Raw genomic sequence first — 57,671 nt, 5'->3', positions numbered from 1 at the left:
ACCGCGCTTTTCGCCGCTTTCCATTCCTTCGCTATAAATTTTTTCCATTTCATGGCACATAAGCTCAACCCCTTTCTGCGTGTCTTTTAATTCATGTACCCTCTTTGCAAGAACTGGACTGTGCATTTCATCCGCATTCTTACAATGCAGATCATGCATAAGTCTCCCAAGTTCTGTGTCTTCCTGTTTTCTGGAATTCACATATATAATATGTGCTTCGTCCTGAAAGCTATCATCGGCTTCTTTGATATGCCTGTCAATATGGTAAATAGGAAAACCATACCCAAGGATGTCGTCCCTGGTAATAAAAATCACATAGCTTTCCGGTAATTCATCAAAATCCTGACCTGGATTTAGAGTGTTCATGTCCATCAAACCACTATGGTAACGTGCCCTCTTAGGTGATGCACCTTCATTATCCTGCTGGATCTCCACATCAAACTGTTTGCCTTCGGAATCTCTGGCAACACAGTCCATGATTGCGGATCGTCCCTGCAGATTCTTATAATCCTTCTGGATGATCTGCTCAATTACTTTCAGATCCTGTTTTTCCATAATGACCTGCAGAACATATTCCAGGCATTCTCTCTGTTTGAAAACATTTCTCATAAATATGTCACTCATGAGTGTAAAATTCTTAATAATACCTTTATATCTTTCGTAACGTACTTCCAATCCGTTCTCTGGCACAATTTTTTCATCTGCCACGTTCGCTGTCACCTCCCACTTTATTCTTTTTATGTTATGAAGAAATTTTCGAAAAAGCTTTTGTTTATTTTATCTTAGCATCAATGAATGACCTTTACAAGACACTTTTTCCCCGAGTTGCATCGGGTGTTTTTTAACCTACCCGTTCCACATAGCATACACTGTTTCCCTTGCACTCAAATTCCGGACAAAGAGACAGCCATAATCTTTCCAGATCATTGATGTTCATGGCGTCCAATTCTGTTTCATCTTCTTCACCATAAATATTTACAAAACCGATCCGATATATGCCATACTCTTTATGTAGGTTTTTTACTACTTTTCTTCCTGCTCTTCGTATATTCATAAGCTCTCTTCTCTCCTCTCTTCTGCTTCCAGCAAAAATGTATTGCAGGTATAGCTTCCGGAAGCACTGACACCAGCGACCCCTCCAAGGCTGTCCAGATACTGGCTTCCATTTTTAGATGCGGAAATATACATATAAAAGTTTGTCAAAACATAGTTTTTATTTTCCAGAACATTCTTATAACTGCTGCTAAGCACAAGCCTTGCTCCAAGTTTTTCTGCTTTTTCTTTTACCAGCATAGCAGTTAAATTTACTGCTTTTCGTATTTCCTGTTCGCTAAGTCCGCTTTGATAATAACGTTCCAAAAACAAAACCAGTTCTTCTGCTTTATTTTCATGTGGTTCGCTTTTGACAGTCACATCAACAAACTCAATCGTCTTCCTTTCATCCGCAGCTACAAAAGATCCCTTTGTCAGACGGAGGATTGCACGAAATACAATTTTACCATTGTGTTTGATAAATATAATTTTTTTATTTGCATCAAAACAGGATAACAGACAATCACAATTTGGACCATTCCGATAGGAAATGCAGCTGCGCAGCGGTACTTCTCCTATCTGCATGACCGGAAGCAGGCTGTCCTCTTCCCAGATTTCCCATCCACAATCCACGCGCAACAGCTTTTCTTTCCAGATTTCTTCTGTATCTCTTTTTATTGGAAAAGCAATTTCCCGTTCCAGATCTCCTCCATGGTATTTCAGCTCCATGAATTTTCCTAATAACTCAGCATTTACGATTCTTCGGATCTCTTCCTTCTTTTTCGGCTGCCTGTTCAGAAAGGAAGTCATGATCTCAGCGCCACCTTCATAAATGAACTTCTGGATATTGGATTTATTTTCCACGACAAAAGCATCCGAAATATTCAATTCTGTCTTTAAATTCTTCCAGGAAGGATCCTGGGCCAGCAGTTTGTCCATCAATGCAGGTAATCCGGAACAGCCATTTAAAAGATTCTGATTATGTAAAAGGAAGTAAACCTGATTATCCCTTGTAAGCTCTTTTAAAAGTTCAGTAAAATCCATTAAAAATATCAGAATCCATATGGCTGTTTCATGCCGAAGATCTCGAATGTTTTTAAAATCCTCCTGCATCCATCTGGAAAGCGGCTTTTTTGACAAAGCTTCTGCCAATCGCTCAACCTGATTTTCCTCTAATGCATCTGTCAGGCAGTCTCTTTTTATCAACTCACGGATCACCCGAAGACGATCATCACTTTTGGAGTATGCTAAACGATCATACAGGTCTATATATACTGCTTTTACATTGTACAGGATTTTCAATTCTTCAAATACACGAGGCTTCGAAAACAGTGATTCTTCACTCTTTCTCCAGGGAACTACCATATATTCACAATCCCTTAAATTCTGCTCATTTAAAGTATTAAGATTCAGGCATCTTTTATAAACCTCTTCATCCAGAATCAACGAATTCCTGTCAAGGTTTATGAGCCAGTCTCCATTCTTTCGCAAAAGTTCCAGGAAATGTTTCTTCCGTTTCGTAATGGCATACAGGATAAGCTCTGTCTTTTCCAAAGTCAGCTCATAAAGATCCATATCTGGAAGCGGATTTCCATACAGAGTGTTCACATAGGCTGCCTTTCCATTTGAAATCTTTTTAAAATCTGCATCCGGACCTGTCAAAAATCTTATCAGCTTTGGAATGTCTGCATATAATGATTCGTTCCAAAGCCACAAGTGAAGAAAAGAGGCCTGCCATTCTTTTGGAATCTGAGTGAGAATCACTTCCAGTCCATTCCGAATTTCTTTTGGATGCCGGCTCAGTTCTTCCAGCTGTTTCTTATTTAAGCTTTCCGTTTCTTCACAAAACTCGGATAAATAATTTACAAGTTCCATCAGATCCTGCTTCAAAAGTGATGCCAATGATTCCTCATCCTTGAGCAGCTCATAAAGAAGCTCCGTTGAAAAAGCCGGATTTATCAAAAGCATGCGTATCTTTATTCCCGCACGGGCAACATCAAACTCACCAATGCAGGTCTCAAGACTTGCTACAAGCTGTTTCTTTAACTCTTCTTTCGGTTCCAGAAAAGCATAATATTTCAGATAAACATATACGATCCGGTCCGGGATTTCTTTATCTGCCAGTACTTTCTCAATCTTTTTATAGGGGAATTCGGACAGCTTTTCATTTCCCGCACATTCTACGATCATTCTGATGCGGTCTGGTTCTAAAATAGAAAAATCCTTTTTGTTCATTTTTCCTAAAGAGATGAGTATTTCCGGATCGTCCATCAAAGAAGAAATCGTCTCCTCATTTAACCCCTCCATCAGACTGGAAAGTTCCTGCTGATTTACCAGTCTGGCCGCATTCATACAGGAATCTTCCCCTTTCTTTCCTATCAGTTTCAGGGGAATTGCTGCATTTTTCATTTCCCTGTAAATATTCATGTGCTTTAAGATTCTTTCGATCATCACGCTACCTCTGCCCTTTCTATTAATTCAGTAATCTCCGGTAACCCCATGCATTCGTCCTGGTACATATTTTCTGCCAGTTTAAGAAGATATAGAGCTTCCTTTTTTGCCATAAGCTTTTTCACTGTTCCTGCAAAATTATCTTTTAAATACGAGGAAACGATCTTACAGTAGAGCTTTTTATGGCCATATGAATAACGACCATTCTTGTAAAACTCATAAATAGACTGAATCTCCTTATCCGTTTTTCTGTTTTCCCGTAATATCTGATTAAACTGCTGTTTGATGTTTTTTTCAGTTTTCCAGTGATCTATCCGTTTTTTCTGTTCCTTTAGCCATTCTTTCCGTTCCTGATATCTTTTCCGATCCTCTTCTGTCATATATTTCTGATACAGGGTTTCTCTTCGATAAGAATCACTTATAAATGGAAGAAGCAATTTGGAAAGCTCATATGCTTCTGACTGTTCCATCCAAAGTGCTGTACTTTCCTTTAAAAGTAAGGCCGTCAGGTATTCTGGATAAATATCCGGATATTCATAAAAAAACTTCTTTTCTACCATTGAAAACAGTTCCCGGTGTTCCTCTTTTCCCAGAACTGGCGAAAAAAATTCGCACTCTCTATGTTGGATAGCATAGTATCCCAAGGAGAAAGTTTCCTTTAAAATCCTCCAGGGGCTTAAGAATTCGCATCCATCCATTCCAATCTCATTGATCAGAAATTTCAGCATAGGATAAGAATGCTCATTACAAAGACCCTTTATTTCACTTTTTAAATATCCTGCCATAAATTCCCATTTCTTTTCCAAATCTGGCTCTTCATTTTTGTAATCCTTTACAAACTCTTCCAGATACTTTTTTCCATTCAAAATCCCATGCAGGATCAGCCGGTTGAAAACCACATGTAGTTCCGGCTCACTCTTTTTCCAGAAAACATCCTGGTATCTTTTTCCTGTAAGGTTTTCATAACGTTCCAGATACTTCAGCAAACTTTTCGTACTGTATGTTTTGCCTTTCAGAGTATCTGTAACACACGCTTCAAATTCTTCCGAAGAGAGTTCTTTTACCAGAGTATCCCATTTTTCTTCTGTCAGATCAATGTAGTGCCACTCTTCCGGTTCATTACTTCTAAATGGAAACAACGTAAGAAACGTTTTTACATTTTCCACCCTGAACGTTTCATTCATGCATTTTTCCAGCCGTTCTTTACCGTCGATACGGACAGAAAGTTTCCCATATGTTCTTAAAATCCGTGAACAAAGTACATAAGCTTCTTCTGGATATGTCTCTTTTCCGGGCAAAAATGCCTCTAATACATTCAGCCCAATTTTTTCTGCTGTCAACCCGGAAAGGCTTATCCGATCGGGTCTCTCTACAAAATACATCAGTACAAAATTTAAAAAAGCGGTCTCTTTGTCGGAATATCCAAACATACACATACGTTTTTCCAAAACGGCATCCGCATTTTTAGCATTTATGCCTGTTAACTTTACCAGCAGTTTCAGGATATCCAGATCCTTTTTGCGATACCCTTTAAGCTTTTTCATTACTTTGCCTACCATCCACACGAAAAGATTCCATTCAGTAAATACGGATATCTTCCGGTTCTTTGAAAAGCTGTCAGCAAGTTTCTGTTTTATACCTTCCCACAGTGTTTCATCATCTGGGAGGATGGACATGGCAAACAGCATTTCTTCTGCTCGCTCAAATGGATACGCATGCATGGCCTGTTTCCACCGATTCTTTTCCTTTTCCTCACAGATATAATTGATACTGATTAAAAACAGGTCTTTCTCTCCAAGAATCTGTTTCATCTTTTTCCAAAACAGATCCTTTTGTGCCCCATTGAACATACAGGTCTCCTGTAAAGGCATCATCCTTGCCAGGGCAAGTCCGAGGGCACGGTATGTCTGCTTTGTCAAGGTCAGATGTTCTCCAATGCGCTCCAGGACTTCTCCCGGATAGTGCAGTCCATAAGCGGTTTCCATGTCTACTTTCGGCTTTTCCAGAAACATGTCATTTTCTTTTAATTGCATATAAATTTTATATTTTTCCTCATTAGATGACAGCTTATAGATCAGGTTCGTCATCTGCCGGTACAGGGTAATATCAAGCCATTCTTCATAAATCTTCCATTCCATCCAATTTCCTCCTGTTTTCCCATATAAAAAGGGGACTGTTCGCCAGTCCCCCAAAATTGTTCTTATGCTGCCAGGATAATCTTCTTTTTCCGGCTTGCATAAGTGGTTGCCATTGTAGAATGTTCCATGCCTCGCTGTTTCTGGTATTGCTTTACATCTGCATAATTTGCAAACGAAAGGATCTTACCATTTTCCTCTAACAAGTTCTCTTCGTTATCTTCCATATTTTCACTCTCGCAGGAAGCCAGCGTCCAGTTTACGTGGCAGATATAACAGGTCATGCCTGCAAATCCCAGATACTTATGTACATACTCTTCCGCTGCCTCGGCACTTGGAAAATAACGTGCATACTCCAGGGAACGGCAAACGATCCGGTCTTTGTACCATCCGGCAAAATACCGGTTCTTTTTCAGTTCAAGTACATACCCTGTCAGATAAATCTTCTGTAAAGCATTTTCTTCCTCGTCCATCATATCAAGAAGCTGTTCCGCATAGATTTTTTTCCATTTCAATGTATTCTTCTTTATTCTTTTACGCAGCATTATCTTTTTCCTCCTCAGTTCCCACAATGAGTTTTTCTATCATTCTGTACAAGTTCCGGAAATTTCCAGCTTGTCTGCGGCGTGTCATGCAATCCTGTTCAAATGCCTGGATCACAGCAGAAGTTCTTGCAAACAGTGTGAAGATTTCCTCATCTTTCAGCTGTATGGTAACCTCTTTTTCTTTCCGGTAGCTGTCTTTTTTACAATACTGCCCGCCATTGGCATTATGCATCGCTACACCGGTGCCATTCTGTATCCTGACAACCCACGGATAATTTAAAACTTCTCCTTTGTTGTTGCGAACCTTCCTCTGTATGGAAAATACTGTAACCCTTCCCATGTTGGAATTTTTATCCTCGCAAAAGATCTTTTGCTGGAAGAATTTAAATTCCTGCACATTATTCCATATACGGGAATACACGTATTTTATGATTTCCGGACTCAGATTTGCATAAACGCTGATGCTGTCTTCTTTGCTGTAGTCAACCATGACCGCCCGGATCCGGGAATAATCGCTGGCAAAGTCTTCGTGAAGATGCCAGAACTCCTTTGGTTCTGCCATCCGCAAAAAGCTATTAAATTCCAGTAACGTGTTCTGTGTCTTATGAACACAGATCTGTTTTGATACATCCGCATTCTGTTCTTTTTCTTTCCTGTTTTTCCTGTTCATCCTTACCTCCTGATAAAACGCAGCAGTTTCTTTGTCAGAAGAGCCGGAAGCTGTTCAAGATCCGTAATATCCAGAAAAGATTCCTCATAAATTTCCTGAATTGCTTCCTTGTCGCTTCCGATTGCAGCCGCCTGAAAGAATACTCCCTGCTGCAGCAGTTTTTTCCGAATCTTCTGAAGGTCCCTTTTTGCCCCTGTGCCTCCATACTGGTTTGCATTAGGTGCACCATCACTGATCACAAACAGCAGTTTCTGCTTTTCCGGTCGTTCCAAAAGACGGCTGCCAGCATACCACAATGCAGTTCCATCCCGGTTGCTTCCATAAGGCTGCATACCAGCGATCCGGAACCGATCCTTTTCATCCGTTTCAAAATCTGCGCAGCAATGCAGATACACTGTTTCGTCTTTCAGGTTCTCATGCCGGTATCCATCTGTATGATGTCCGCACACCAAAACCGGTATTTCTGATTCCATACAAAAATCATACAGGCAAAGTGCTGCAAGAATGGCATAATCCATCCGTTCCCCACACATGGAAAAAGAATTATCGACCAGCACAGCCACACAGATATCCAGCTTTTTTCCTGGCTGTTGTTTCTTAAATACTGCCCCAGACGGTGCAGCTATGTTTCGAAGATCTACCCGACGTCCAAGAAAAAGCTTATGTTCCGTGCGTTCTTTCTGATTTTTCAATATAGGAAGCAGTTTCAGGCGAAGTCTCTTTTTTACCTGTTTAAGTTGTTCCTCATACTTTTCTGTCTGTAATTTTAAAAAATCTGATATCTCGGTCTTACGGCAAAGTTTTTTCAGTACTAGGTCATGGCCTTCTTCAAACGGTATCTCCATCAATTCCTTTTGAAGATGTTCGAAAATTTCTTTCTGTATCTTCTCATCAAGCGTCTCTTTCGCCATTTCATAAAGGATTTTTTGCAAGGCATTATCACTGGATGCTTCCGTTTCTGAGGCAGGGATGCCACATTCATTCTGTTTGTCTTCGAAGCCACCAGACTCCCTGACACATTTCGGAAGATTTTCACACAGCTGCTGTAGAAACTTCTGAAGCTCTGCAGCGCGCCCGTTTTCACGGTCTTCCGCTTCCTGCTCCTTTCCATTTGCTTCCATTTTGTCTTCTGTTTCTGTGCCCTGTTCCGTATCATCTTTTCCTGTTTTATTTTCATTTTGCTCAGTCTGCGCCCCGGTGTTACCCTGCTTTTCTTCCTCCGATTCTTCTTTTTCGGATTCCTCCGGGTTTTCCTTTTGCCCTTCACGCTCTTCCTGTTCTGGCTGTTGCTCTTCATTTTCTGTACTGTTCTTCTCTATTTCTTCTATGATTTCCGCAAAGTATTTCCAGATCATCAGAAGGATATGGTTGGTAGCAAGATATCTCTCCATGTCATCTGCTGCCTTTCCCGCTTCATCAATGACCGGCATAAGCAGTTTTAATGTATCAATAAGCTCATAATCCGCACCATCCCAGGCATTCACCCTTGAAGACAGGGCATACTGTGCACACAGGTTCATAAGAATAGATATCTTATCTTTCTCCGTTTCCAGCATTTCCCTAAGCGTTGGAAGCCATTCCACATTTCGGTCACGATTCATAAGGATTCCCCTGCGGATGCTTCCCGGAAAAAGAGCGCACATCTTCTCTTCTATGTACATATCATTCAAAAGATTGCTGAGATAGGATGCTGTCTGCAGAAAGATAGAAAGAATTGCTTTATCTTTTCTTTCAAAGTAGACATTCATTGCATCCAATGCCTCTTTTTCCTGTGCATTTTCCGGTACTGGCTCCTTTGGATACCAGCTGCCATTTAACATATGCTCAGCATACCTTTTTCTAAGTGCTGAATCCGTATACCTGTAATGTCCGCACTCATGTCCCAGAATCCCGATCAGGCTGTCACTTTTTAATTCCAGTGTCAGAAAACTTGACGTAATCTGGTTCCCAAGATTTACGGCAACTGTTTTTCCCCGGTTCCATCCTGCGATCCCTGAATTTTCATCGTCGTATAACCGTAATGTAGTCAACTCTCCACCTGTGATCTCACGTCCGATCGAGGTCAAAAGATCACGATACTGCGGCGTATGAAATACTTTTTCCGGTGTCAGTTTTTCTTTCTCTGCACATATCCGTTTCCGGTATAAAGCCTTTTTCATTCGTTTCCTCCTTTCCTTTTTAATTCACATCACAATGAGGAAGAAGAAAGACCCGTTCCATAGTTTCCTGTTCTTCCCTGTCCATGGATGCTTTGCTGAGCAGTGCTGTCCATGCTGACCTCCTGAGATCATTGGAAACCATGTAACTTAACACCCAGTTTTCCAATTCCCGGTATCCACATACGCCATCCGTAATGTCCTGTTCGATCAAATACTCATGAATCTTGCAGACCGTAGCAGCCATAAAGGACAGAAGTTCTTTGTTTTTAAACCCGGTTCTTTTCATTGCCCTTTTTGCCATTTCCTCTTCTGTCAGGGATGCCTTTGGCTGGATCAGGTTCATTCGGGAAAGAACCGACTGGTTGAAGTTCTGGCAGCCAACATAATCCAGATTGGTAGTCATGATCACAATGGTATCCGGATTTCTCCGTATCTGTTCTCCATTTACCAGATCGGTTACAGCTCCATCGTCAAACAGGGAGTTTAATCTCGTAAGTGTCCCAGGTTTTTCAATCATGGCCGGCTCCTGAATTTCAATCACAGATGGTTCCCTGCATGCCTTTACGATTTCTGACTCTTTTAATAAGAAGTCTTTTTCATTTTTCGACTTTTCATAGCCTTTTTTATAGACTGCTCTTAAGATCTCCTGAAAAGCTTTTTCCCGGCTGATCCCCTCTTCATAAATGCCATTTACCGTTGCAAGAGCTGAAGCGGGATCCATTTCAATGTCTTCCAGACATGGCAATTCCATTTCCAGGTGCGCTGTTCCTCCCATATTTGGTACGGTGGTCGCTAAAAGTTCCAGTTCATCCGTTCCAGGTCCACAGGTGAACACATAATATGGAAGCCCTAAGATCTGAGCGATCATTCTGGCATCCGTTGTCTTTCCAGTACCGGCATCTCCTGTCATCATAAACAGCCTTGCCGGTGTCTTATCTACCATCTGCAGGATTTCTTCGGCTTCCTTACTTACCAGATAGTCTTCCGGAAGCGAAGGGATCCTTTCTTTTGCCCTTTCATTTACATCCCATCTGCCAAAGTAGATCTGTTTTAATTCAAAAAGTGTTCTTTTAGTCTTTTCATTTGCAGGCAAAAGCACATGAAACTTTCCATAGATTTCATCATTTGGTGCATATACCCCGGCCGCAATTTTATATTCCGGAAGCACATCCTCCAGTTCTTCTGTACGGAACTGGCTCTTTTCCAACGGGATCGCCCGCTCCGGATTTGCTATGACTTCACAGTATATGGCATCGCAGCAGATAAATGCTGCCCGCAGTGCAGCTTCCTTGTCTTCCCATTCATTTTTTTCCTGTTCTTCGAGTATTCGGAAATTTCTTTGGAACTCTTCGTTATACAAAGGATTATCCGGGACCAGATTTGCATACGCCAAAAGAGCCAGATACTGCTCCCCTGTATTTTTGCCTTCCCGGATTCCCGGAAGCTTCTCGTTTTTTTCTTCTGTCTTTAAAATCCCACTGAAACGTCCGTTTTTCGAATTATAGGTCATTACATACCTTCCCTGGTTTCCAGGGTATTCCATGCAGAAATAATTTATGGTATCCCTGCCCCTTTGTATACCGGCAGCACCAGAGTCATTTCCTTTTCGAATCTGAATCAGTGTCAGAAGTGCATGTAACGTAGGCCCATGAAGGCGGGAGACTTTTCCCTGCTTCCTGATATTTTGCATGGAACAATCCGCTTCCTCATAACTGATCCGTTTTTTCCCTGCTTTTGCCAACATCATCCGAAATGGGTCCGGAATGGGTTCTTTCATAGTCCATGGTGCATAAAAACAAAGAGATTGCATCTTGTTCCCTCCTCTTTTATTTTTGTGATTTTCTGCATACGAAGGAAAGAAACAGGCAGAACATTGGACTTTTCCAACGTCTGCCTGTCATTCATTCTTTATGCGGTCTTTTCCTGTTCCAGAATTGCTTCATATATTTTTCGGATACGATACCCAAACATGGTATTGCGCCGGCTGATGTAATCCGTCCGGATAGCCTGGGCGATCGCACGTTTGCTTCCCACAATTATAAACTTTTCTCTGGCTCTTGTTACTGCTGTATAGAAAATGTTTCTGCGGAGCATCCACCGGAAACACGGAAGCATTGGAAGGATCGCCATCGGATACTCACTGCCCTGAGCCTTATGTACCGTAATCGCATATGCCAGTGTCAGCGGCCAATAGTCTTCCTCCTGATATTCCATGACCCGGCCATCCCCAAAATCTACACGCATGACCATTTTTTGATCTTTCCGAAAAATCCCTACGACTTCTCCAATGTCGCCATTTGCTACTTCATCGTTGTTTTTTGTCTGCATGACCCGGTCACCTTCCCGGTAAGTATTCCTGCCATTTGTGATTTCCGGATAACCGAAACGCTTTGGATTCGCAATGTCACGCAATACCAGATTCAATGCATCCGTACCTGCTTCCGTATCTTTCCGAAGCGGTGACATCACCTGCACTTCTTCCAGAGAACCGTTTCCCTGCAGCACTTCTTTTCGATAGATCTGCTGTATCTTTCGAGAAGCCTCCTCCGGTGTGGACGCCGGAATAAACCAAAAGGTATCATCAAACACCAGATCCAGCTGATTCTTATTGATCTTAATGGCATTCTGGTTGATGGTAGAATTCCCTTCCTGCCGGAAGCATTCATCTAAGACAGTTACCGGAAATACGCCGGAATCGATGATCTCCTGAAATACTTTTCCAGGCCCTACGGATTCGATCTGATCTTTATCACCCACCAGAACCAGTCTGGCACCGGATTTAATACTGGAAAACAGTTTATCCGCCAGATACATATCGACCATGCTGAACTCATCTGCTATGATCAGGTCATCTGGAATTGGCTGCTCGTTCTTCCATTCTTCCTCTCCAGCTTCGCCTGTAAGCCCTATGGATTTATGAATCGTCAGTGCTGGATACTCTGTACATTCCCGCATTCGTCTTCTGGCGATGCCTGTAGGTGCACATAAAAGGATCACCGCATTTTTATCCAACGCTTCCTGTACAGCAATGATGAAACGGATCACCGTAGTCTTTCCTCTGCCGGGTCCTCCTGTAATGATGGATACCGGGTTTTCAAAGACATTTTTTACTGCCACCTGCTGTTTCGCATTCAAAATAATATCCTGTTCTTTCTGGATCTTTCTTAAAATACGGTCAACATTTACAGCCATTCCAGTCTGCATATGAAGCCTGACTAATGCGGCAGCAGCTCCCAGTTCGGCCTGAAAGCTTTTGCGTGTATAAAACCCTCCATCGTGGCAGATCAGGCTCCCATCTGTATGGATCATATCATTGCCTGCATCCCGGATTGCCCGTTCAGAGACCGTTGAAACATCTTTGTTATGATTTAAAAGTTTTTCGACACGTTCAATGATGTCCTCTCTTTTTAAATACAAATGTCCTTCGCCTTCTGCTTCTGACATAATATGCAGAATAGCAGCTTTGATACGAAGGGGATCATCTGCACGGAAATGTTTTGCCTTTACTGCAATCTGGTCAACTGTCATAAATCCAAATCCATGAATCTCACAGAGCCGGAAAGGATCCTCTTTCACGATCATAACTGCAGCAGGACCAAATTTTTCCTGTATTTTTGAAACTTTTGCAGGAGTCACGCCAAAAGGGGACAAATACATCATCAGTTCCCGGATGGAACTGCTTTTTTGATATCCTTCCAGAATATCATCTAAGCGTTTCTGGGTAATTCCTTTTACCTGAAGGAGTTTCTCCGGGCTGTCATTAAAAACATTCAGTGTGTCTTCCCCAAACGTTTCCACGATGCGGGCTGCCATTGCCGGTCCGATCCCTTTGATCAGGGATGACGACAAATAAGTCCGAATACCTTCTTTTGTGGTTGGCATGGTTACTGAAAAATTACTCACGCTATACTGCATTCCATATTTTGTGGGTTTCCATTCTCCCGTCAGTTCCACATCCAGGCCTTCGTTCGTCGGAAGTTCGGTTCCAAACGCCTGAAATATTCCATAATTTCCATTCTTCTGTTTTTTTACTTCCTCCGGTAAATCTTCATTGGTCATGTAGGAAGCTACCGTATATCCACTTCCTGCATTATAATAGATCTGCCGGATGGCTTTACAGCAAATGCTCATGTTCTAGCTCCTCTCTACCATGAGATCCAGAGATAATTATTGCATCCCATACTGGTGATGAAACCATCCTTCTTTAGTTTTTCCCGGATCACCTCTGTCTGTCCGGAAGGATATCCTTTTAAAATTCCAATCCTTCGATATTTCCTTTTTCCAATGGAAATACTGCAGATTCCTTCCCTGTTTACTGAAAAACGGTTTCGATTTTCAGATTCCAGAGTTTTCCGAATCGCCTGGATCCGCTCAAAGCCTTCCTTTTCGTACCATATGGCAGCCTGTGCCCTGCATCTTGCCTGCTTCTCCTGATTATCGAAATTTACCGTTTCCGATCCCTTCTCATGATTTTTCGGTAAATCCTCGGTCTTTTCAGCATCTGCATGTACTTTACGGGCATCTGCATGTTTTTTTTGCTGCTTATTGTCATCATCATTCTCATTCGTTTCCTCCTTGTCCTTTTTCATAATAAATTTTTCATAGAAAAACAATCCTGCTGCAACCGGAATGACTAATGAAAGGGACTGTATGATCACTGCCAGAAATACCGGCCATAAAAATGGTGATACTAACAGACCAAAAATTCCAGTTATCACGCACAGCTGTTTATGTGCAGACAACCATTTGTTCATTTTCTCTATCATAAGCATTTCCTCCTATGATTTGCTCAGTCAAAATCCAGTTTTTCATCATCTGTTTCCATGTACCGGTCATCAATATCCTGACTACGCTCCCGGCTTCTTGCCGAAGTTCCTCTGGATCTTGTCCCGCCAGAATTTGATCTCCGTCTATCATCTGATGCATCTGTCCTGGTATTGTTTCTGTATCTTCCACTTTCACGTTCCCTGTCATAGTCACGGTCATCCATTTCTGCTGCTCTTTCACTTCTAGTGCTTCTGGAAGCTGAACGCTGGTTTTCTGCACGGTCAGAACGGTTTCGATTAGAAGATGCCCTTGTTTCTCTTTCCGGCTCTTCCCGCTCGTCATTTCCAGATTCTAAAGCTTTCTTACTTTCTGCAAAAGAAATCTCTTCAATCATAAGCCGCATGCCGTAGACATTTTCACCAGCCCGATTCTTGTAGTTGTCATTCTGCATACGACCTTCTACCAGAATCTTGATACCCTTAAACAGATATTTTTCCGCGAACTCTGCTTTTCTGCCAAAAGCCGTACAGCTAAAGAAATCTGCTTCCGGATCTCCTCTTCGTACAAATTTCCGGTTTACCGCCAAGCGAAAGTTTGCGATGGCAAGTTCTCCATTCTCTGTCTGTGTGTAGCGTAAATCAGGCTCATTTACTACTCGTCCCATCATGATTGATTTGTTCATAATTGTCCTCCCATAACTTTATAAAGTTTTCCAGTTTCATTCCAGATGTTCCCGCATACATTTGACTAATGCTCCCATACCATTTTTTCGGATCTCGCGGGCAGCAGAGTCAGCCGTACATAAATTTTTCGCCATCTCCAGTGATTCTTCTCCCGGATGTGTTGCAAACAATACCGGTATCAGATAAAACAGAGATTTTTTGACCAGCATATCATATGCCATCTTAAAAGATTCAGGCGAAGTTTCCTTTCCATCTGGATTACATACAATCTGCCATACTCCTGGATATTCGATAATCCATTCAAGAAGGTGCACGACCTCCTTTTCCATCTTTTTTCGTTTCATAACGCCCTCCTTGCATTCTGAGTTTTCTTGTGTTTTTTATGATCCTCCTTTCCTTATTTGCTGATCTGTACTTGTTGTCTGCCATATTTTTGCAACAAAAAAAGGCCATTTAGAAATTTTCATTCTAAATGACCTTATTCATTACAAAGGCAGGAGGCTTTTGGCTCCTTAATGTTTTACTCCCGGTCAGATCCGGAACCAGCGTTTCTTATCTGTGTCTACAGATACAAATACAAATCTCACAATCATATTAACACAAGATATTGTTGGCGTCAATCACACTTTGCTATATTTTGTGTTTGGATCATTCAAAGATTTACGATATCTATTCATCAAAAACACCTTTCGTATTCTATAAGATGAGTCAACGTTTCTTCTTATATAGAACCACTATCACAAAACAAATTAATACCGCTAAATTTCCTAATATAGAAAATATAAGCTCCCATAATGGATGATTAAAATACCCCATTATTATTCCAATGAATACCAACACTTCTGCATAACACTTCCGCTTTCAATAATTCAAAACTGTTTCTGCCATACATTATTCGTTTTATAACTTTGATTTTATTTACACTACCTTCTGCAAGCCGTTATTATACGAATATATGATTCCGTTTTTTACAGCAGTTAAGTCCTTTTTTACACCGTTTATAAATGTTTGAAATTCAGGAATATCATATTTTTGTGCTGTATTGATCCATTCGTCTAATTTTGCAGCATTTTTTGAGAATATAACGTTACAAAAATCTTTGGTTAATGTATACAGCTCACTTAATAAAGGATATTTTTTAATACTTCCGGATACTATTTTACAGTGATTGTTCCTATATCCTCAAGTTTTTTACAAATCAGCTGGCACAAAGCTTTCCTTTGCACATATTCAGAATGCGGCTTCTCCGTTTCCTTCTGTTTATGCATTCATGTTCTTTCTTTTTGTATAAACATTCGTAACGATAATAAGAACCGTCTTGCCTTTTACCAGTCTGGATATTGCGTTTTGAATTTCAGTCGTCCTTTTCCCTTCTACGGACTTTACGACATAGGCCGTAAACAAATTCAGTAATAATCTATTTTTTTCTTTCTGTTCTTTCAATTTTGGGAAACTCTGATCGCTAATTACGTGTTCCATTTTACAGGCATCTGTTTCTGCCTGTCGTGGATCCACGCCAGCTTCTATTAGTTCTTCCGTAAAAAAGCGGTGTCGCTCATAAATTTTTTCAGCTACCACTTTCCCTTGACTCGTCAAGTACAAAAAGTGATTCTCATCTATAGTTAAAAACCCTTCTTTTAAAATATTAACCGCATGACATACGCTGGGCTTTGATACTTCCATATGTCGAGCGATGTCTACCGAGCGGACGCTTCCAAATTTTTTATAGAGAACCAAAATTGCTTCTAAATAATCTTCTCCAGATGTATAAAGGTTCATAAGTCCTCCTTTACTGAGCCAGCTTCCAGCCGATGGCCTCCTGTCTGGCCGATACAAAATCAGCATACAGACCCTTTTGCTGGATCAGCTCCGCATGAGTGCCGCGCTGGACGATATGAGCGTTGTCCAGTACAAGGATCTGATCGGCGTTGCGGACGGTTTTTAGACGGTGGGCAATCATGATGATGGTCTTGTCATGGGTCAATGCCTCGATAGCCCGCTGCAATTCATCCTCATTCTCCGGGTCAACGCTGCTTGTTGCCTCGTCCAAAATGATGATAGGTGCGTCCTTCAGCATGGCGCGGGCGATGGAAATCCGCTGTTTCTCGCCGCCGGACAAAGTACCGCCTCCCTCGCCAATCACGGTGTCATAGCCATCCGGCAGGGCAGAAATAAAGTTATGGCAGCAAGCCTTTTTCGCCGCTTCAACCACTTGTTCATGGGTAGCATCCGGGCAGCCAAACTTGATATTATTCTCAATCGTATCTGCAAATAGGTACACGCTCTGGAACACCATCGAGATATTCTTCATCAGGCTATCCAGCTTGAAATCTCGTACATCCGTACCGCCTATGGTAATCTTCCCGGCATTCACATCCCAAAAACGGGCAATCAGGTTGCACATCGTTGTCTTTCCTGCCCCGGAAGGGCCGACAATGGCCGTAGTCGTTTTTTCTGTAATGGTAAAGCTGACCTGATCTAATATCTTACGGTCTGCGTAGGAAAAATCCACTTTGTTAAACACGATCTCGCTGGACTTCGGCGTAATATCAGCACCTTTCTCGTCCATTACCGGCGTGTCATCAATGGAGTTTGCCGTATCCATCGAGGCCGCCAGCATTTGCAGCAAAGAGGCTATATTCCCGGCGTTCTCCAAATCGTTGAACACCATGAAAGAAGCAATCACCAAAATCAGACCGTAGGCCAGCGGCAGGGAGCCGTCCAGCCAGAACCAGACCGAGGCCAAAAGTAACAGGACGCTGAACACTCGGACAACAGCCTGTTTGATAGCGTCATAGGGAACACTGGCCTTTGTCAATTTCAGGTTATCCCGGCAGCTCGCCTTAATTGCACTGCCGATAGACTGCGTGCTGTCCCGTTCCAGTCCAAATGCTTTAACAATCCCCATCCCCTGAATGTACTCCAACACAGACTCCACAAGGGACTCCTGTGTGTGCTGGCGTACACCGCTGAGCGCGGCTGATTTGCGAAGCGCCAGTTCCGCCGCCGCAAGGTAAATCAGGACACCGGCAGTGGCCACAAGACCGATCCGCCAGTCAAATACCAACAGGACGATGACGAGGGCAACCGAGTTGAAAAAACCGCCCAGCACTGACACCAGGACACGGGCTGCTGAGTTCTCTACATCACCCAAAGTTGTTGTGACAATGGCGGTAATATTCCCGATACTATTCTTGTTGAAGTAGCCCATCGGGATGTAGCGCAGCCGATCTCCGATGTGGATACGCTTTTCCGCCACCATGCAATAGCCGGTTTCCGTCTGCTCCATCGTGGAAAAATAGGTCGTGATGATACGCCCAATGAGGGAAACGGCCATAATTCCCAGCGAAATGCAGATAAACTTTCCGTCCCGGTTGTCAGATACTAACGCGCCGATCACTACAAAGAGGGCGGCAAACTGCATGGCTGAAAACAGCCCGGACAGGAATGAGAATAACAGGGATTTTTTTAGAAGCCCCTTTTTGCTGCCTGCAAAAGCAAAGATTTTTTTCAATGTTCCATACATCTGACAACACCCCCTTACATCTGGTCTTTCGCGCCGATGTGCGCCTGCCACATATCCCGGTAGAGGGGGCAGGTTTCCAGCAGCTTCTCATGCGTACCCTGTGCGTGGATGGTTCCATCCTTCACCACAACGATGTTATCTGCGCCAACAATGGTAGACAGCCGGTGTGCGATCACAATCAGGGTCTTGCCGACAGTTAAAGTGGAAATGGCTTTCTGCACCAGCACCTCATTCTCTGGGTCGATATAGGCAGTTGCCTCGTCCAAAATGACAACCGGCGCATTTTTCAGCATGGCGCGTGCGATGGCAATCCGCTGGCGTTCACCGCCGGAAAGATGGGAACCGGCACTGCCGACAACCGTATCATAACCATTATCCATCTTGCGGATAAAGGCGTCGCAGCCGCTTTGTTTGGCTGCCTGCTCCACCTCTGCGTCCGTGGCACTGGGTCTTCCCATGCGGATATTCTCCCGGATACTGCGGTTAAACAGGTAGTTGTCCTGAGATACATAGGAAATCTGGTTTGCAATTTCAGACAGCGGCATATCCTTCAGCTCATGGCCGCCGAGGGTAATACTGCCGGATGTAACATCCCAATACCCGGCAATCAGCTTCGCCACCGTAGACTTGCCGGAGCCGGACGGCCCTACAAGGGCGGTCATGGTTCCGGGGTGGATGGCGAGATTCACATCATGCAAAACCTCTGTTGTCCCGTCATAGGAAAACGACACAGACCTAAGAGAAATGCCGGTATCTTCCAGCTTGATCGGCGTTTCTTTATGGTTCAGTTCTTCGGCGTTCAGAAGCTGGCTGATTTCTTCCACATTTGTCCCCAGTACGGCCAAATCGTCCGTAAAGGTAAAGGCCGCAATAATCGGCCCGATCAGTCCCAGCGAGAAAATCACAATGGACAGGAAGGTGGAAAGCTCCAGACTGCCGGAGAGCCAGAACGCGAAGCCGCAGGGCAGCACGCAGATTAGCACTGAGGGCAGGATGGCGTTGTAGGCGCTCATGGTTTTCTGGTTTTCACGCATCCAGTCCACATAATAGTTGGCGTTATAATTCACCGCGTCAGAATATTTTTTGTAGGAACCGGCGGACTGGCTGAACGCTTTTACCACCTCAATCCCGCTGATGTATTCTACAATGGCGTTTGCCATCTGCTTTCCCGCTTTAACCGCGCCCTCCCATTTGACGGGATAATTCTTCATACCGGCGGACATGACAGCAAGGCCCACCACCAACGTAACAAGGGACAGGAGCGCCATGCGCCAGTCCATAACGAACAGATATACGACAATCACCAAAGGCACCAGCACATTTGCGGTCATTTCCGGGAGCAGGTGTGCGAAGGTCGATTCCATGCCTTCAACCCGGTCAACAATCGTCGTTTTGTACTGGCCGGACGGAGTATCTAAAATCGTCCCCATCGGGACGCAGGCCAGCTTTGCGGTGATATTCTCTCGCAGATCGCGCAGCGTGTAATAGGTCGCCGTGTGGGAAATCGTTGTAGAAAGACTGGAAAACAGCACTTTCCCAAAGTAGCCGCACAATGCAATAATGCCAGCGGTCACATAGCGGGAAAAATTCTGTTCCCCAGACAACATCATTGTGACAATATGCGCCACGGAGAAATAGGGCACCATCTGGCAAGCCACGCCTAATACTGCAAGGATAATACTGCCGATGAATTTTCCATGATAAAGTTTGCCCCATCTCCATAAGACGCCTATGGGCGACTCTTTCTTTTCCTCCTTCATTCTGTGGACACCTCCTTCTTCATATCACTCAGGAAAAACTTTAGCAGGCGTTTTCGGCCATTGCTGTCCTCTATGGAATAGCTTTCCTGAATTTGCCCATTTTCTAAGTGAAGGACATAATTGCAACAGCGTAGAATAAATTCCGGGTCATGCGTTACCACAAGCGCGGTTCTTCCGGCATTTGCCACCTGATTGACAACATTAGCGGCCTGCCTCATGTGAAACAGGTCAAGGCCGCTGGTCGGTTCATCAAATAAAATCAGAGGCCGCCCCGAAGCAATCGCAGAGGCAACCGCCACACGCTGCTTTTGGCCGCCGGACAGCCCCATCGGGTGGCAGTCCTCAAAGGAATGCAAGTCCATCTCCTGCAAGATTTCTCTTGCCTTCTGTTTATCCTCGATTCTCATACTGAGCAGAATTTCATCCAGAACACTTTCGGTAAAGAGCTGGTGGTTTACATCCTGCATGACCATATAGCAGAGTTTCAATCGTTCTTTTCTGGAATAGTTCTTGCTTTGATCCTGCACCGTTCCCTTGAAGTGCTTTTCCAACCCGCAGAGGCACCGGGCAAAGGTGGATTTTCCCGCACCATTATGTCCGATGATGGCCGTGGCGCTGCCGGATGGGAAAGAGGTTTCCGTTATATGCAAGGTTTCCGGCTCATGCTTATAGGCGAAGGACACATTCTTTATCGTCCAAACCGCCTCGTTCATTCTCTGCGGCGAGCCTTCAACTTCTGAAAGCCCCGCAAGGTCAAGGGGCCGCAATCCCATATCATCGCGCTGTTTTGCCGACAGGCCGCAAAATTCCTCTGCTGTATAATCACCTTCGATTTCTCCATCTTTCAGGTACAGAACACGGTCAAAGAGGCCGGACAGATAATACAGCCGATGTTCAGAGATGATGATGGTCTTTCCCTGCGATTTCAAAGTAAAGAGTAGCTGTCGGAAATCAGCGATAGCGTATGCGTCAAGGTTGGATGATGGCTCATCAAGCACATAAATATCCGGGTCAATCGCCGCTGCCGATCCGCAGGTGATTTTTTGCTTTTCACCGCCGGACAAAGAAAAAATACTTCTATCAAGCAGCGGCTCCAACTTTAGCTGTGCAGCTACACGCTTTACACGGTCACGCACAAGATCTTCCGCTATGCCGTGATTCTCTGGGCCGAAAGCCAGTTCGCTGGTCGTGTCCACATTGAAAAACTGAGAACGCGGATTTTGAAATACAGAACCGACTTTCAGAGAAATATCAAACAGTGACAGGTCACGGGTATCCTTTCCATCCAGATAGACGGAGCCGGTATAAGTTCCCTCATGATAATGGGGGATCAAGCCGTTAAACAACCGGGTCATGGTTGTTTTCCCACAGCCGGAAGTCCCGCAGAGCAGGACAAAAGAACCGTCCTCAATAGTGCAGGAAATATGTTTCAAAGCGCCACCGGCCTGCCTCTCACTGTCGGGAAGGGTACTGGCAGGATAAGAAAAGGACACATCTTGACATTCAATCATTTCCTTCACCCCCTTGCGGCAAGCACATAGATTTGCGCTGCAAATGCTCCCAGACAGATCAGCAGGAAAATAACATCCTGCACATGAAAACCCAGCTTACAGATATTCGTCCGTTTTACCGGGCCTCCCAATCCCCGCGTAAGGGCTGCCTGGGACAGTTCCTCTCCGATTTTGACGGAGCAGATCATCATGGGGACAATCCGATACTCTAAAATCGCACCGACTTTTCCACCACCAAAGCGGACGCCACGCATCCGCATGGCGTCCCCAATAGCGCTCCATTCTTCCACAACCGTGGGAAAGAAGCGAAACATCACAGACATAGGAATGGTGATCTGCTGCGGCAGGTGGAGCCGTTCCATCGCCGCAACAAATTCGCTGACCGTGGTTGTCGTTACCACAAAATATCCCATGACCACGCTGGGGGTGAACCTCAGCAGAATGCCAACAATGGCTACTGCAATGTAGTTTGCTACGCCAGCCAGTCGTGACAGACCGAACATTTCCAGGCACAGACTGCCTCCAAAAATAAGGATATAGAGAACAGCGCCTTTCCCTTTTCTGGCCGCTGACAAAAGTAACAGCGGGATCGCCGCCAACACGATGATGTAATACTGCATGATACCTTCATACGAACCGCCTAAAATAAAGACAGCTATGGTAATCAGTACCGCCAGTTTTGTCCGGGGGTCTAATAAAATTCCGCTATTGTTTTTTTGACTTGCAAGAAGTTCGCGGCTCATTACACAATTCCCGCCCGCTCAAAGTGCTTTTTGAAAATCTTCCGTCCGATCAGGCCGCCGACAAGACCGCTGACGAAAGCAGCAATAAGCAGTATCGGCAAAATCCAGTCGGGCATATAAGCCATGAGCGTGTCGGCATATTCCTGACCGTAGCCGGGGAGCAGGTTCTGGTAGTAAGCGTCACGCGTCACAACGATGGGAATAAAGGCGCCGATTACCCACATGGAAAAAACGCCGTGAATCAACACTTCGCGCTTGGCATTTTTGTAGTCACAGGCTTTCATCATAAAATCGGAAATCAGCCCGAAGATCAGCCCGGTAGGGATGCACCACCAGCCCATGCCGGTCAGCAGCATAATGATACCCAGCAGCACTCCGCAGATAGTAAGCATACCGAATTTCTTAATTTTGGAGAAGAACAACATCATCGGAATACCGCCCACAAGCGGCACGATCACGCTGATAAGTGGAATAAAGATCGGGATAAAACCGATAGACGCCGCTGCGAAAATGACGATAAAGTAAATCGCCGTAAAAATACCGATGTTGATTAAGTCCTTTCCTTGCAATTTGTTGTTCATTGCGAAACCTCCTAACATGATTACTTTTGTCTTTGTTAGTTCTTACTAACTAGCCCTAATGATAGCATAAATTCAGCTGTGCTTCTATGCACATATAGGTATTTTAAGCCCGTATAGCAAGGAGTTTTTTCGCTCTGCCAGAATATCCATTGACCGGGAGTTTTCTCGCAGGTATAATAATATCAGCGATTTTGCGTGATGAAAGGGGCGAAGCAGTTGCGTAACATGATATACAACATTTTAGAAAACAGCGATGCCGTTTCTGGTGTGACCTTGAAAAACAGTCCAAATAGCAGCACATTGCTTTTGGATCGGGCAGATGGCAAGGGACGCATGACATTCCATACGCTCTTTCCGGGGCTGACTTTGGCTTTTATTTTTGTAAACGCTCCCGTATGGCCGGAGTCGGATGAAAATTCAAATCTAAAGCCTTTGCTGATTAACTATTGCGTTTCGGGCAGAAGTGAATTGCTTCTGGATGACGGCTCCTACATTTACCTGAAGGAAAATGATTTTTGTGTCAGTGAACAGACCGCACAGAAAGAATATATCTTTCCCACACGGCAATATCAGGGCATAAAAATATACTTTGACCTGCCACTTCTTTTACAGTCCTGCGGTGAACTTTTGAAATCTTTTTCACTTGACCTCCCTACGCTGGAAGGAAATTATTGTGGCAACCATAAGACATATATCAACGGAGCGGACAGTGAGCTGGAAAATATATTTCAAAAACTCTGGCGGCTATCTGAAAAGCCCTCTGCCTTCCATTTGCAAATCTATACGCTTGAACTTCTCCACCGGCTTCTCAACATGGAAATCCGGCCTCCGAAAACCTGCGGATTCTACACGGAAACGCAGGTTGAAATTGCAAAAAGGGCAGCACAAATCCTTTCTAATGATCTTCGCCAGCACATCCCTATAAGGCAGATTGCAGAACGATTTTCGGTCAGTGAAACCAGCCTTAAGAATTATTTTCGAGGCGTATATGGACAGAATATATCCACCTGGCTACGGGAAATCCGTATGAACGAAGCCGCAAGGCTTCTTTCGAACACAAAGCGTCCGATTGCCGAAATATCAGGACAGGTTGGCTATTCTAATCAAGGAAAATTTGCAGCTGTATTTAAAAAACAGCTTGGATTATCACCCTTAGAATATCGACGATTCAAAAATTTGGAAAAATACTAAAGCCGAGATAGATTAATACTCTCGGCTTTACTCATTTCACATTCTTTATACAAAATTATCCCTCTAAAAGTTTATTATCATTTGCGTACCTATATTTGTCATTGCACAATGTCAAAGTTTCTTAATTTTTTTATAGGCTGACATAAATTCTTTTTTTCCAACAGGTGCCCATTTAAAACCCAGTTTTTCTAAAATGTATACTGTTTTATCAACTTTGATCTTCCTAGTAAAAGAATCGATCTATTTCTCCTCCTCTCTTCGATCAAACTATTCTTTTGTCATCTGATTTTAATTTCTATTTTTCCTTCCACTGGGCTATATAAATCCAGAGGATCTTCATCACTTTCATAAACACGTCCTTCGCCTTCTCCGTAAGTATCTTCTATTCCAGTTTCATATTTTTTATATGTTGTTTTGTTTTTTTCTTCTTTATTTACATATAATTCTAATGTCACCGTTTTAGCATCTGGAGAAATTCCTTTATATTTTGTATTATTTCTGCTTTCTTCAAACACAGTCTCTGTGCCTCCATAATTTGTCATTCTATAAAGCCCCTGATTTCCTTTATCGTCGGTTCCTATTAAATAATAATCTTCATATTCTTTATTATCCAAATTTCCATAAATTGTACTTGCCAAATCGTTTAAGCTCATTTTTGAAATCGTCAGATTTTGATTTGGAGATATCTTTATTTTTTTATTCACATTTACATTTATGGTATTCTTCTCCAGTTCTTCCCAATTTGATGAAAATTCAAAAATATAGTCATCCGTATCTTCTGTATCTGCAGTATCCATTTCTGTTGGATCAAATAACCATACTTTCATTTTTATATCTGCTGTATTATCTTTAATAGTTGTATCTTCCAACCTATAATGACAAACCTGACCATCTGTTCCGTTCTCCTTTTTCTCCAGAGCATATGTTCCATCTAACTGTGCCGCTTTTCCATTTATCTCCACTTCTGTTAGTAGAATAGTCTCTTTTTCTTTTGAATCATTTATATTATCAGATATTGCCACCCATAAATTCTCCTTATCAGCAGCAATTTCATCTAATGTAATAGAAATTCCATTTTTAGTAATCGTTTTTCCAACACTATCTATATATGATTCTACATTTTCATTAATCCCCAATGCAGTTTGAATCCACGAAGTAATCTGTTCCCAGGCCGCCTTTATCTCATGCGGATGTCCCAAGCCTCCTATCAATAATGCTATTACAACTCCTGCTGCTGCAATCTTTGCTAATTTTAATTTCAAATTAACATTTCGCTTTTCCCATGGCAAGGAAGCTTCATAAACAAATTTTTCATCTATTTCTCCCATCAAATCCAAAAAATTGTTTTCTTTTTTCATATGATTTCTTTCACCTCTTCCCATAATTTGTTTCTGCTTCGAAAAAGACTGGATTTAATTTTAGTCTCAGAGCATCCATGTCTTTTTGCAATGTCTTTAATATTATCCATATACCAATATCGCCTGACAAAAATATCCCTGTCCCCTGCTTTTAAATCACTTAAAAATTTTTTTAAAATATTCAAAATTTCCTTTTTCTTTATATCCTCTTCCACATAATCCTTTATTGTATTTTCCAGTTTTTCCACTTCACCACAAATATCCATCATATGTGTATCTGCTCTTTTTGAAGCATTTTTCTTTCTGAAATTGTCCAATGCCAAATTTCTGGTTATTTTTCCAAGAAATGCAGATAATTTTGTTGGCGTTTTGGGCGGAATCTTATTCCACGTTATCAGCCATGTATCATTTACGCATTCTTCTGAGTCTTCTGTGTTATATAAAATATTCCATGCAATCTTAAAGCAAAATTTTTCATACTTTACTTCTACCTGGCGAATTGCATCTTCTGATCTTTCTAAAAATAAATTTATAATATGTGTATCTTCCATATCACATTTCTCCCCTGTATATTAGTGTTTTTATGCAGATAGGTTATTTGCAGTGTGCCATATTAATGTTGTCTATTATATATAACGTATTTTTTTCTGTTTGGTTGCACTTTTTTATAAATTTTTTTGTTACCATAATTCCATTATCACTATAACATATTATCTAATCATTCTTCTCTCCCTGGTCAACTATTAATATCGTAATCTACTTCTGCAAATAAAACTACATGCAAAAAATGAAAAAAGGAGCTGCCATTCCATGTGTATTCATGAATGGCAGCTCCTGCTTAAATCATTTTCATTTAACTACTACTTTTACTTTTTTGCGGATCTTTCCAGATTTCACTGTGATATAGGCTGTTCCTTTTTCTTTCCGGTGATCACACCCTTGGAATTTACCGTTGCGATCTTCTTATTTGAAGAACTGTAGGTAACCTTCTCCTGGGAAGTAATCTGGCTGATGACTGGTTTCAGCGTAAGTTTTTTTATTCCTTGCAACAGTCACGCTTGATTTCAGTCCGGTGATCTTTGTTGTTCTTACCGTTGTTTTCTGCACAGTAACGGAAATGACCTGTTTCTTGCCGCTGGCCAGTGTAATGGTCACTTTGATTATTATTTGAATTCCAGCCCTCAGCCTTTTCATTGACAGAGGGCTAATTTTGGCTTAACAATTATTGAGCATCCCTTAACTGATCTACAATGCTGCATTTCGCTGCGTTATCATACATCATGCAGGGAATCAGCCACCCAAGCAGAAGAAATACCGGAATTGTCAGCAGGACAGGCAGAACGGTGAACCGATACTCAAAGAACCAGAACATACTGCCCAGCATTTTCCCCGCAAGAGGTCCCACCGCCAGTGAAAGCACAAAGGCCACCGATACGGAAGACATTGCGTAAAACAACCCCTCGTAGATCAGCATGGTTTTGAGCTGTCGGGGCGTCATTCCTACAGCCTGAAGCACCGCAAATTCCCGGCGGCGGGAAAGAATACCGGTCATCATGGCGTTGAAGAAATTTAAGAGTCCCACCAGCCCAATGATAGCACAGAGGATACCACCGATCAGAAGGAACATCTGCCGGAACTGAGCAAACTCAGAGCGAACCGTGGCTTTGCTTTCATACATCAAGGGCGAAAACTCACCGGCCGTGAGCTTTGACAGATATTGCTCTGCTTCGGCCTCGTCAGCTTCGTCCGCTGTGTCGAACAGGTAGAGCATCGGAACGACTGCACCACCGCTGTCCCTCTGTGCGGTGGTCACAGGCAAAACTGCGTTATATCCAATACCACCATAACGATAACCCATGGAGTTCGGAAGTTCTACCAAGGCGCAGACCGTGTACTCTACATCTCTGGCCCCATACAATTTTGCCTGAAGGTACTCCTCCGGTGTGTCTTCGTTGCACAGTTCCCCGGTGCGGCTGTCGATATATTTCACATCATCCGCATAGGTAGCCGTGATCGTGTCTCCCACCTTGGGGTAGTATTCAGGATTGGGCAGATTGCCGTAATCATCCAAAGAAACCGCAATGGCAATGGCGTTATTGTCCGGCTCCAGCATAGGAGAAATATCTCCGTCGAACACTTGCAGCTTGTCAAACAGACTGTTATCCAGAGCCTCGATTCTGGTATCTCCCAGCACCATATTGCCCCGGTGCTCCATGCGGCTCATATGGCTGTCCAACTGCTCGGCACTTTCGTACCTTGCATAGTCTTGCCGCAGAGCATCCTCCGTCATCCACAGGTATGCGGTTTTTAGCACAGCATATCCCGTGCCGGAAAGACTGGCCTTTGTGTTTGCTGCGATCTCCTCGATCTGTTCTGGCGTGATGAATTCATCTGCCGGGTTGAAACGGAAATAGTCGGGAGTGCTGACGATAAAATCGGCGCAGGTCATGGAGGATACATACTTCTCCATGCTGAAGCCTCCCACAAAGGCACACAGCGCATTGAACAGTGTCACCGACAGTGCCAGAGACACCACCACCAGCACCGTCTTTTTCTTGTTTCGTCCCAGATTGGCAAAGGCCATCTGATGGAGCTTGGCTCCCCGGGTGCTGCGCTGTTTTTTCTTAGTCTGCATCACATCCGTATATTTGATAGCCTCCACTGGAGAGACCTTGGCTGCCATTTTTCCGGGCTTGGAGCAGGACAAGAGCACCGTCAACAAGGCAAACAGCATGGAACCAAGGAAGATCACAGGTGATGTGCTGATGGTGGTGATGCCTGCATCCAACTGGGTGGAGCGCAAGACAACAGGCACCAGAACAGCGCCGATGCCGTAGCCCAGCAACAGTCCTGCCGGAATGCCGATCAGACAAAATAGAAGTGCCTGCTGGCGAATGATACGTTTGAGCTGCCGGGGCGTTGTGCCAATGGTTTTCAAAAGTCCGTAAAACCGGATATCCCCCGCAACAGAGATCTGGAAAATATTATAGATGATAAGATACCCGGTGAAAATCACCAGCAGCAGAAAAGCTGCTATGGCGACCATCAGCTCTGGATCGAGCTGCGACTCCAGCTGGGATGAGGTATATCCCCAGTTAACACCGATTCGGACGCTGTTGGGATCAGTATAGCTGTCCCATGTGTAACCAAGATCGGTATCCACCTGCTCCATCTGCCCTTGAATGTTTGTGCCGGAAGCCAGCATGACATTCAAATCGGTGCGGAAAGGCTGTAACCCTGTTTTCACTGCCTGCGCTTCGATGTCATCTGCGTAATCACGGCTGATGTTGATGTAGTGAACAGGCATTAGTTCATCATAGTCCCAATAGCCCACCAGCGTAAAGGTATCTGTTACAGTAAAGGCGGTTTGATCCTTGTCCGTGATGGAATAGGAAACCGTGACCTCGGCGCCCAGCTCCGGCGTTACGCCAAGCAGCTGCAACGCTGCCGTATCCATGGCTACTTCTTTGCCGCTTTCGGGCATCCGCCCGGTAGTAGGGGTGGCATAGCTCCATTTGGTGCAGTTGGCATCCATGTAGCTGATCTCTGCAGGCGTTTTGGAAAAGACACCATCCACAGTGATGCCGATCACCTTCCGTGCCCCCGCAGCCTTCACCTTTGGATGAGCAGCGATACGTTCCGCCTGCTCGGGGGAAACATCTTTAAAGGTGCCGTGTGCATAGCCGCCTACCTGCCGAAACTGGTAGGTTTCATAACTGGCGTTCAACGACAAGACAATGGTGAACATGGAAGTAAATAGCAGCGTTGTCAGCGCAATGGCAAAAATGGCGATCAGATTGCGGCGACGGTTCGCATAAAGGGATTTTAAGCTGAGCTTTTGAATACATTTTCTGTTTTTGACATTCATCGTAGCCACCTCCCGTTAGTTCTGGGAGACGATCCGACCATCTTCGATACGGATAATGCGGTCTGCCATCTGCGCAATTTCTTCGTTGTGGGTGATCATCACGATGGTCTGGGCAAATTTTTGACTGCTCACCTTCAGCAGACTCAAAACATCCTGACTGGTCTTGCTGTCCAGATTACCTGTCGGTTCATCTGCCAGAATGATAGCGGGTGCTGCCGCCAGCGCACGGGCAATGGCTACTCGCTGCTGTTGACCGCCTGAGAGCTGATTGGGCAGGGCATCCAGACGGTCGCTCAGTCCAAGCGTCTGCACGATCTGCTGCACAAAAGCCTTGTTTACCTTTCCGCCATCCAGTTCAGTGGGTAGAATGATGTTTTCATATACATTCAGCACCGGAACAAGATTGTAGCTCTGAAATACAAAACCGATTTTTCTGCGGCGGAAAATAGTCAGAGCTTCCTCCTTCAGGGAGAAAATATCCTGTCCGTCCACCATGACCGTGCCGCTTGTAGGGCGATCCAGCCCGCCCAGCATATGCAACAGCGTGGATTTTCCGGAGCCGGACGTGCCGACAATTGCAACAAATTCGCCCTTCTTCACACTTAAATCAACTCCATCCAACGCATGAACTGCGTTATTGCCGGAGCCATAAATCTTTTTCAGGTCTTTTGCCTGTAAAACCTCCATAAATGAGTACCTCCATGAAAAAATCTGTATGTATGAAAGGAAATGCTCCTTTGATACATACAGATTATCGCATAAGATTCTTTCCACATTCTTTCCGGCGGAAAATGAAATCTAACAATTTTGATAGAATTGTTGTTATTTCGGCAGAAACACGGAAAAAGTGCTTCCTTTGCCGGGGACAGAGGCGACTTTGATATAGCCGCCCTCGCCGGATATGATCTGTCGGGCAAGGTATAAGCCGATGCCAACCCCTTCTTGTTCCTGAACAGCATTTGAACGATAAAAACGGGAAAATATCTTTGTCTGCTCGTTTTCCGGGATACCTGAACCGGTATCCGATATATCGATCCTTGTAAACATTTCGTAACTTACGGTAGAAATCGTGATTGTTCCATGCTCCGTATATTTGATGGCATTGTCTACAATATTAGCCAGTGCTTCCGCTGTCCATTTGAAGTCAAATGTAGCGGAAATATCTGTATCGTACAGATATATGGATAATCCTTTTCCAGAAGCCTTGGAGGCATATTGTTCTACTACGCTTTCAAGCAGCGGCTGAAGTGATGCTTGCTGAGGGGAAAGTGAAATGATCCCATTTTCCAGTCTGGAAAGTTTTACGAGAGAATCAATCAGAAATCGTAGCTTTTCCGATTGTTTGTACAGTGCCTCCACGTTTTCCTTTGCCGATGCAGGCAGAGTTTCCTCCATCAAAAGCTCGCTGTATAATAGCAGGTTTGCAATCGGCGTTTTCGTCTGGTGGGAAATGTCCGCAATCAAGGATTTGATTTTGTCTTTTTCCTGTGCCATATTTCGAGAAGATGCTTCTGCGGCAGAAAGATAGTGTGCAAACTTTGTTTCCAAAGCAGACAGCTGGCTTTCATCAAAAGTGATTTCAGAAAAAGAACCGGTCATGGCAGCGTCCAGCATCCTTTCGATTTCTTCCATCGTTTTTCTGACCTTTCTCCGCTCCCATAATACAACAGCTGCCGCCGCCAGAGAACACAGCAGTATGATCACAATGCCGGTTTTATTCATCTTTTGTCACCCAGCTATAACCGATTCCATAGACGGTTTTAATGTATTTCTGTGCCCCAAGCTTATCCCTCAGACGCTTGATCGTAACAGACAAAGCATTTTCATCCACATATTCTGCGCCATCTGTCCAGATCCTGTCTATAAGGTTTCCACGCGTCATGGTCTGACCGCGGTTTTCAACAAGAAGACGCAGTAATTTTTGCTCTGTTTTACTTAATTCTACTTTTGAATCTCCCACATAAAAGGTCATTGCTTCAAAGTCAAAGTGAAATAGATCAATATGGATCAGCGCATTTTTATGGTTTGACGCTTGCTTTCGCAGTTGGGTATTCACTCTTGCCCGCAAAACCGAAAGAGAAAAGGGCTTGGTAATGTAATCATCAGCGCCCATCTCCAGTCCGTCCACGATGTCCAGATCGGTATCATTGGCAGTCAGCAGAATAACAGGAATCCCGGGTGTGTTTTCCTTGACCTCCCGTAGCAATTCAAGCCCACTGCCATCCGGCAGATTGATATCCAACAGGATCAGGGATACACCGCCGCAAAGCAGCTGCTCCTTCGCCGTTTTCAGGTCTTGGCAGGAAATGATCTTCCGATCATCTACTTTCAGTGCTTTGCATAAACCTTGATTCAAACCAATATCATCTTCAACAATCAATAATTGCTCCATATATCTCACTCCCTCGTTACTCAAAGGTATTCGGCAAAGTTAATAACAAGACACAAAAATAACCGCTTCAGCCTCGCAAATGAAGTGAACGGTTATTTTCAATCAATTAAGTATGTGGACTAACCGTCTATCGGCAGCACACTTTTTCTATAATCATATTAGCACGCATATGTGACAATGTCAAAAAATTTCTTCATTCTCTTGGTTATTAATCTCCTTGATCAGCTGTACTGCCTTCTTTGCATCATCGGTTTTCACGAATATATCCACACCATATATTCCAAATCCAGGTGCTCCATGCATTGCAACATTCGCACCTGCTTCCTGGGAAAAAGCTTCTATTTCACTTTGCTTTAACATTTCTACGAGCTGTTCTGTCTCTACTATATTCTGTGCATTATAAATCTTTGTCCATTCTGTCTTAGATTGGGAAGTTTCTTTTCTCTCCTGAACATTTGGTGAATTCTGATTTCTTTTTCGATTAATAAATGCTAAGGTCCTAAGAATAATAAATGACACAATAGTAATACCTATCAGAAATCCCAATGCCAATCGTGTTATCTGTGTTTCTGTAGCTCCCATTCTAAATAAACATATACCATAGATGACTGTAAAAATTCCTGCACATATTACACTGGTGAGAAAATTTCGCCATATAGCAGCACTTTTTGGCAGGCATTTATCCCATATTCCATTATACACCATAATAGCTACATATAGGATTCCTCCTACTAAGACAGTTACTATCTCTCCCAAAACCAAACGAGTATCCACCATTAATAGCATCTGAATAATAATCGCTAACACACCAATCACAAACATTGATGCAAATGCAAGATTTCCAGCCTTTAATGCTTTTTGTTTCACCCATTCTTCATACACCGCAACTTTGTCCAGTGTTTCTTTCATATCTTTATTCATAGTCTGGCTCCTTTCTCCATCCAGGAGCTCTCTCATCTCAACATCGTAATATTCAGCAAGTTGAACAAGTACACTGAGATCTGGCATATTTATTCCTGTTTCCCATCTGGAAACTGTTCTTGCAGATACCCCAAACTTCTCGGCAAGCTGTTCTTGCGTAAGATTCTTTTCTTTACGACATTGCTTTAAAAAAGCTCCAATCTTTTTTGTATCCATATCTCTACCTCTCTTCCACTTACAGCTTACCAATATGCACCAAAATTACCACGACATAAAACGAGAATCCGTTAATTTTCAACCGGACATCTTATGTCTGGAATAAATAAACGGTATTTTCATACCGAAAACAAATACCTATAATCATTCCAACATTCAAACAAGAAGTATCTCTCGCCCAATGCGCTCGGTCATATGTGAGAATGTCACAATTTTTTTAAACTCAATATTGCAAGACTGCTGGCATTGTTATTTCTTCTCATTCAATAATTCTTTTACTCTTTTAACCGGAAATCTATCTTCAATATCAACTACTTCAAACAGATTTAATGGCAATTCCTTTTCACCAATCAGGGAAAGGTATTCATTAACAGCTCTACGATCAACCATAATCTTTCCATGTCCTGCCCAATGACGATTGCTCTCTTCCTTTTTCAGTCCGGAAATCCAATATTTATCACCATTCTCAATATCTATATAATTTGCATAGTTACCGATATTTTTCTGAAAGGCATGGTCATTAAAATAGATTGTTTTCTTACTTTTTGAAGTTTTGACATATCCAATCCATGCCGGACCATCATCAGAATATCCCGTTTTTAATTCAATATACATCAAATTGTTAATCATTCTTATTCTCTCCTGATTCCAAATTTTGCAACATCTCAACTAACTGGAAGTTATTACTTTCTGCATAGCGTGTTTCCCAAAATGATAATTACCGCGACATCAATCAAAATAATTCCCAATGCAATATATACAAAAAATGCAGGCAAAATATTTTCAAGCACGCCCATAATTAATGCAAGAATTGCTATAATAGACATTCCAATTCCCATTGTTCTGCATAACTTCTTTTCATCATATTTTTCCTTTTCTTCTTTTGTAGCTGTATTATATCCAGAAATAAACCAGCTTCCGTGTCCAGAAAGTAAAGTTATAGAAAGTGCAGCAAATATTACAAAGACAATCCACACTATCCAATCAGAACCTGTTGCTAAATCTGCTAATTTCATCTATATGCTCCTTGAATTCCAATTTTCTAAACTCTCAATTCCATCTTCTTGCCATTCAAACAAGAAGTATCTCTCGCCCAATGCGCTCGGTCAATCCCGATTTGAGTTAAAGCCCAAGAGGCTTTTAATGCCCCTTATGCTTTTCTCTTTTCTTTTGCTGTTTCAATTCAAACATTCGCTGTTCTTTCGCCTCTTTTTTCTTGCGATTTCTCTCTTTACGCTCCTGTTTGTTATGTTCCTGCTGTAACTTCAATGCTTGCTGCGATTTTGTGCCAATACCTGTCCCTATTGTCTGCTTTTTTACTTCTCGATGCATCCGTTTCGGATTTCTTTTTATATCCTTTACAACAGTTTCAACAGCCGGACTGAATTTCAAACTGAAATAGTATTGTTGAATATATTCCTGCACTTCGTAATCTTTTGGTTCTGCACCAAATATTACCTTCGCTACAGATAATTTACCATCCTCAATACGCTCGAATACGCCTACCCAAAATGGTTCTTCAAAATATACCGTCAGTTTTCCATTTGTTTTGTCCATAAAAATCCCTCCTAAAATGAATTGAACAAAGAATGGACAACCCGGAGGGGCAGGTTACTTACCCTATTTACATAGGACGGCTGGGCTACCTACCAGCTCTAGCATATCTTAAAAATATGCATTGCGTTTTTATCTTGTTTTTATCATATAAAGTGCAATATCACACAATATATCCTTACAATTTATATATTCTAATTTCTATAGTAAATCTATACAATCATCTTTTCCATTGATAGTACGAGACGATTTTAACATAATACTTTATCTGCTTTCAACACATAATCATGGGAACATATAATTCTGCTTCTCTGAATGATATCACCTCTAACAGAACAGTTTCCTTTTGCACAGCCTTCTATCGGTGTAAAATTTTCGCAGGAACCACATTTTCTGCGTTCCTTTTTCATTCCACGTCCATCGCACCGGATCATTTCATAACCAACAATGTATTTTTGCAATTCATCTTCCGGGATTGTCTTTTCGAGCTTTTCCCCTGCATCATTTCTCAGTTCAAAATGAATATCCTTGCCATTTATGTCTGCTTGCAAGGCTATATTATTATTTAAGAGACCTTCCTCGTTTAACTCATTGATTTCTTCACAATCCAGATTTTCAATAAATTGCAAAATATCTTCCATTATGTCCACAGACAAGCCATATCCTCCAGAGCTGTATTCATAGAATATATTTCCATAATAATCGCCTTCTTTTAAGGTTATCGCAATCACATAGTCCCTGGATTTGTAATCATCAGATAGATCATGGTACATTTTTGTCTTCTCCTTATACTGATATCTGTTCTGGTTTTCTTCCCTATACTTTTCATTTTTTATTTTATCGACTGCATTTTGTTTTTCTATCTTTGCTTCCATTGCAGCATAACCATTTTGCTTAAATTTTTCTATCAGCTCGTCCCCATAACAATCACGAAATTCTTCTCTACATTTCTTTAATGCATCCAGCTGTGTAGATAAAAACTCATCAAAGAAGCTTTCCGGAATATGTAGCCTGCTTGAAAATTGTCTTTTTCTCTTTGGTATCGTTCTTTGAGTGCTGGCATATCCCAACACTCCCATAGACACATCTAACACCCCTGCTAGTTCTACCGAATTTAATTCATATACTTTTTCAATCGCATCATAAATATTTATTTCTACACCGACTCCCTGTTCATCCTGTTGTAAAAGATCCAGAAATTTTTCATAACTTATTTTACATTGATCATAAGGTTTCTTAATATACCAAGGTGCTTTTTTCGTAATCTCGGTATAATACTCCAAAGAAGCTTCCCAGTCATCGCACTCTTCGCCTTCCTTGCATGTGGTATACATGCCACACACACCATTGGAGTCAAATCCACACGTTTTACAAATCTTATCAATTCTCACACTTATCACCTCTCAATCCATCAACATTTTTCTGCATAGATAAATTTTTTCATCAATTCTTTCCTTGTAATTATACACTTTTTCTGATGATATTGTTATCTGCAAGGATATTTGAACTGAAAAACACTCTGACTACTAATAAGTTGGAGTGTTTTTATAATTCATATTATATTTATAGATTTACTCTCAGTGCTACACATTCCGGGGGTTGAGGCCGTCCCCAAAGTGCGTTTTGATATCCAAACGCTATGTTTGCCAGGTACTTCCGAACACTTTTTAAGGAAACCATACCATCCGTCCAACCATTTTATATTAATTCTCATCCATATTATCTTTCTTCTCCATCAGCTGTTTCAGCTTTTTATTTATTTTACTTCTATTCTCTTCCTGTAATTTTCCGCAGAATAGATAGCAAAATTTCAGTGCAAACCACCAGATATACAAAGCCTTAAAGCTCTGGAATGCCTGATCATCCAGCATTCCATGTGCCACATTGTTGCGCATGTTAAATCCAAATTTTGAACAAAAAATCGTATTTAAAGCAAATATAAGGTCTTCATCCAGACTTTCTTTTACTCCTTCCAATTCTAAGACAGCGTGCATTGATTTTATTTCTTCAATCCCTTCTTCATTCATGTTATAAACAGGTTCTCCACATTCCACTGCCAGATATCTTACTGCATTTTCTATCTGTGGAATCAGGATACTGAGCGCCGTCAAGAAATCTCCAGAAAAGCCAAACATGAGACCCTTGGTATACGATTCTTTTCTCCCCTCCGGAATCGCACAACTTACATCTACAATCTTTTTTATATCACTCTCTTCGATCAAAAATTTGGAACGAATATATTCAAACGTATTGCTCACCAGGATCTGTGCAAAATAATCCATCTCCATGGTTGCTGTCCGCTCCATATTATCCTTAAGCGCACCTTCATCGATTGTTCCATCGGGCTTTTTCACAGGCCCGCTTTTAGCAATTAATTTTCCTCCTTTTCCAAGGATTGCCGCTGGAAATATCGTGTGCAGGATCCCAGTCCTATTTAATACCTGATTCTTTACCCTTTCTCTTTCCGGAATCGGAATAAATGAAGCAAAATAACATAATGCCTCTTCTTTATCAAGATCTTCCAGTTGGCGGAACAGTTCTTTTACAATGCCGCTGGCATCCTGTTTATCACTCCATACCATCATCTCCGAAAGGGAAGCTTCTTCTATCTGTGCTATTTCCTGCAACAGTGCCTTTCTTTCTTCTTCCGTACCTTGTATGGTCTTTAACAACTGAATAACCTCTTTCAAATTGTGAATCTTTCTCATTAAATTTCCTTTGGAAGAGGCCCCGGCATATTCAGCCTCCATCCGGACAGCCTGAATCTTACGTCTTCGTATCGCAATCAGTTTAGGTTCAGTAATACACTTTTTCTTCAGCCAGTTATTTTTTCTGCAATAGAGTTCTTCCAACAGATCACAAAACTTACCAATGAGCAGTGCATCGCAGCTATTATCATCGTAAGTTTTCAAGATATTTTCCACATAAGGGATCAGATATCCTGTATCCACTTTTTCCTCCATGGCAGTTTTTATCAAATATCCAATTTTTGCGTGGCTGCTGTTATCATACTCTTCTAATACTTTTATCAGCAGATTCTTTCGCACCTCTTCATTGATTTCCTTGCTTCGGATTTTTTTAGAGATAAACAAGATCCGGTTTATAGCCATGATATGATCTGCAAATGCACCGGTGTTCTTCAAGTGTTCGCAATAAGCCGTTTCTGCTATTTTAGCATTTGAAAAATCATTTTCCACAACCCATAAAAAATCCGATATCTTTGCCTTGTTGATCGGTGCGATGGGATAGCTTCGGATTTCCTCCAGCAATGCCTGATACTCTTCTCTATTTATATCTTTCCGATTCCAAATGCTGCGGGCATAGGAAAACGGTACGTCTTTAGGCGTATCAATCCATCGTTCCACAATAATATCCACCAGAAGATTCCTGAATTCCCCATCCATCGTTCCGCAGAAATCTGTCAGTGCTTTCTCTGCCGTTTGAAAATTAGGTCCTTTTAAAATCTCTGCGATCCGCTCTGCCATTTTTTCTGCCATACATATTCCTCCAACCTTTTTCTATAGGAAAAGTATAACGTATTTTTCTTTTTCCTGTAAAGCAGAAAGACCTGAAATTCCAGGTCTTTCTGTCATCATTGATTAGAAATTGAAATTGACACTCTATTTTATATCCTTGGAACCCATAGAAGCCGCCCATCCAGCCTGAATCCTTTGTATTACGCTTCCATCCCGTGCATCAATCGTAAGGAGTGGAACACCTGCATCATCCATCGTCACGTCTCCCATGACCGGTCCATCCTCCCCATTTCCGTACTCATACTCTGGCTCTTTGGATGTCCAGGTTCCATAAAAATCCCACACCGGGATCAGGACTGCTTCGGTATCGCTGCCTTCACTGTCTGGCATGCACATATAACCCAGCTGTACCTTTGTTATGGCTATCTCCGCACTCTGTGCATCAATGGACGGATAACGGTAGTGGCTTCCTCCATCGACAGAGATCAGCCGATTCTTGTCTTCTGTCATGACCTGCAAAGTGATCGTTTTTTCAAAGATATCCTTGACCTCATCAAAAGGAAGTAAGAACAGCCTCTCATCGGAAGCATTCGATGCTTCTATGGGATTTCGGTGCAGAAAACTCTGAAGTGTCCCACTGCAAAAGTCCATCGTCAGTACTTCATTTTCCCATCCTTCAGACTGTCCTTCATGAAGGGTTCCATCTTCGTTTTCCCATTCAAGAGCCTGTTCATTAACAGGCAGAGAGGTTTCCCTCACATAATTAACCGGAACCCCGTCTATCATCCGTTCAAAAATGAAATCATCTTTTTCCAGGGTAGTGCTTCCTTCAGTAAGTGCTTTTGAGGAACTTTCAAATATCTCCCAGTCTCCGGACACAAGACCTGAAACCTTCTCCTTTGCTTCCTTTTCAGACACTTTCCCGCTTCCTGCCTTTATATAATTTTGAAAGCGTTCTTCCCTTTCTTTTTTCTCGCTCGATTCCAGGGTCATGTCTACACAATCGTCAAAGATAAACTTCGCTATCCCACATCCGAGTTCCTCCACATCCGATACCTGTTCACTCTGTGTATAAGAATACCGATAGGTCAGTCCATCTACTGTATATGTCCCCGCCTGTTCGTTCTCATTCTTCTCTTCCTGCATGGGCTGTCCTTTTCCGAATGTGTCTTTTATTTTATTCTGTTCTTCTTCAGGAATCGCCAATCTTTTTACTTTTTTTAAACAGATTGCATCTACATCCGGCACTTTTACCGGTGCATCCGCTGTCAGGGTAAAATTCATTGGGGTTTCTTTATCCTCCCGGTCCGCTGATCTTAGATCTGCCTGGATCGTTGTCTGGTATATTTCCGGTGCCTGTACCTGTTCGGCAACGGTTTTCTGAACTGTCTCCTTTTTCTCTTCTTTTTTCTGTTCTGTCTGATCCTTTTCTTCCACAACAGCAGACTGGACAATACGGTCACATCCGGATAATGTCAAAAGATTCATACACAGAACGGCTCCCATAAACATTTTTATTTTCTTCATCCTTTTTCCATCCTTTCCTTTCGGTATTAAAAAAGGTACCCTTTTCTTATGAGAAAAGAGTACCATATTGCTTTGCCGATGTATTCATTAAGATGTAAACAAATTGTAAATCAGAAGATGGCTCTTACCGTGGTCCCCTCTCTCTGTCTGCTTTCGATTTTCAAGCATCCGCCATGGATTTCAGCCACCTTCACACAGAGTGCCAGCCCAAGTCCGGATCCGCCTTCTTTTCGACTTCGTGATTTGTCCACCATATAGAATGCATCTGTGATCTTTCCCAGTTCTTCCTCCGGGATCCCCATTCCGGTATCCGACACCTCAAAGATCTTTTTTCCAGCTTTCTCATAAGCCTTTACCCAAATGCTTCCACCGGCATCCGTAGCCTTTAGGGCATTGTCGATCAGGTTTATCAGAAGGCTTTCCATCAAGGCCGGATCCATTTTCATGGAAAAGGCTTCACATTCCATCTTGAGGTGTACCGCTTTCTTTTCTGCCTGTTCTTTTTCCATGTCTATGACATGGTTTAAAAGGTCACCTGCCATGGTCATTTCCATCTGTATGGCATGGTTCTGATAAAGCCCCAGCATCTGCAGCATCTTCCCAGAAAGAGCCTCCAGGCGTTTTCCCTCCCGGTTGATATGTTCCAGTGCCCGGTCTTTCTGTTCGTCTTTCAGCTTTACATGGCGCAGGGTATCCGAATACCCGATAATGGACGTTAACGGGGTACGCATTTCATGGGAAAGTGCCCCCATGAGCAGCTCCTGTTTCTCTGCCACTTCCTGTAGCTTCTCCATCTGTTCCACAGTTCTTCGCATCATCATATAAATAAAAAGGCCGGCGATCAGGAACACAGCCAGATAAATTCCAAAAAACCAGACAGCGGTCTGTCTCAGCTCTGCAAAAAGCCCTGTGACTTCCCGGACAGAGAGGACTTCGTATCCTTCCGGTCTGGATAATGGTTCCAGCTGGAGAAGGAGGTATTTCTGTCCCAGTTTCTGTATCTTGTAGGCATACGGATCTCCTTCATCCTTTAAGCCTAAGTTTTCGAGCCCCACCACTTTATAATCTGTCAGGTTTTCAATGACGGCATTGCTTTTTCGGTCGATCAGGGCCATGCCTTCCCCACAGCATCGCTGGAACTGAAAGCCCATATAAGCCTGCTTTCCAGTCTCGGACATCTGCTCATATTTGCTGTTATCCCAAAATTGTTCCAGGAGTATCTTACCATTTTCCAGCTGTCTTCCGTAGGTCTCTGCAGCATTATTGAGGCTTCGTTTTCCTGTGATATAAAGACTTAGCGTTCCCACTGGAATCAGGGCACATAATAGCGTTACCAGCATAAGAAGTACCGTTCGTTTCCACAGCTTCATCCTTATTCCTCCAGACGGTATCCAAGTTTCGGGATCGTCCTGATCTCATCATAAAGTTCCAGCTTTTTTCTGAGCTGTCCGATATGGACATCCACCGTCCTGCTTTCTCCCAGGTAGTTTTCTCCCCAGACCCGTTTTAACAGTTCTTCCCTTCCAAGCGCAATGTTCTTATTTTGCAGGAGCAGCACAAAGAGGTCATATTCCATTGGCTTTAGGCTTACCGGAAGCCCGTCTTTGTAGACCTGATGGCTTTGCATGTCCACCAGGATGTTCCGGACCGTTAAGACTTTCTTGGCCCGTCCCGTCCTCTCCAGCACCTTCTCAATGCGTACCAGAAGTTCCAGCATCTCAAAAGGTTTTACCATATAATCTTCTGCACCCAGTTTCAGCCCCTTTACCTTGGAAGCCACATCATCCTTTGCAGTCAGGTAGAGCACCGGAAGCTCCTTCTTTTTGAAATCCTCCATCAGTGCAAATCCGTCTTTTCCCGGCAGCATGATATCCACCACTGCCAGGTCCGCGTCCTCCTGCCATAAGAGCAGCCTCTGGGCTTCTTCCCCATCATACGCTGCCACAGTCTCATACCCTGCTGCCTCCAGGTTCATGCACAGCAATTCTGAAATTGCACGGTCATCTTCTATCACCAAAATTTTATTTTTCATTCCCGCTGCCACCTCTAACGTTTTTCTATAGTATAGTTTTTTATATCCCAAGTCTACATTGCATTTGATCTTGCTTTCTCATCATTTATACGCATCAGGGCACGATAATGTGACCAGCTCAATTCAGGGCACAGTGTGTCTCGAATTAGAAAAGTACAATAAAACTGAAATTATAGATTTTTGTCTCTTATCTTTTTTGCCATTACGAATCCAAACAGTGACATGCTCCCACCACTTAAATCTCTGATTTTGAAGTGGGGGCTTCTTGCTCAATGGCTCTACTGAGCCAAGTATCTACAAGCTATCCTCGCGTGCCCCGCGATTTTTATTAGTCCGGTTACGGACTTTTTATTGTGCTGTCATGCACATTCTGCAAAGATTCTTTTTCCCTCATTCATGATGTTAACTGCTGCATTTACATCACGGTCCATTCTGTGTCCGCATTCACAGTAATAGATCCTTTCAGATAAAGACAATTTTTCTTTTTTCTTTCCACATGCACTGCAAATCCTACTTGATGCAAAATAACGATCTACTTTTATCAGATACTTCCCGCGTTCCTCCAGTTTATATTCCAGCATAGACAGAAACAGGCCATATCCATTATCATGTACGCCTTTTCCAAGATGAAGTCCTCCTGCCATCCCTTTCAGATTCAGATCTTCCACGCATACTGCATCGTAGCTCTCGGCAAGACTGGCACTGAGTTTATGTTGAAAGTCTTTTCTCTGATTTCGGATCTTTTCATGGCACAGTGCAACTCTTTTCTTCTGTTTCTTATAATTCTGACTGCCTTTCTGACATCTGGACAGCTTTCTCTGTTCCCGCGCAAGCTTTTTCTCTGTATTTCGATAGAACATCGGATATTCAGCTCTTTTACCGGTAGAAAACACACACATTCCCTGCATCGCAAAATCGATCCCAATAAATTTTTCTGCCGGTCTTTTTTCTGCTGTTTGGTTTTCACAGCAAAACAAAAGACTGGCAAAATATTTTCCGGATGGCTCCCTGCTGACTGTCACAGATTTCAGTTTCCATTTTTCTGATACCGGACGGTGAAGCTTTATTCTGACAGCCGTCATCTTAGGCAGTTTCAGATATTTCCCTTCCAGAAAGATATTTCCATTCACCACGTTTGTTGTATAGGATTTCCTTGATGACTTCTTTGATTTGAAACGCGGAAATCCTGCAGATGGTTCACGAAAAAACTTATGGAATGCACTTTCCAGATGCATCTGTACATTTGCTAACGCCAATGAATCCACCTCTTTCAGCCAGGGATATTCTTTCTTGTAACTGGCTGGTGTGTTCCTTAACATCTTTTTTTCTTTTTTATAATGTTCCATTTTGTCAGCAAGCATACAATTATAGATGAAGCGACTGCAACCGATTGTTTTATCTATTTGCACACGTTGTTCTGCATTTGGATAGATTCTTATTTTTACTGCCCGATTTATTTTTCTCACCTTATTCCTGCATATGAATGATTTCAATCATCGTTTTTTGAACAATATGTTCTCTTTTTATTATTATAATACAATTCCAACACGCGAACAAGTGTTTTCTTTTTTTGTTTATAAAATTCTTTTGAGCATTTATGCTCAGATCTACAATTCATCTCCCACCTATAGAGGAAGGAGAATTCTTGTTATATTTTGTTAAATAACTATCGTTATCAATTCTATTCCAATCGAATAATACTCCTTGTAAGAATTGATCATTCATCTAATCACCTGCCTGTAAAAAACACTTTCTAATCTACCTTTTCTTTCTCTTTGGACAAGAAGCAAAAAGAACAGAATTGATTATTCCAACTATCCACTGACTGTTTATGAGTCCAAATAATCTTGTTTGTATGTACCCTCTGAATAATACTTCTAATGTTCTCTTTGCTACAGTAAAAAAATAAAAAGAAGCCAGCAGTCAAAATCAAAGGGATCCATATCTGTGATAAATTCAGCACAATAACATTTATATTTGTTGTATAAAGCCAGCCCTGACAGAAAGCACTGCACATGATTAAGCAGTAAACTGCAAGAGCTTTCATCCCATCCCTTTTATCATTTTTTCTCAAATTACTTTCGTACTATATATTTAACCAACTCATTCGATCACTCCCACATGCCAGCTAATTCTATTATGCTTTCATCATCTCTATAAACTTTTATTTATCTTCTAACTCAAATCCGAGTTCTTTCAATTCTTTTTCGTTTCTGACATCTTCTTCCGTTTTCTTTCCAGTAATGGCACTGTAGGCTTCTTTGATTCCATTTTTCACTGCCCATTTGATGACGAAATACAGCGCAATCAAAATAATAATTGCGGTTCCCCCGCTTAAACCTAATTCATTCCACATAATCATTAACTCCTCCGATTTCGTAACTTTCAATTTATTTTCAATTTTGCAGGCTGGGATTTATCATTGAATAAAACACATCCATACTCCAACTGCTATAATCAATATGCCTGATATTCTTCCTGCGAATTTTGACTTTTGATATCCTAGAAAATTAATTGTTTCAGGAGTTGTAAATGGCAATAAAACAACATCTATACCCATTACTACAATCCCAATTCCTATTATAAAGACATTATTGTTAGAAATAATGCCATAAAACATAACTAAGAATCCCAAAATAATGCCTAATGTAAAATACTTGATTTTATGGCTGTCTTTATCCATCATCTTTTCATAATAATTTTCACATTTACTGTTACAAAATTCAAAATTATCATTGAGTTTTTTGCCACAATATTTGCATTTTTTCACACTCTATTCCTCCATAATTTCCGTTTTGTTACTAACATGATATCATATTTTTTTCTCAATTACATCCACCTAATTTTATACACTACCATTCGTTTTGCTTCTGTAACCAGCATCCTCTTGATCTTCTCCTGCAAGGTTTCCTTTGCATCTTCATCAATCGAATAAATCTCATTTATCTCGATTTTTTTCGGTTCCCGGTCAAAATGGTCAAAGACTTCTTTCCATATCTGGACGGAACATACACACTTTTCTTCCATGAAATTATTGCTGATAATTATAAAAAAAACAGAAGACCATTTAAGATCTTCCATTTTATAAACAAACCTCTATATAAAACTATATATCCTGCCCATTTTTAATAAAAACAGACAATCGGCACACTTTCGTCTATCCTATTATAAAGTTCTGCCGCTTTGTCCGCCGGAAGATTAATGCATCCATGGGATCCACCACCTTCTCGGAAACGATTTCCTCCAAAGTATGGCTGCCATGAAGCATCATGAAATCCAATCCCCCCATTAAAAGGCATCCAGTAAGTTACTGGTCTTTCATATTCATATTTCCCATTTTCCAGCATCTTTCCTTTCAGCACAGATGGACTTTTCTTGTAATACAGTTGAAAAATTCCCGGTGGTGTCTGCCGTTTTGCATACTGCATATCTCCTGACACAATATCCGATTCCAAAATGATAGAACCATCCTGATAGTAATATAAATGCTGTGCAGACAGGTCCACTTCAATATACGTGCTGCCTATATCATTCATTCCCCGTGCATTTGCCCGCATAGCGTATACCGGTTCCCGGCTTATCTGTACTCCTGCAATCATTTCCTGCATAATGGTTTCTATTTCTTTTTCCTGATCGATCTTCCATCCATAAACGGAACTATACATCTGAACAGTACGTCCGCTTGTTGTACAAAATTCCCTCTCTGTATTTACGGTATCATGTGTGGCAGCCAGCTGTGCCACATATTCTGCTACACACTGTCTCAGTTCATCCTCATTTTTTTGCAGCCGTCCTCTCTCATCAAAAATAAGCCATTTTCTGATCTCGTCTCCCTCCAATGTTACCGTTTCTTCTCCAAATATATATACGATTTTGGTCCGAATCAGATTTTGGCATTCTTCCAATGAATTTTTAAGATCTGGATCATCTTTCAGTACTGCCGCTTTTACATAAACAGCCGGACAGCTATTCAGGTCAATCGTTCTTTTTTTGCTAGCAACCGCTTCTGACAGTGCCTGATAAGCTCCATTGAAATCCAGGGTATTCCCTTCTGTTTCCGGTACGATTTCAAACTTCGAATCTTTATAAGCTACATATGCATCTTCTGGTGCTGTCTGATTCTCTTTTTTTACACATTCCAGTTTTTCCAGCTGTTCTTTTAACTTCACTTTATCATAGGTCATGTTTTCCTTGGCTGTATAATTTTGTTTTTTCCAAAATCCCCGAACCCATTTATATAGTTTTTGTTCATCCAGATATTGGGAAATACTGCCATCCGAAACATAACGATATCCGATCAATTTTCCATTGATACTCTGTGATTTCAGATTTCTTGCCTTTACTTCCAGCAGATAATCCTCTGCTTTTTTAGCAACCGCCTGTTCTGCCTCTTCCGATGTTTTTCCAGAACAGTTAATTCCATTGATCGTTGTTCCCCGAAAAAATCTGTCTGAATAGTAATAAGACATTCCTGCATAGCCAGCCATAGCAAAGAACACTATGATGACAGTGATTATTGTCCACATTTTTTGCTTTCCATTATCCTTACCGGTTATCTCTTTTCTTTTTCCCATCCATGCCCCCTGTTTTTAACGATAAACAGCATTCAGACATATTTTTTAAATCGTCTGATTTTAATATCTCCGATTTAATAAAAAATAACCAGGGCTGCTGGAAAAAACATTTTCTTTTACAAACAGTAAGCTGATTTCTACAAAACATTTTACGCTGCTCTTTTCTGCGAGGATCCGTATCAGCCGTCTCCGGTTCTTTGGGTCTAATGCTGTTGATGGTTCGTCCATCAGCATTACCTTTGGGTTCATTGCAAGGATGGTGGCTATGGCAGCTATTCTCTTTTCGCCACCTGACATCTTATAATTCTGGCGGTCTTTCAAATGTATAAGGTCCAGTTCTTCCAAGGCCTCCCTGGCAAGCTGATCTGCTTCTTTTCTGCTCTTACCATAATTTAATGGTCCAAATATCATATCTTCATAAACCGTCGGCATAAACATCTGATTATCAGAATCCTGAAACACATACCTCAGGCATTGCCGGATTCTACTTGAATTTTCCTGATTTACTTCTGTTTCATCAACAGTGATCTTTCCCTTTGCAGGGATCAGTCCCAGCATTGCCTTCATTAGCGTAGACTTCCCTGCACCATTGGCTCCGATCAGCCCCACCTGTTCTCCTTTACTGATATGGAAAGACACATAATTCAAGGCATTTTTCTCTTCTCCATATCCAAATACTACATTTTCAAATTTTATTATTTTCGTCTACACTTTCTATACAAACATTCTTCCCAGCAGCACTGTGACTGAGCATGTTCTCATCAAAATAAATACTGATACCCAGAAAATCACATATCCCCAGGATGCAAGTTTGTTATATGCTTTCTCTGCATAATAAAATTCCCCATGGAATCCCCGCAATTCCATACTTTCGTATAATGCAACTGCCCGATCCATGCTTCTTAAGAGTAGCTGCCCTAAAAAAATGGGAGGTTTCACTTACCTCCCATTTCCCAAAGAATCCTTTTATTTCAGTTTTTATAATGTTTCAAGAAAACGCATGAATGCTTCTCTTCCCTCGGTCGTACATTTGTATACTCCTGCATCTTCCAGAACATGGGTAAATACGATTCCAATCTCTTTCTGAAGAATGCCATGGATGTTTTCTTTTGTGATTTCCGGATATTTCGGAAGAAACTTCTTAACCCACTCTGCATGTTTCTCAATCTGTTCATTTGAAGAAATATCTTTGCCTTCGAGAATATACTCTTCCAAAAGTTCCATCTCACCTTTTAATCTGGCCGGAAGAACTGCAAGTCCCATAACTTCGATCAGACCGATATTTTCTTTCTTAATATGATGATATTCTGCATGCGGATGGTACACTCCCAGCGGATGTTCTTCTGTTGTGATGTTGTTCCTTAATGTCAGATCCAGTTCGTAGGTATCACCTACTTTACGTGCAATTGGTGTAATTGTATTATGTGGTTCTCCATTGGTCTCAGCATAAATAAATGCTTTTTCATCGGTATAGCCTCTCCATACTTCCAGCACATGTGTTGCCAGATCTACCAAACGGTTGAAATCTTTATGTCGAATACGAAGCACAGATAATGGCCATTTTACAATTCCAGCCTCTACATCTTCAAATCCCGGAAGTACCACGTGCTGCTCAATTGGTGCTTTTGCCATTGCAAATGTATAATGTCCACCCTGGAAATGATCATGGCTTAGGATCGAACCACCTACGATCGGCAGGTCTGCATTAGATCCAAGGAAATAATGCGGAAACAGTTTTACAAAATCAAACAGTTTAATGAATGCATTTCTCTCGATTTTCATTGGAGTATGCTGGCAGTTAAACACAATGCAATGCTCATTGTAATACACATACGGAGAATACTGGAATCCCCAAGGAGTATCATTGATTGTGATCGGAATAATTCTGTGGTTCTGCCTTGCCGGATGATTAACACGTCCCGCATATCCTTCATTTTCCGGGCAAAGAAGACATTTCGGATAACTTCCGGATTTTACATTCCTTGCCGCGGCAATTGCTTTTGGATCTTTTTCCGGTTTGGACAAATTGATGGTAATATCAATCTCACCGTATGGACTGTCTACCTTCCACTTTTGATCCTTCTCTACACGATACCTGCGGATATAATTGCTGTCCTGACTCAGCTTATAAAAATAATCAGTAGCTTTCTTCGGGCTTTCTGCATATTTGTCCCAGAATTCTTTTTGTACCTGACCCGGACGTGGCATCAGACAGTTCATCAATCTGGTATCAAATAAATCCCGGTATACAATACTGTCCTCAATCAGACCTCTTTTTACGGCTTCATCCAGCAATTCGTCCAATGTTTCTTCAAGATTAACAGGTTCCTCAATGTTGTCCGGTTTTTCATAATCATCTTCATGAAAAACATCCAGCAGAAGATTTGTTGTGTAGTTTCTTTCACATTCCGGTGTCAGACCTGTTGTAATCCCATACTGTACCAGTTTTGCAATGCTTTCACTTAACATTTTTCTTCCTCCTGTGCTTCACTTTTAAATTTATATTTTTGGTAACATATATACCGATTTCCCTGATAAGTCAGCATACCTCGATCGCCTTTTTCCAATTCACGAAAATCTCCCTGTTGCATTTGAAATTCCATCAAACTTCCATCTGTCATCTCAAATACAACGCGAAACCAAGGTACATGTGCTTCAGACTGCATATGGGTATAGATTCCTTGCTTCTTTTCAACTACAGTCGCATCAACAGATTCAACTGCCGCACTACTATTATTGCTGAAACTTAACAACATTTGGGTAAATACAAACATCATGATTATGAGTGCTGCTACACAGATTATAAATGCCATCCTATTTCTCCATTCCAGATATTTCATCCTGGGTCTGACTTATATGTTGTTCACGATAAAAATTCCGGTATTCCCTTGACGTTACTTTATATCTTTCACGAGATACCCGGTTAAATGTCCTTTGGCTCTCAACTCCTGCATCCAGGCAAATGTCTGTGATGCTCTTACCAGTACATTCCAATTAATCTCCTGCAAGTTTTGTCTACTTTTTCTTCCCATTTGGCAAGTAATAGACGTCTTCTGATATTATAATGTGCTTGTAAGATAAAGAAAGGAGGAAAACGAAATGAAAAGATTTAAAGCATACGTCAACTACCTCATGAACTTCTATGCCAACTACTTCAGAATTTACCGCTATATGTAAAGGACATTCCTGCCATCACAGGAATGTCCTTTACGGAAACCCAGTTTCAATGGTTTCCCTTATTATACTCTAATTTAGTTGCATTTGTACATGAACAGGATTCTCGAAAACATAGACAAAATTGAACAGAATTATGAAAATACTCTTACCACGTTTTTTGATTTTTAAACCACTTATTAGCAGACGGATCCGCCAATGCTGAAAACGGATAGGCAGTTTTCCTTTCAGCTTTCAATTTGTCCAATTAATAATCTCTGAATTTCCATACATCTGATGGATTTGCATTTTTCATCCTCAGCATTCTTTGAAGCTGCTCTTCTGTAAACCACAAATCGTGCAGTATTTTTCCGAAATATAGAGGCTAGATATCAGACCGCTTCATTGCAATTATAAACTGTTGATTTACCAAGATTATTTACATATACGGTAATCAAGTCGCCTTTCTTAAGATCCGGCTTTTCCCATACCAAACGGCTTTTATGATAATACACTTTATCATGATATGTAAAACTATATAGAATCCTGTATGGAATCTGTCTTCTATATCTTGTGTATTTTTGCAAATATACTTTTTCTACCAAGCCCTTCACTTTTGTACCATTTTCGATTAATTGTAAATGTAATTTATCAAGCTTTGCAGTATAAATTCCAAGAGCAGCACTTATTATACACAAAAGCACCCCCGTTATAGAAAACACAGTTCCCAACATATCTGGATTCTGAATACCTGAGTTTACTGCTGGTTTTAATATCCCAAGAAAACTTAAGATACCGGAAACAAGAAAGAATGTTCCTATCCAAAAGAAGATAACTCTCAATAAATCTTCTGTATAATTAAGTTTTTTCATATTTATTTTCTCCACAAGCATTCCATCAAAATTTTTTATCCTGTTTCAATCATATCTAATTTTACTTCAATTTAGTTAAATCCTCTAAATACATTTCTGTATGTCCACACTCTGGACAGACTGCAACTTTAACATCATCTATAGTTGTCGTTTTTTGTTTTTCATCTACATCTACAACGATCCCATAGCCACCGCCATTAACTTTAAGTCTTAAATCCGCTCTCATGACTGTTCCACACTTTTCGCATTTTCTCATTGCTGTCCTCCAAATATATATTTCGCTTTCCTATTTTTCTTACTACATAATAGCAGACAAAATATTAACCACTGAATGATCTACCGTTCATACGATGCAATGATTTCCTTGCTATCCGCTATTTTATAATCAAGTGTTTCCAAATTACCAATCAAATCAAATGTCATATCCGCATTAACTTGCAATTCATCTTCAATCTTAACTGCAGACGGCTCAACTTTTAGAAATACTGTTAATCCATAAGGCTTCGTTTCAGACTGTATCTGTATGCTATCATAAGAATATCCTTCCGGATACTCTTGCCCACTTACAATATTTATAACATTCGAAGAATCTCCTACATAATCTGTCTTGTACTGTGACAGGTCAGGAATCTCGTACAGTTCTTCTTTTCTGCCACATGCAGAAAGCAATATTGCTGATACCGTAAATAAAATAATTGGAATTACTTTTTTCATCATGAACCAGCTCCTCTTCACACTTTGATATAAAACAGCCTGCCCAATGAACCAGAAACTGCCATATATCTGCTTCTTTATTTATAGATCAGCCTTTAAACAAACGAAGCATAAATCATAAAAATTTCTGCGATCAATATAATTCCTAAAACACAATCAATCATCAGGTTATATTGACCAACTGTTAGCCAAGTCTTCGAATGCATCAGAACATACTTTATACTTTTTATACCACTCAAGATTGTAACAGCCAGAAGGAGTATCGGCATTAAAAAAATTTCTATCTTATTGCCAAAGTCATCTGCGACTCCATTCCCAGCAAAGTGAACGGGAATAATCTCCGGTAAGAAAAAGAAGCTTATTATCGCAATCGCAATTCCAACGATGCAAATTCCCCATGTTAATTTCCTGCTGCTTATACCATCCATAACAGTGCCTCATCTGGAACGATATCTAGTAAATATGTTTCCTTAGAAGAAATTTTTTCAAGAAGTTTTTCCAGTAAATTTTCTTCCTTACCTTCTGCTATTAGCAGAAGTTCCTTATACAAAACCGTAGGAATTCCAATAGAATACATTTCTTCCTCATATACGAGAGAGCCAAATGTCCGGCCTTCCTCGCCCTCTGGATATTTTTCTATTATCTCTTTTTATCCTTTCCCGTTACGGTCATTACAATTCAAAGAATTGAAAATCTCAATATTCGTAAGAGACAATAATCTTTCTGCAAAAATCACAATTATAGGCAGCTATGCGGTCTCCAGATATCCTTGCTGCCAACTCTGGATCCGTATTTAACCGCAAACTCTCAGAGCCTTCTTTCCACTCCAGTCCTGCCCCTGCGCCAACCGCATGCAACTGACCCTTTCGCATTTTTCCTTCACAATATGGACATCTCATATTCACGTCATCTCCTTTAAGTAATTAAAGTTCCTCTTGTTCCCGAGAATTATCCTGTTCCTGGATAGCTTGTATATCTTCTTTCGAATATAATTTTTGCCTAAATGTTCTTTTCTATTTTTTCTCGTTTCATACGTTCTTTCATCAATAAAACAAATTGAACGGTCCATATTACACACGCTGCAAAACATCCGATTCCACTGTATAATAAATCTATGGCTGCACCGGCTACAAATGGCAGTGCCATCCACATCATCCGATTTCCATATACTCTGCACATTTCTTTTTCATCATACTGTTTTCGTTCTTCCGTAGATTTCATATTATAGCCAGACAAAAATGCAGCGGCCTTTCCATTTGATTTTACAAAACTGATTCCAAATAAAAACATAATCACTGCCATTCCCAAATCAAAGATAACACAGATTATCATTGTAGACACCTCACTTCCCACTCTGGCTATCAAATAAAAAAAGCCAAACACAACAGTAAAACTTATTATGTTTGGCTAGGTCAACTTGTTATTTTTTATCACTTCTTATGGTTGTATTATACTATATATTTTTCTATAGTAAAACAATTTTTTATATTATTTTTTATTTTAATATTATATTTCTACTATCATCAATTTTTCAGATATTTTCAACGCATAAACAATGCTATTAACTACAATATTTCCAGAAAATTCATCATAGGTTTGTGTTGCCACAAAGAAACGCTGGCTCTGAAAATCAAAGCCGTCGTTCCAAATTGTCTGCTTTTTCTTTTGCCGTCGTGCGGCAGATAATCAATTCGTTCTATTTTGAACTTCTTTTATGCTACCTGATGTCTGCAATAGGAATGAATCGCCAAGAATGTAAACACAAATAATTCAATTCCTGCCGAAAGCAAAATAATATGCGGTGTCCAGAAACTCATCCCACCGATATTCAGATAATTGAAATTTGCAAGCTGACAAAGGAAATTGTTCTGCATACCAATTCCGGCAGATGGAAGTATGGTAGAGAGCCATGTTGCTCCCATCGCCACATAAGCAAAAAACGGCATGAGAAGAACTACAATAGAGATCAGCAAAACTGTCAATGTGTCTTTACATTTTGCAGACAGGAACAACGTACAGCTAACCGTTGCTAATACAGAAAGTAAGCCCGCTGCTGCGAGAATGATCTGCAACTGCCCCAGATTGATGTTTGGCAGGTTAATGATAGAGTATCGCATCTGAAACGATGTTTTTAAGCAATCCGTCCCGAACGCTGCATCTAAAATCAGAATGTGTACCGTGATCCCGACAAGGAAAGTAACAACGAAAAGTGTAAATGCTGCCAGAATTTTGGTAATTGCTAATTGTTTACGCCCGTATTTGGTGGTTCGCAGGATGCAGTCACCGCCCGTTTGATATTCTCCGGCAAAAGTAGGAGCTGCGATTGCCACACACAAAATAGCAAGGAACAAAATATAAAACTCAATATAATCAAATGCATCTTTAGAAATTCCAGAATGAAGATAAAATGGCGTATCAAGTTCTGAATATTTTTCAAGAGCTTTCTGTTGTGCGGTTTCGTTTTCTCTTTGCTCATTCCGCATGACATCCTGTAAATGTTCTGCGCACTTTTCATAATAGGCTCCGTCAATGTCATTCGGGTCAATATCCATTAAATCAGCACCAATGCCTGTTAATGGATCAGCAAACGCTTCGGGCAGACCCATCAGCAAGTGACGGAACGGGACGATTTTTTCAATAAATACAGCCAGAGGAAAGCCCTCTTCCTCGACTGGCCCATATTCTCGAACGCAGCTTTGATAAGTTTCCAAAGCCGATTTGATCCTATCCGGGGTCACTTCACCAGCGGATGTTTTATATAAATCTTGTTTGTACTTGATCGCTGCCAAGCCGTCTAATTCTGTAACCGTGCCATCTTCGTTTGGACGGTTAATACCCTCAAATGAAATAGGCAGGTATGCCATGGCTACGGAAAGCAAAAGTGCGATTGCAAGTATAATCAGGGTGCGCCGTGACTTCAAAATACGTTTTATTTCAAGTCTAAAGAGTCGCATATTATCTCTCCTCCTTTTCCAAGTCTGTCTGCGGAAACAACCACAGATACAGATCTTCCAATCGTGGCTCCGTTGTAACAGATCCATCAATTTCCGAGTGTTCGGACAGATAACGAATAGAAACCTGATTGTGATCTTCGCCTCGCTGATTGATAATGTGCAGCCGCATTTCACATTCCGGCAGCTTTGAGGCCGGAATTGTGCAATTCCAAACCTTGCCCTCAATCTGCTTGACAAGTTCTGCGGTAGTTCCGACATCAACAATTTCTCCGGCTTTCATAATTGCGTTGCGCGTAGAAATATATTCTATGTCAGATACGATATGGGTGGAAATCAACACGATTCGATCATGCGAAAACTCGGAAATGAAATTCCGCAGACGCACGCGCTCTCCGGGATCGAGTCCTGCTGTCGGTTCGTCCATGACAAGTATCTCCGGGTCGTTCAACATAGCCTGCGCAATACCAACACGACGCTTCATGCCACCTGACAGATTGGAGATTTTTTTCTTTTTCACATCGGAGAGCGAAAGAATGTCCAACAAATGATTGATCTTTTTGGTAGTTGCCCTTGTGGGAATATCTTTCAGCGCAGCTATATACTCCAAATAATCTTTGACCGTAAAATCCCGGTGATACCCAAAATCCTGCGGCAGAAAGCCAAACTTGCTTCGGTAGACTTCACCTAACTCTCGAATGTTTTTTCCGTCATAGTAAACTGCTCCGCTGGTTGGTGTCATAATATCAGCAATCATGCGCATGAGCGTGGTTTTCCCTGCACCATTCGCCCCCAAAAGTCCCCAAACGCCGGGAGTCAATGTCAGATTGACATCATTTACTGCTGTTTTGTCTTTGAACTGCTTGCTTAAATGCTCTATTTTCAGTTCCATGCTTACACTCCTTTCTTTTGCTTCGGCTGAACAATAAAAAGCCTTTGTTCGATAATCATTGTACCGAACAAAGGCTTTTCAATCTCAAAAATCACACGCTTAAATTCCTAAGTAATTCCTAAGATCACAGTCTTATTTTCCTAAGCGGAAAGGGGTAATGTAATCACAAAGTCTATAGTTTCGTTTTGACTGGATGCAGTAATCTTTCCACCATGTAAATGTATAATTTCTTCCGCAATAGAAAGACCAAGTCCCGCACCACCTGTATTAGAAAGCCGGGCATCATCCAAGCGATTGAATTTCTCAAATATACTGTTAAGCTGTTCCTCCGGGATTGTTTCCCCACGATTTTCAAAAGTAATCTGAATATCATGCTCTAACCGTTTGGCGGATATAGTGATTTCTGTCTGCGGGTAACTATATGACGCGGCATTTCGTAAAAGGTTACTGAAAACTCTCGCCAGCTTTTCGGGATCAGCGTTCACAGATAAGTTGTCCTCCGCAGTAAATACCGCCGTGTTGCCATTTGCAGAGAGTGTCGGGTATATTTCATCTATTACCTGCGCAATCAGACAATGCAAATCTACATTTTCTTTTTTGATAATGACCGTATGTGCATTGTACTTGGTAATTTCAAAAAGCTCATTGATAAGTCTTTCAAGGCGCTCTGCTTTGTCTAACGCGATCTTGACATACTTTTCCTTTTGCTGCTCAGGCATATCAGAGGCTTCATGGAGTAGGCTCAAATAACCGATCACTGTTGTTAAAGGTGTGCGTATATCATGTGCCAGATACATGACAATTTCATTTTTCTTTTCTTCAGCCTGCTTTGCAGCCTGCTTGCTTAACAGAACAGACATTTTGATCTGATTGAGCTGTTCCTCCAGTTCTTTCAGAGGATCAGACAACGATACTGTATGACTGTTCTGCTCATAGACCGTTTGGGTTGCGTCAATTACTTCATCCAGATAGTCCCACGGCTTTTTCCAATAGTAATTGAAGATACATACAAAGCCTATCACCAGATACAGAATAAACAGCGGACCAAGCCTCCAGTAGATCCATGCAAAAATATCGTTGTCAAATTTTGAAAAGATGTAGTCCAAGAGAAGGGTCAAACCATATCCAACAACGGTATAAATCAGCAATGATAGATATAAGCGCACTTTAAGGCGCTTTTCTGTTGTCATTTCTTTCTTCGACATGAGAATACACCTCCTACCGATTAGCAAACAGAATTAAGCCAAGCAGTCCAATCACGACAACACTTACTATGCTTGCCAGAATGGAAAACAGTCTGTTTGCTTTTATTCTATTTCCGATTAACCGAGCCGTCATCGAATATACAGCAAGCCCCAAAAGACCACCTGCCGTATTTGTGAGTACATCAGTAATATCAGAACGTCCGACTGCTAAGATATACTGCATAGTTTCCAATAAAAAACTTGTTCCAGCAATCAGCATGAATTTCACATATAATTTTGTTCCTGGCAGAAGCATTTGAAGATAAATACCCATAGGCACAAAAATCAAGAAATTATCGAGCCCCTCTGTTAAGTGAAATGCTGCTCCGATTTCCTTGTCATAGTGAAAAGGAATAAAGTTTATACTTCTTATCTTATCCAGATCACTGATTGAAAATTGTAGTTTAAAAAGTATGATCCAAACCAAAAGTGCCAGATAAATTAAGAATAAAATGGTTACAAAGCAATTTGATTTTCTTTTCATAGCGTACTCCTTTCGCTTAAATTTTGTAACCAACACCCCAAATCGTTTTAATATACTGCGGAGTATCGGAAGTATCTTTCAGTTTCTCACGCAGATGCCGGATATGCACAGTAATTGTGCTGCTGTTTTTAGAGTAGTATTCATCTTTCCAAACTGCATGAAACAGTTCCTCAATGCTTACAACATTCCCGGCACTTTCCAAAAGAACCTGGAGGATAGAAAATTCTGTCGGTGTCAGAGAAACCGGCTCACCGTCTAACAGACATTCATGGGTCTGCACATTCAGGCACAATTTGTTATAGGAAAGTTCCGATGGAACTTTCTCTGTGATGATACTGGGCGAATATTTCTTGTAACGTCTTAACTGCGCTTTCACTCTGGCAATTACTTCAAGTGGGCGAAAAGGTTTTGTCACATAATCGTCCGCTCCCAATGTCAGCCCCGTTATTTTATCCGTTTCCTCAATTTTAGCCGTTAGCATGATGATTGGATAAGTGTATTTCTTTCGGATAAGCTGGCAAAGTGAAAAACCGTTCATATCCGGGAGCATAATATCCAGAATGGCAAGATCAATGTCGCCGCTTTCAATACACGACATGGCATCCGTTGCGCAATAAAATTTATAAACGATGTAATTTTCGTTTTTCAAGTAGACCTCCAACAGATCCGCTATATCTTGCTCGTCATCTATAATCAATATCTTTTCAGACATATTTTCAACTCTCCTTTTTGCTTGTACTCGATTAAGTATAACAAATACAGCATCTAAATTCACAATGGATTACATGAGAAATTATTAAGATTTTCCTAATTTTTTTTCATGCTAATATGATAATGCACATTAGCATATTAGCATGAAAGTAATCACAAATAACACCCATGAACAAATTTAATTATAACAATGTCCCTTTGCAAATGCTTGTTTTATTGCTTTTATTATGGAATACTATCGAAAGTAGACATTTTTTTGTGCAAAACCACGAACTTGTCCATTTATAAGAAAAAGAATAAATTATTAGGGATATTTTTGATTTCTGCACGTCTAATAGATGTAAAGAAAATGCTGGCTGGCAAAAAAAAGGTGGTGTTTAAATGACAAAGGAACAACTTGGATCTCTGATCCTAGATTCAGAAAGACAATTATACTCAACTGCAAAAACAATTTTATTTAGTGACTATGACTGTGCAGATGCTATTCAAGAAACAATTGTGAAGGCTTTTTCCAACGTCGGCACATTAAAAAACGATAACTATGCCCGGACCTGGTTAATCCGTATCTTAATCAACGAATGTTACAGCCTTGTGCGTAAATCCAGTAAATTTATCCCATTGGAAAATCTGGCTGACAGACAGGAACCGGAATCAGAAAAAACAAAGAATTACAGTGAATTGTATACAGCCGTAAATTCCTTAAAAGAGGAACTGCGTTTACCCGTTATTCTATACTATATAGAAGATTTCAGTGTAAAAGAAATCGCCCAGATCCTTGAAATATCGGAAGGTGCCGTTCAAAAGAGACTTGCAAGGGCAAGAGGAAAATTAAGGCAGGAATTACAGGAGGTGTCAATATGAGATTAGAAGATATGAAAAACGATATTCCCGAAACACCGGATTTTATCCATAATATGATTCAAAATGAGGTAGCAAAGCAGCTGGCGGATAATAAAGTGGCGAATCTGCGAAGAAGAA

General features: G+C 41.4%; 58 protein-coding genes and 2 pseudogenes (2 of these 60 running past the window's edge). 3 read left to right on the top strand and 57 right to left on the bottom strand.

From position 1 onward, the window contains the following. The 19 genes and pseudogenes from BN3261_RS06805 to BN3261_RS06720 all read right to left on the bottom strand — a co-directional run. Positions 1-624: the 5' portion of an Rpn family recombination-promoting nuclease/putative transposase gene (locus tag BN3261_RS06805; RefSeq protein WP_334292509.1), read on the bottom strand. The gene continues 138 nt to the left of window position 1, outside the view; 624 of the gene's 762 nt are visible here — the first part of the coding sequence; the start codon lies at positions 622-624; its stop codon lies beyond the left edge, outside the window. Positions 625-841: 217 nt separating this feature from the next. Further along, positions 842-1,054 (bottom strand): hypothetical protein, encoded by a 213-nt coding sequence (locus tag BN3261_RS06800; RefSeq protein ID WP_005422985.1) that lies wholly within the window; start codon positions 1,052-1,054, stop codon positions 842-844. After that, entirely contained in the window at positions 1,051-3,483 is a 2,433-nt protein-coding gene (locus BN3261_RS06795) for a hypothetical protein (protein ID WP_059085825.1), read from the bottom strand. Before BN3261_RS06795 ends, BN3261_RS06800 begins: the two co-directional genes overlap by 4 nt. After that, complete coding sequence (locus BN3261_RS06790) at positions 3,483-5,621, bottom strand: hypothetical protein (RefSeq protein WP_059085824.1); 2,139 nt, start codon at positions 5,619-5,621, stop codon at positions 3,483-3,485. Before BN3261_RS06790 ends, BN3261_RS06795 begins: the two co-directional genes overlap by 1 nt. Positions 5,622-5,683: 62 nt before the next feature. Further along, on the bottom strand, positions 5,684-6,163 hold the full coding sequence (locus tag BN3261_RS06785) for a hypothetical protein (RefSeq protein ID WP_059085823.1): 480 nt from the start codon (positions 6,161-6,163) through the stop codon (positions 5,684-5,686). Then, positions 6,153-6,833, bottom strand: coding sequence for a hypothetical protein (locus BN3261_RS06780; protein ID WP_059085822.1), 681 nt, complete (start codon positions 6,831-6,833; stop codon positions 6,153-6,155). Before BN3261_RS06780 ends, BN3261_RS06785 begins: the two co-directional genes overlap by 11 nt. Before the next feature lie 2 nt (positions 6,834-6,835). Further along, on the bottom strand, positions 6,836-8,992 hold the full coding sequence (locus BN3261_RS06775; RefSeq protein WP_235812353.1) for a cobaltochelatase CobT-related protein: 2,157 nt from the start codon (positions 8,990-8,992) through the stop codon (positions 6,836-6,838). 19 nt (positions 8,993-9,011) lie between these two features. Beyond that, on the bottom strand, positions 9,012-10,802 hold the full coding sequence (locus BN3261_RS06770) for a P-loop NTPase family protein (protein ID WP_059085821.1): 1,791 nt from the start codon (positions 10,800-10,802) through the stop codon (positions 9,012-9,014). 98 nt (positions 10,803-10,900) lie between these two features. Further along, on the bottom strand, positions 10,901-13,123 hold the full coding sequence (locus BN3261_RS06765; RefSeq protein WP_059085820.1) for an SF1B family DNA helicase RecD2: 2,223 nt from the start codon (positions 13,121-13,123) through the stop codon (positions 10,901-10,903). Positions 13,124-13,137: 14 nt separating this feature from the next. After that, complete coding sequence (locus BN3261_RS06760; RefSeq protein ID WP_059085819.1) at positions 13,138-13,758, bottom strand: hypothetical protein; 621 nt, start codon at positions 13,756-13,758, stop codon at positions 13,138-13,140. A 23-nt stretch (positions 13,759-13,781) separates the two neighbouring features. Continuing rightward, on the bottom strand, positions 13,782-14,441 hold the full coding sequence (ssb, locus tag BN3261_RS17225) for a single-stranded DNA-binding protein (protein WP_110925771.1): 660 nt from the start codon (positions 14,439-14,441) through the stop codon (positions 13,782-13,784). A 36-nt stretch (positions 14,442-14,477) separates the two neighbouring features. After that, positions 14,478-14,786, bottom strand: coding sequence for a hypothetical protein (locus BN3261_RS06750; RefSeq protein WP_015525087.1), 309 nt, complete (start codon positions 14,784-14,786; stop codon positions 14,478-14,480). Between the two features lie 574 nt (positions 14,787-15,360). Beyond that, positions 15,361-15,585, bottom strand: coding sequence for a transposase (locus BN3261_RS18380; protein WP_227226502.1), 225 nt, complete (start codon positions 15,583-15,585; stop codon positions 15,361-15,363). 273 nt (positions 15,586-15,858) lie between these two features. Continuing rightward, positions 15,859-16,221 (bottom strand): annotated as a pseudogene (locus tag BN3261_RS06745) (metal-dependent transcriptional regulator); the annotation flags it as partial. Positions 16,222-16,231: 10 nt separating this feature from the next. After that, a complete protein-coding gene (locus BN3261_RS06740; RefSeq protein WP_059085818.1) occupies positions 16,232-17,968 on the bottom strand; it encodes an ABC transporter ATP-binding protein in 1,737 nt (578 codons plus the stop codon). 14 nt (positions 17,969-17,982) lie between these two features. Further along, a complete protein-coding gene (locus BN3261_RS06735; RefSeq protein ID WP_059085817.1) occupies positions 17,983-19,728 on the bottom strand; it encodes an ABC transporter ATP-binding protein in 1,746 nt (581 codons plus the stop codon). Next, the gene (locus tag BN3261_RS06730) at positions 19,725-21,239 is read right to left on the bottom strand and encodes an ABC transporter ATP-binding protein (protein ID WP_059085816.1); all 1,515 of its coding nucleotides are present in this window, start codon (positions 21,237-21,239) and stop codon (positions 19,725-19,727) included. Before BN3261_RS06730 ends, BN3261_RS06735 begins: the two co-directional genes overlap by 4 nt. 5 nt (positions 21,240-21,244) lie before the next feature. Then, on the bottom strand, positions 21,245-21,982 hold the full coding sequence (locus BN3261_RS06725; protein ID WP_059085815.1) for an energy-coupling factor transporter transmembrane component T: 738 nt from the start codon (positions 21,980-21,982) through the stop codon (positions 21,245-21,247). Beyond that, positions 21,982-22,563, bottom strand: coding sequence for an MptD family putative ECF transporter S component (locus BN3261_RS06720; RefSeq protein ID WP_059085814.1), 582 nt, complete (start codon positions 22,561-22,563; stop codon positions 21,982-21,984). Before BN3261_RS06720 ends, BN3261_RS06725 begins: the two co-directional genes overlap by 1 nt. A gap of 225 nt (positions 22,564-22,788) precedes the next feature. Here BN3261_RS06720 and BN3261_RS06715 point away from each other — a divergent pair, with 225 nt between their 5' ends. Then, a complete protein-coding gene (locus BN3261_RS06715; RefSeq protein ID WP_059085813.1) occupies positions 22,789-23,754 on the top strand; it encodes an AraC family transcriptional regulator in 966 nt (321 codons plus the stop codon). A gap of 278 nt (positions 23,755-24,032) precedes the next feature. Here BN3261_RS06715 and BN3261_RS06710 read toward each other — a convergent pair whose 3' ends face one another. From BN3261_RS06710 to vanR, 38 genes and pseudogenes are all read right to left on the bottom strand, one after another. After that, a complete protein-coding gene (locus tag BN3261_RS06710) occupies positions 24,033-25,136 on the bottom strand; it encodes a DUF4179 domain-containing protein (RefSeq protein WP_110925769.1) in 1,104 nt (367 codons plus the stop codon). Continuing rightward, positions 25,109-25,663, bottom strand: a complete 555-nt coding sequence (locus tag BN3261_RS06705) for an RNA polymerase sigma factor (RefSeq protein WP_059085811.1) — start codon at positions 25,661-25,663, stop codon at positions 25,109-25,111. Before BN3261_RS06705 ends, BN3261_RS06710 begins: the two co-directional genes overlap by 28 nt. A gap of 342 nt (positions 25,664-26,005) precedes the next feature. Beyond that, positions 26,006-26,161: an Ig-like domain-containing protein gene (locus BN3261_RS17215; protein ID WP_235812352.1), complete on the bottom strand. Its 156-nt coding sequence runs from the start codon at positions 26,159-26,161 to the stop codon at positions 26,006-26,008. A gap of 173 nt (positions 26,162-26,334) precedes the next feature. Next, entirely contained in the window at positions 26,335-28,980 is a 2,646-nt protein-coding gene (locus BN3261_RS06695; protein ID WP_059085809.1) for an ABC transporter permease, read from the bottom strand. Between the two features lie 15 nt (positions 28,981-28,995). Continuing rightward, positions 28,996-29,667 carry an ABC transporter ATP-binding protein gene (locus BN3261_RS06690; protein ID WP_059085808.1) on the bottom strand — a complete coding sequence of 224 codons (672 nt, stop codon included), beginning with the start codon at positions 29,665-29,667 and terminating at the stop codon, positions 28,996-28,998. A 135-nt stretch (positions 29,668-29,802) separates the two neighbouring features. Further along, positions 29,803-30,702: a sensor histidine kinase gene (locus tag BN3261_RS06685; RefSeq protein ID WP_059085807.1), complete on the bottom strand. Its 900-nt coding sequence runs from the start codon at positions 30,700-30,702 to the stop codon at positions 29,803-29,805. After that, positions 30,695-31,372, bottom strand: a complete 678-nt coding sequence (locus BN3261_RS06680; RefSeq protein ID WP_059085806.1) for a response regulator transcription factor — start codon at positions 31,370-31,372, stop codon at positions 30,695-30,697. Before BN3261_RS06680 ends, BN3261_RS06685 begins: the two co-directional genes overlap by 8 nt. Before the next feature lie 180 nt (positions 31,373-31,552). Beyond that, positions 31,553-32,509 (bottom strand): helix-turn-helix domain-containing protein, encoded by a 957-nt coding sequence (locus BN3261_RS06675; protein WP_059085805.1) that lies wholly within the window; start codon positions 32,507-32,509, stop codon positions 31,553-31,555. 249 nt (positions 32,510-32,758) lie between these two features. Continuing rightward, the gene (locus tag BN3261_RS06670) at positions 32,759-33,139 is read right to left on the bottom strand and encodes a hypothetical protein (protein WP_059085804.1); all 381 of its coding nucleotides are present in this window, start codon (positions 33,137-33,139) and stop codon (positions 32,759-32,761) included. Positions 33,140-33,192: 53 nt separating this feature from the next. Continuing rightward, positions 33,193-33,525: a DUF3784 domain-containing protein gene (locus BN3261_RS06665; protein WP_059085803.1), complete on the bottom strand. Its 333-nt coding sequence runs from the start codon at positions 33,523-33,525 to the stop codon at positions 33,193-33,195. Between the two features lie 124 nt (positions 33,526-33,649). Beyond that, on the bottom strand, positions 33,650-34,066 hold the full coding sequence (locus BN3261_RS06660) for a YjdF family protein (RefSeq protein ID WP_015525019.1): 417 nt from the start codon (positions 34,064-34,066) through the stop codon (positions 33,650-33,652). Between the two features lie 248 nt (positions 34,067-34,314). After that, the gene (locus BN3261_RS06655) at positions 34,315-35,454 is read right to left on the bottom strand and encodes a hypothetical protein (protein ID WP_059085802.1); all 1,140 of its coding nucleotides are present in this window, start codon (positions 35,452-35,454) and stop codon (positions 34,315-34,317) included. A 312-nt stretch (positions 35,455-35,766) separates the two neighbouring features. After that, complete coding sequence (locus tag BN3261_RS06650) at positions 35,767-37,560, bottom strand: DUF4209 domain-containing protein (protein WP_059085801.1); 1,794 nt, start codon at positions 37,558-37,560, stop codon at positions 35,767-35,769. 123 nt (positions 37,561-37,683) lie between these two features. Next, positions 37,684-39,066 carry a DUF6034 family protein gene (locus tag BN3261_RS06645; protein ID WP_059085800.1) on the bottom strand — a complete coding sequence of 461 codons (1,383 nt, stop codon included), beginning with the start codon at positions 39,064-39,066 and terminating at the stop codon, positions 37,684-37,686. A gap of 110 nt (positions 39,067-39,176) precedes the next feature. Then, positions 39,177-40,436 (bottom strand): sensor histidine kinase, encoded by a 1,260-nt coding sequence (locus BN3261_RS06640; RefSeq protein WP_059085799.1) that lies wholly within the window; start codon positions 40,434-40,436, stop codon positions 39,177-39,179. A gap of 2 nt (positions 40,437-40,438) precedes the next feature. After that, complete coding sequence (locus BN3261_RS06635) at positions 40,439-41,098, bottom strand: response regulator transcription factor (RefSeq protein ID WP_015525013.1); 660 nt, start codon at positions 41,096-41,098, stop codon at positions 40,439-40,441. Between the two features lie 359 nt (positions 41,099-41,457). Beyond that, positions 41,458-42,564 carry an RNA-guided endonuclease TnpB family protein gene (locus BN3261_RS06630; protein WP_059085798.1) on the bottom strand — a complete coding sequence of 369 codons (1,107 nt, stop codon included), beginning with the start codon at positions 42,562-42,564 and terminating at the stop codon, positions 41,458-41,460. 698 nt (positions 42,565-43,262) lie between these two features. Then, on the bottom strand, positions 43,263-43,454 hold the full coding sequence (locus BN3261_RS06620) for a DUF6019 family protein (RefSeq protein ID WP_059085796.1): 192 nt from the start codon (positions 43,452-43,454) through the stop codon (positions 43,263-43,265). A gap of 63 nt (positions 43,455-43,517) precedes the next feature. Further along, on the bottom strand, positions 43,518-43,868 hold the full coding sequence (locus BN3261_RS06615) for a DUF2116 family Zn-ribbon domain-containing protein (protein ID WP_059085795.1): 351 nt from the start codon (positions 43,866-43,868) through the stop codon (positions 43,518-43,520). Positions 43,869-43,927: 59 nt separating this feature from the next. Further along, entirely contained in the window at positions 43,928-44,179 is a 252-nt protein-coding gene (locus BN3261_RS06610) for a hypothetical protein (protein ID WP_235812351.1), read from the bottom strand. 44 nt (positions 44,180-44,223) lie between these two features. Next, entirely contained in the window at positions 44,224-45,672 is a 1,449-nt protein-coding gene (locus BN3261_RS06605; RefSeq protein ID WP_110925768.1) for a L,D-transpeptidase family protein, read from the bottom strand. Between the two features lie 60 nt (positions 45,673-45,732). Continuing rightward, complete coding sequence (locus tag BN3261_RS06600) at positions 45,733-46,311, bottom strand: energy-coupling factor ABC transporter ATP-binding protein (protein ID WP_235812414.1); 579 nt, start codon at positions 46,309-46,311, stop codon at positions 45,733-45,735. A 339-nt stretch (positions 46,312-46,650) separates the two neighbouring features. Continuing rightward, complete coding sequence (gene galT / locus BN3261_RS06590; protein ID WP_059085793.1) at positions 46,651-48,141, bottom strand: UDP-glucose--hexose-1-phosphate uridylyltransferase; 1,491 nt, start codon at positions 48,139-48,141, stop codon at positions 46,651-46,653. Then, positions 48,135-48,485: a DUF2500 domain-containing protein gene (locus BN3261_RS06585; RefSeq protein ID WP_059085792.1), complete on the bottom strand. Its 351-nt coding sequence runs from the start codon at positions 48,483-48,485 to the stop codon at positions 48,135-48,137. The genes galT and BN3261_RS06585 overlap by 7 nt, the downstream gene beginning before the upstream one ends. A gap of 1 nt (position 48,486) precedes the next feature. After that, a pseudogene (locus BN3261_RS18250) lies at positions 48,487-48,666 on the bottom strand (AraC family transcriptional regulator); the annotation flags it as partial. 427 nt (positions 48,667-49,093) lie between these two features. Next, positions 49,094-49,189, bottom strand: a complete 96-nt coding sequence (locus tag BN3261_RS18375) for a hypothetical protein (protein ID WP_179963059.1) — start codon at positions 49,187-49,189, stop codon at positions 49,094-49,096. A 28-nt stretch (positions 49,190-49,217) separates the two neighbouring features. Further along, the gene (locus BN3261_RS06580; RefSeq protein ID WP_059085791.1) at positions 49,218-49,697 is read right to left on the bottom strand and encodes a hypothetical protein; all 480 of its coding nucleotides are present in this window, start codon (positions 49,695-49,697) and stop codon (positions 49,218-49,220) included. A 61-nt stretch (positions 49,698-49,758) separates the two neighbouring features. Continuing rightward, positions 49,759-49,953, bottom strand: a complete 195-nt coding sequence (locus BN3261_RS06575) for a zinc ribbon domain-containing protein (protein WP_055056113.1) — start codon at positions 49,951-49,953, stop codon at positions 49,759-49,761. Between the two features lie 80 nt (positions 49,954-50,033). Next, positions 50,034-50,414 (bottom strand): DUF4825 domain-containing protein, encoded by a 381-nt coding sequence (locus BN3261_RS06570; RefSeq protein WP_055056114.1) that lies wholly within the window; start codon positions 50,412-50,414, stop codon positions 50,034-50,036. Positions 50,415-50,506: 92 nt separating this feature from the next. Next, positions 50,507-50,839 carry a DUF1648 domain-containing protein gene (locus tag BN3261_RS06565; protein WP_055056115.1) on the bottom strand — a complete coding sequence of 111 codons (333 nt, stop codon included), beginning with the start codon at positions 50,837-50,839 and terminating at the stop codon, positions 50,507-50,509. Further along, on the bottom strand, positions 50,827-50,988 hold the full coding sequence (locus BN3261_RS17665) for a hypothetical protein (protein WP_173722117.1): 162 nt from the start codon (positions 50,986-50,988) through the stop codon (positions 50,827-50,829). Before BN3261_RS17665 ends, BN3261_RS06565 begins: the two co-directional genes overlap by 13 nt. 118 nt (positions 50,989-51,106) lie before the next feature. Next, positions 51,107-51,310, bottom strand: a complete 204-nt coding sequence (locus BN3261_RS18370; protein ID WP_015524992.1) for a PF20097 family protein — start codon at positions 51,308-51,310, stop codon at positions 51,107-51,109. Between the two features lie 100 nt (positions 51,311-51,410). Beyond that, entirely contained in the window at positions 51,411-51,743 is a 333-nt protein-coding gene (locus tag BN3261_RS06555) for a DUF3784 domain-containing protein (RefSeq protein WP_059085790.1), read from the bottom strand. Between the two features lie 380 nt (positions 51,744-52,123). Beyond that, the gene (locus tag BN3261_RS06550) at positions 52,124-53,365 is read right to left on the bottom strand and encodes an ABC transporter permease subunit (RefSeq protein ID WP_059085789.1); all 1,242 of its coding nucleotides are present in this window, start codon (positions 53,363-53,365) and stop codon (positions 52,124-52,126) included. Position 53,366: 1 nt separating this feature from the next. Further along, on the bottom strand, positions 53,367-54,254 hold the full coding sequence (locus tag BN3261_RS06545) for an ABC transporter ATP-binding protein (protein WP_059085788.1): 888 nt from the start codon (positions 54,252-54,254) through the stop codon (positions 53,367-53,369). Between the two features lie 140 nt (positions 54,255-54,394). Continuing rightward, positions 54,395-55,459 (bottom strand): sensor histidine kinase, encoded by a 1,065-nt coding sequence (locus BN3261_RS06540; protein ID WP_059085787.1) that lies wholly within the window; start codon positions 55,457-55,459, stop codon positions 54,395-54,397. Positions 55,460-55,472: 13 nt separating this feature from the next. Further along, a complete protein-coding gene (locus BN3261_RS06535) occupies positions 55,473-55,982 on the bottom strand; it encodes a VanZ family protein (protein WP_059085786.1) in 510 nt (169 codons plus the stop codon). A 16-nt stretch (positions 55,983-55,998) separates the two neighbouring features. Next, positions 55,999-56,694 (bottom strand): VanR-ABDEGLN family response regulator transcription factor, encoded by a 696-nt coding sequence (vanR, locus tag BN3261_RS06530; RefSeq protein WP_059085785.1) that lies wholly within the window; start codon positions 56,692-56,694, stop codon positions 55,999-56,001. A 380-nt stretch (positions 56,695-57,074) separates the two neighbouring features. Between vanR and BN3261_RS06525 the strand changes: the two genes are divergently transcribed. Together BN3261_RS06525 and BN3261_RS06520 are read left to right on the top strand one after the other, a co-directional pair. Beyond that, entirely contained in the window at positions 57,075-57,554 is a 480-nt protein-coding gene (locus BN3261_RS06525) for a sigma-70 family RNA polymerase sigma factor (protein WP_059085784.1), read from the top strand. Next, positions 57,551-57,671, top strand: partial view of a DUF4367 domain-containing protein gene (locus BN3261_RS06520; RefSeq protein ID WP_059085783.1) — the start only. It continues 1,322 nt past the right edge of the window; 121 of the gene's 1,443 nt are visible here — the first part of the coding sequence; it begins with the start codon at positions 57,551-57,553; the stop codon falls past the right edge of the window. The genes BN3261_RS06525 and BN3261_RS06520 overlap by 4 nt, the downstream gene beginning before the upstream one ends.

This window comes from Blautia massiliensis (ex Durand et al. 2017), assembly GCF_001487165.1.
Classification (GTDB): Bacteria; Bacillota; Clostridia; order Lachnospirales; family Lachnospiraceae; genus Blautia_A; species Blautia_A fusiformis.
The sequence above is the reverse complement of the archived record's forward strand: the minus strand, read 5'-3'. Positions and strand labels throughout refer to the sequence as shown.

What these genes read in the sequence shown, in the direction of transcription:
- BN3261_RS06800 (WP_005422985.1), bottom strand. Translation starts at nt 1,054, where the DNA reads ATGAATATACGAAGAGCAGGAAGAAAAGTAGTAAAAAACCTACATAAA.
- BN3261_RS06795 (WP_059085825.1), bottom strand. Translation starts at nt 3,483, where the DNA reads ATGATCGAAAGAATCTTAAAGCACATGAATATTTACAGGGAAATGAAA.
- BN3261_RS06790 (WP_059085824.1), bottom strand. Translation starts at nt 5,621, where the DNA reads ATGGAATGGAAGATTTATGAAGAATGGCTTGATATTACCCTGTACCGG.
- BN3261_RS06785 (WP_059085823.1), bottom strand. Translation starts at nt 6,163, where the DNA reads ATGCTGCGTAAAAGAATAAAGAAGAATACATTGAAATGGAAAAAAATC.
- BN3261_RS06780 (WP_059085822.1), bottom strand. Translation starts at nt 6,833, where the DNA reads ATGAACAGGAAAAACAGGAAAGAAAAAGAACAGAATGCGGATGTATCA.
- BN3261_RS06775 (WP_235812353.1), bottom strand. Translation starts at nt 8,992, where the DNA reads ATGAAAAAGGCTTTATACCGGAAACGGATATGTGCAGAGAAAGAAAAA.
- BN3261_RS06770 (WP_059085821.1), bottom strand. Translation starts at nt 10,802, where the DNA reads ATGCAATCTCTTTGTTTTTATGCACCATGGACTATGAAAGAACCCATT.
- BN3261_RS06765 (WP_059085820.1), bottom strand. Translation starts at nt 13,123, where the DNA reads ATGAGCATTTGCTGTAAAGCCATCCGGCAGATCTATTATAATGCAGGA.
- BN3261_RS06760 (WP_059085819.1), bottom strand. Translation starts at nt 13,758, where the DNA reads ATGATAGAGAAAATGAACAAATGGTTGTCTGCACATAAACAGCTGTGC.
- ssb (WP_110925771.1), bottom strand. Translation starts at nt 14,441, where the DNA reads ATGAACAAATCAATCATGATGGGACGAGTAGTAAATGAGCCTGATTTA.
- BN3261_RS06750 (WP_015525087.1), bottom strand. Translation starts at nt 14,786, where the DNA reads ATGAAACGAAAAAAGATGGAAAAGGAGGTCGTGCACCTTCTTGAATGG.
- BN3261_RS06740 (WP_059085818.1), bottom strand. Translation starts at nt 17,968, where the DNA reads ATGTATGGAACATTGAAAAAAATCTTTGCTTTTGCAGGCAGCAAAAAG.
- BN3261_RS06735 (WP_059085817.1), bottom strand. Translation starts at nt 19,728, where the DNA reads ATGAAGGAGGAAAAGAAAGAGTCGCCCATAGGCGTCTTATGGAGATGG.
- BN3261_RS06730 (WP_059085816.1), bottom strand. Translation starts at nt 21,239, where the DNA reads ATGATTGAATGTCAAGATGTGTCCTTTTCTTATCCTGCCAGTACCCTT.
- BN3261_RS06725 (WP_059085815.1), bottom strand. Translation starts at nt 21,982, where the DNA reads ATGAGCCGCGAACTTCTTGCAAGTCAAAAAAACAATAGCGGAATTTTA.
- BN3261_RS06720 (WP_059085814.1), bottom strand. Translation starts at nt 22,563, where the DNA reads ATGAACAACAAATTGCAAGGAAAGGACTTAATCAACATCGGTATTTTT.
- BN3261_RS06715 (WP_059085813.1), top strand. Translation starts at nt 22,789, where the DNA reads ATGATATACAACATTTTAGAAAACAGCGATGCCGTTTCTGGTGTGACC.
- BN3261_RS06710 (WP_110925769.1), bottom strand. Translation starts at nt 25,136, where the DNA reads ATGGGAAGAGGTGAAAGAAATCATATGAAAAAAGAAAACAATTTTTTG.
- BN3261_RS06705 (WP_059085811.1), bottom strand. Translation starts at nt 25,663, where the DNA reads ATGGAAGATACACATATTATAAATTTATTTTTAGAAAGATCAGAAGAT.
- BN3261_RS06695 (WP_059085809.1), bottom strand. Translation starts at nt 28,980, where the DNA reads ATGAATGTCAAAAACAGAAAATGTATTCAAAAGCTCAGCTTAAAATCC.
- BN3261_RS06690 (WP_059085808.1), bottom strand. Translation starts at nt 29,667, where the DNA reads ATGGAGGTTTTACAGGCAAAAGACCTGAAAAAGATTTATGGCTCCGGC.
- BN3261_RS06685 (WP_059085807.1), bottom strand. Translation starts at nt 30,702, where the DNA reads ATGAATAAAACCGGCATTGTGATCATACTGCTGTGTTCTCTGGCGGCG.
- BN3261_RS06680 (WP_059085806.1), bottom strand. Translation starts at nt 31,372, where the DNA reads ATGGAGCAATTATTGATTGTTGAAGATGATATTGGTTTGAATCAAGGT.
- BN3261_RS06675 (WP_059085805.1), bottom strand. Translation starts at nt 32,509, where the DNA reads ATGGATACAAAAAAGATTGGAGCTTTTTTAAAGCAATGTCGTAAAGAA.
- BN3261_RS06670 (WP_059085804.1), bottom strand. Translation starts at nt 33,139, where the DNA reads ATGATTAACAATTTGATGTATATTGAATTAAAAACGGGATATTCTGAT.
- BN3261_RS06665 (WP_059085803.1), bottom strand. Translation starts at nt 33,525, where the DNA reads ATGAAATTAGCAGATTTAGCAACAGGTTCTGATTGGATAGTGTGGATT.
- BN3261_RS06660 (WP_015525019.1), bottom strand. Translation starts at nt 34,066, where the DNA reads ATGGACAAAACAAATGGAAAACTGACGGTATATTTTGAAGAACCATTT.
- BN3261_RS06650 (WP_059085801.1), bottom strand. Translation starts at nt 37,560, where the DNA reads ATGGCAGAAAAAATGGCAGAGCGGATCGCAGAGATTTTAAAAGGACCT.
- BN3261_RS06645 (WP_059085800.1), bottom strand. Translation starts at nt 39,066, where the DNA reads ATGAAGAAAATAAAAATGTTTATGGGAGCCGTTCTGTGTATGAATCTT.
- BN3261_RS06640 (WP_059085799.1), bottom strand. Translation starts at nt 40,436, where the DNA reads ATGAAGCTGTGGAAACGAACGGTACTTCTTATGCTGGTAACGCTATTA.
- BN3261_RS06635 (WP_015525013.1), bottom strand. Translation starts at nt 41,098, where the DNA reads ATGAAAAATAAAATTTTGGTGATAGAAGATGACCGTGCAATTTCAGAA.
- BN3261_RS06620 (WP_059085796.1), bottom strand. Translation starts at nt 43,454, where the DNA reads ATGTGGAATGAATTAGGTTTAAGCGGGGGAACCGCAATTATTATTTTG.
- BN3261_RS06610 (WP_235812351.1), bottom strand. Translation starts at nt 44,179, where the DNA reads ATGGAAGATCTTAAATGGTCTTCTGTTTTTTTTATAATTATCAGCAAT.
- BN3261_RS06605 (WP_110925768.1), bottom strand. Translation starts at nt 45,672, where the DNA reads ATGGGAAAAAGAAAAGAGATAACCGGTAAGGATAATGGAAAGCAAAAA.
- galT (WP_059085793.1), bottom strand. Translation starts at nt 48,141, where the DNA reads ATGTTAAGTGAAAGCATTGCAAAACTGGTACAGTATGGGATTACAACA.
- BN3261_RS06585 (WP_059085792.1), bottom strand. Translation starts at nt 48,485, where the DNA reads ATGGCATTTATAATCTGTGTAGCAGCACTCATAATCATGATGTTTGTA.
- BN3261_RS06580 (WP_059085791.1), bottom strand. Translation starts at nt 49,697, where the DNA reads ATGAAAAAACTTAATTATACAGAAGATTTATTGAGAGTTATCTTCTTT.
- BN3261_RS06575 (WP_055056113.1), bottom strand. Translation starts at nt 49,953, where the DNA reads ATGAGAAAATGCGAAAAGTGTGGAACAGTCATGAGAGCGGATTTAAGA.
- BN3261_RS06570 (WP_055056114.1), bottom strand. Translation starts at nt 50,414, where the DNA reads ATGATGAAAAAAGTAATTCCAATTATTTTATTTACGGTATCAGCAATA.
- BN3261_RS06565 (WP_055056115.1), bottom strand. Translation starts at nt 50,839, where the DNA reads ATGGATGGTATAAGCAGCAGGAAATTAACATGGGGAATTTGCATCGTT.
- BN3261_RS17665 (WP_173722117.1), bottom strand. Translation starts at nt 50,988, where the DNA reads ATGTATTCTATTGGAATTCCTACGGTTTTGTATAAGGAACTTCTGCTA.
- BN3261_RS18370 (WP_015524992.1), bottom strand. Translation starts at nt 51,310, where the DNA reads ATGAGATGTCCATATTGTGAAGGAAAAATGCGAAAGGGTCAGTTGCAT.
- BN3261_RS06555 (WP_059085790.1), bottom strand. Translation starts at nt 51,743, where the DNA reads ATGATAATCTGTGTTATCTTTGATTTGGGAATGGCAGTGATTATGTTT.
- BN3261_RS06550 (WP_059085789.1), bottom strand. Translation starts at nt 53,365, where the DNA reads ATGCGACTCTTTAGACTTGAAATAAAACGTATTTTGAAGTCACGGCGC.
- BN3261_RS06545 (WP_059085788.1), bottom strand. Translation starts at nt 54,254, where the DNA reads ATGGAACTGAAAATAGAGCATTTAAGCAAGCAGTTCAAAGACAAAACA.
- BN3261_RS06540 (WP_059085787.1), bottom strand. Translation starts at nt 55,459, where the DNA reads ATGTCGAAGAAAGAAATGACAACAGAAAAGCGCCTTAAAGTGCGCTTA.
- BN3261_RS06535 (WP_059085786.1), bottom strand. Translation starts at nt 55,982, where the DNA reads ATGAAAAGAAAATCAAATTGCTTTGTAACCATTTTATTCTTAATTTAT.
- vanR (WP_059085785.1), bottom strand. Translation starts at nt 56,694, where the DNA reads ATGTCTGAAAAGATATTGATTATAGATGACGAGCAAGATATAGCGGAT.
- BN3261_RS06525 (WP_059085784.1), top strand. Translation starts at nt 57,075, where the DNA reads ATGACAAAGGAACAACTTGGATCTCTGATCCTAGATTCAGAAAGACAA.